Below are 55157 nucleotides of genomic sequence, written 5' to 3' on the forward strand. Positions count from 1 at the left end.
CTCGACCCGGCCCGGCGCGGAGTGCGCTGCGCGGTCGGTGCCATCGCGCCGATGCCGCTGCGGCCGCTGGAGGCCGAGCGCTGGATCGCCTCACTGATCGACTGGGACGGCGAACGGGGCCTGGCACCCGATGCGCTGGCCGCGTTCGGCGAGTACGTCGCCGCGGCCTGCATCCCGGACGAGGCACCGCCCGCCGACGGGGGAGAGGCGCCACCGCTGCCCCCCGCCGTACTGCATCTGCGGCGAACCGTCGCCGCGCTGGCCCGACGAGCGCTGGGGAGGGCACTGTCGTGAGCAACGAGGACCACAACGATCAGTACGGGCAGCGGGAGCAGCCGCAGCACGGGGGCTGGCAGCCGACGCCGCAGGGCGGCGAGTACGACGCCGAGGCGACGGCTTTCGTCCACCTGCCGCCGGAGGACCTGGCGGACATCCCGCTGGCCGCGCCCGGCCATGGCTACGTACCGCCGATGATCCTGCCGCTGACCCCCGCGGCCGGGCTCGACCCGGCGGCCACGGGCAGCTGGGTCATGCAGACGCAGAGCCAGCAGGAGCGGGGTACGGGAGCGGAGCAGCCGGCATCCGACGCGGTGCACTGGCCGGACCCGAACCAGCAGCAGCCGCAGTACGGGTACGAGTACCCGCAGCAGGAGCAGTACCAGGAGACGCCGGCCGCGACGGGCCAGTGGAACTTCACCGAGTCCGCCGAGTCCACCCAGTTCGCCGAGTTCGGCGGTTACGCGGACCACAGTGGTCAGGCCGGTCACGCCGCTTTGGCCGACCACAGTGGTCAGGCCGGTCACGCCGCTTTGGCCGACCACAGTGGTCAGGCCGGTCACGCCGCTTCGGTCGACCACAGTGGTCAGGCCGGTCACGCCGCTTCGGCCGACCACAGTGGTCAGGCCGGTCACGCCGCTTCGGTCGACCACAGCGGTCAGGCCGGGCACAGTGGGCATGCCGACCCCGCCGGCCACACCGGGCAGTGGACGATTCCGGTCGCCGACGGTGACCTCCCCGAGGAGTCCGGCGAGTTCGCGGCGTCGGCTCTGGCCTCCCAGTGGTACGCGGACCGCACCCCGCCGGCCACGCTGCCGGGCGGTGCGCCCGCACCGTGGGCGACACAGCAGCCGGTCGCGGAGCCCGATCCCGAGCCCGCGGTGGAGCAGCCGGCACCCGGAGCGGACGTCGAGCCGGAGCACGCGCCGGGAGCCGATTCCGCGCCCGTGGTGGAGCCGCCCGCGTACGAAGACAGCACCCTCCAGGCCCCGGAGGCAGCACCGAGGACGGCTGCCGACGACATGCCCGTGCCCGCTGCCGGAGACACGCCCGCTCTCGGGGTGGACCTCGCACAGGTCCCGACCCCTGACACCGCCCCGACGCCTGACACCGTCCCGGCGGCCGACACCGCCCCGACCCCCGACACCGCCCCGGTGGCCGACACCCCGGCCGAGCACCCGGTGGAGGCCACGCCCGAGCACCACCCGGCAGAGCCGCCGGCCGAATCGGCACCCGGCTCCGAGCCGGACACGGTCCCGGACGCACCACCACTGGACGCCGCGCCCGAAGCCTCACCGCTGCCCAGCGAGCACCCCGCCGCCTCCTACGTCCTGCATGTGAACGGCGCCGACCGCCCCGTCACCGACGCCTGGATCGGCGAGTCGCTCCTCTACGTGCTCCGCGAGCGCCTCGGCCTCGCCGGTGCCAAGGACGGCTGCTCGCAGGGCGAGTGCGGTGCCTGCAACGTCCAGGTGGACGGCCGTCTGGTCGCCTCATGCCTGGTCCCCGCGGCGACCGCGGCCGGCAGCGAGGTCCGAACGGTCGAGGGCCTGGCCGTGGACGGCGAGCCGTCGGACGTCCAGCGCGCCCTCGCCAAGTGCGGTGCCGTCCAGTGCGGCTTCTGCATCCCCGGCATGGCCATGACCGTCCACGACCTGCTGGAGGGCAACCACGCCCCCAGCGAACTGGAGACGCGTCAGGCGCTCTGCGGCAACCTCTGCCGCTGCTCCGGCTACCGGGGCGTCCTCGACGCCGTGAACGAGGTCATCGCGGGCCGCGAGGCGAGCACCGATCCCGCCTCGTCGGACTCCTCGTCCCCGGAGTCCGACGAGGCCCGCATCCCGCACCAGGCGGCCCCCGGTGCGGGTAGTGTTCAGCCGCACCTGCAGGACGGAGGCATGGCGTGAGCAACGACGCAGCCACCGCTGCCAACGCGACCAGCACACGGATCACCACCCCGCCGGTCGAAGGCCCCGACACCGAGCCGCCCGCACTCGGCCTCGGCGTCTCCCTCCCGCCCGCCGACGCGCGTGCCAAGACCGAGGGCACCTTCCCGTACGCCGCCGACCTCTGGGCCGAGGGCCTGCTGTGGGCGGCCGTCCTTCGCTCCCCACACCCGCACGCCCGCATCCTGTCCATCGACACCTCGGCCGCCGTCGAGATGCCGGGCGTACGGGCCGTCGTCACGCACGAGGACGTACCCGGGGAGGGTGTGTACGGGCGCAGGGTCGTCGACCGCCCGGTCTTCGCCTCCGACCTGGTGCGCCACCACGGCGAGCCGATCGCCGCAGTCGCCGCCGACCACCCCGACACGGCCCGCCTCGCCGCCGCGGCCATTGCCGTCGAGTACGAGGTCCTCGAACCGGTCACCGACCCGGAGAAGGCCTTCGCCGCCGAACCGCTCCACCCCGACGGCAATCTGATCCGCCACATCCCGCTGTGCTACGGCGACCCGGATGCCACCGGCGAGGTCGTCGTCGAGGGCCTGTACCGCATCGGCCGTCAGGACCCGGCCCCGATCGGTGCCGAGGCCGGACTCGCCGTGCCCCGCCCCGATGGCGGCGTGGAGATCTACACCGCCTCAACCGACCCGCACACCGACCGCGATCTCGCCGCCGCCTGCTTCGGCCTCGAACCGGACCGGGTGAAGCTCGTCGTCACCGGCGTCCCCGGCGCGACCGGCGACCGCGAGGACCCCGGCTTCCAGCTCCCACTCGGGCTGCTCGCCCTGCGCACCGGCTGCCCGGTCAAACTGGCCGCCACCCGCGAGGAGTCCTTCCTCGGCCACGCCCACCGCCACCCGACGCTGCTCCGCTACCGCCACCACGCTGACGCCGAGGGCCGGCTGGTGAAGGTCGAGGCACAGATCCTGCTCGACGCGGGCGCGTACGCCGACGCCTCGTCGGAGTCCCTCGCCGCAGCGGTGGCCTTCGCCTGCGGTCCTTACGTCGTTCCGCACGCCTTCATCGAGGGCTGGGCGGTCCGTACGAACAACCCGCCGTCGGGCCATGTACGCGGCGAGGGCGCGATGCAGGTCTGCGCGGCGTACGAGGGCCAGATGGACAAGCTGGCCGCCAAGCTGGGCATCGACCCGGCCGAGCTGCGCCTGCGCAATGCGCTGTCCACCGGCGACATCCTCCCCACCGGCCAGACGGTGACCTGCCCGGCGCCGGTAGCCGAACTACTGCAATCCGTAAGGGACTTCCCCCTCCCGGCTCTCCCCAAGGACGCCCCGGAGGACGACTGGCTGCTCCCCGGCGGCCCGGAGGGCGCGGGCGAGCCCGGTGCGGTGCGCCGAGGGGTCGGCTATGCGCTGGGCATGGTCCACATGCTCGGGGCGGAGGGCGCCGACGAGGTCTCCACGGCCACGGTCAGGGTCCATGACGGCATCGCGACGGTCATCTGCGCCGCGGTCGAGACGGGCCAGGGTTTCTCGACCCTCGCCCGTCAGGTGGTTCAGGAGACCCTGGGCATCGAAGAGGTGCACGTAGCGTCCGTCGACACCGACCAGCCCCCGGCGGGCCCGGCGACGCACGGCCGCCACACCTGGGTCTCGGCAGGAGCGGTGGAACGCGCCGCCAAGATGGTCCGCACACAGCTTCTCCAGCCCCTGGCCCACAAGTTCGGCATGTCCACTGAGCTGCTGCAGATCTCCGGCGGCAAGATCACCTCGTACGACGGGGTGCTGTCCACGACGGTCGCGGAAGAGATGCACGGCAAGGAACTCTGGGCCACCGCCCAGTGCCGGCCCCACCCGACCGAGCCCCTGGACGAGTCGGGCCAGGGCGATGCCTTCGTCGGCCTCGCCTTCTGCGCGATCCGCGCGGTGGTGGACGTGGACATCGAACTCGGCTCCGTACGGGTCGTGGAGATGGCGGTCGCCCAGGACGTCGGCCGGGTCCTCAACCCGTCCCAGCTGGCGACCCGTATCGAGGCGGGCATCACCCAGGGCATCGGCGCCGCCCTCACCGAGAACCTCCGCAGCGCCCGAGGCCTGATCCGCCACCCCGACCTCACCGGCTACGCGCTGCCGACCTCCCTGGACGCACCGGACATTCGCATTGTCAAACTCGTCGAAGAACGCGACGTGGTCGCCCCCTTCGGAGCCAAGCCCGCTTCCGCGATCCCCGTGGTGACCTCCCCCGCAGCAGTGGCCGCAGCAGTACGAGCCGCCACCGGCCGCCCGATCAACCGCCTCCCGATCCGACCCCAGGCGGCGGTGGCAGCCCCCAAGTCCTGAGCCCTGTGCGGATGGCGGTCTCCGGGTTGCGGGTGCGACCCGGAGACCGCATCGGTTCCGGTGCCGCCTCCGGGCGCTGCCGCCATCGAGGCGAATTCCGTATCTCCCTCGGAGAATGCCGAGGACATGCGGCCTGTCTGCGGCCGACTCCAGCGCCCAACTGCCATAGAGCGCTGACGTTGTGACTCCCCCTCAACGAAGCACGAAACCCGGCACCATGTCGTCGTCGGGGTCGACGACGAACCGGTGCTCGCCGGTCTGGTAGGCCCGGCCGGTGACCACCGGCACCACGGCCTCCCGGCCTGCCTCGTGCGTGGTCCTTTGCACCCGCGCAAGCCAGGTCGCCTCGGTGATCGAGCTGTGCGCGAGCACTTGGCCGGGCTTGAGCCGGCCGGTGGAATGCAACGCGGCAACCCGCGAGCAGGTGCCCGACCCGCAGGGCGAACGGTCGACCTCACCGTCGGCGAACACGGTGACATTGCGCTGCCGCAGGCTGCCGTCCGGGCCGATTCCCTGGTCGTCGATATAGATGACGCCGTAGATGCCGCTCAGCCTGTCGTCGAGCGGGTGCCCGGCGAAGGCGGTGGGGTTGAGGAAGCCCTTGATCTCGCGGCTCAGCTCGATCAGCGCGGCAAGCGAGGCCACACTCACGTCGAGGCCGACCGCTGCGGCCGGGACGTGAGCATAAATCGCGCCGCCGAAGCTGATCCCGCACCGGACCTCCCCGCGCGAGGTCGGAACCGCCACCTCGTCGTGCAGGACGTAGCTGGCAACACTGACGAAGTCGACGCTGACGACCCGGTCGCCGTCGGTGGCCACATGGGCGCGGACCCGCCCCGAGGGCACGTCGATCACCACCTCCGTGACCCCGCTGGGATCGATCGGAACCCGGCCGCTACGCACCGCCCACGCGCCAAGAGCGATGGTGCCGTGACCGCAGGCGGTCGAAAAACCGTCCTTGTGCCAGAAGAGCACACCGAAATGGGCCCCCGCGTCGTCGGGCGGAACAATGAACCCGCCGTACATGTCGGCGTGGCCGCGGGGCTCGGAGCACAGCAGGGCACGCAGCCCGTCGATCCCGGGATCGGAGATCGCGCTCACACGCTTGTCCGCCACGGTGTCGCCCGCGATCCCGGGCACGTCGGTGACGATCCGGAACGGCTCACCGCCGGCGTGATAGTCGACGGTGCGGATGTCGGTGATGGTCATGGTGGGGTCCGATCCTGATACGGGACAGCGGGGCGGGCCGTCAGGCCATGAGCACAGAGGGGTTCAGCCGGCGCGGCAAAGGTCTCCTCGATCGACCGTGCGGACACCCGGCACCTCCCGAGCCGGCCTCATTGTCCGCGAGTGAACCATGTGACATGGCACAGTGCAATGGTGCATCCGGGCGCCCGCCTCACCCCTCCTCCGGCGCCAACTGCGCCATCACCAGCCCGTACAGCAGCTCCACGTCCACGAACTCCCCTTTCGTATCCATCGGGTACGGGCCGGGCTCACGCAGAAGGACGCGGCGGACAAGCTGTTGATCTCGGAGTCGCTGATGGGGGCGGTCGAGCGGGCGGAGCGTATTCCGACGCTGGAACTGCTGGCCGACGCGGACCGGGTCTTTGACGCGGGTGGTGCGCTGGAGGCGTGCGTCGAGCTGATCGACGAGGAGAAGTACCCGGCGAAGTTCCTGGGCTGGGCGCGGCTGGAGCGGAAGGCTCGGGTCGTCAGCGCGTACGAGACGATGCTGATCCCGGGGCTGCTCCAGACGGAGGCGTACGCGTACGCCCTGTACCGGGCACGCAAACCCGCGTACACCGAGGACGAGATCGTCCGGCACGTCGAGGCTCGGCTGGAACGGCAGGCGGTGCTGATGCGCACGCCGCCGCCGTATGCCGGGTTCGTCATCGAGGAGTCGATCCTGGGCCGGACGCTCGGCGGCGCTGAGGTGTTGAAGGAACAACTGCTGCATCTGCTGGAGTGCATGCGGCGGATGAACCACCTCACGGTGCAGGTGATGCCATCGCGTTGCGTATGGGGGAAGAGACGCGGGCCGGAACGGACCGCTGAAGCGGCTGGAGGGCCGATGCATTCGGACCTAATGTCTTATTTACAAACAGTTCCTCTATGGTTGGTGCGGTAACGCACCAACCGGAGGAGTCAGCCGCATGAGCAATCTGTTCGTCATCGCCTACGACGATCTCGCCACCGCCGACCGGGTCCGGGACAAGCTGCTGTCCATGAACCGCGAGCACCTCGTCGAGCTGGAGGACGTCGTCGTCGTCGAACGGCGTGAGAAGGACGGCAAGATCAAGCTCCATCAGGCCGTCAACCACGTGGGTAACGGTGCCGCGGGTGGCGCGCTGTGGGGGAGCGTCATCGGGCTGCTCTTCCTCGTGCCGTTCCTCGGTGCAGCGGTGGGCGCCGCGGCCGGCGCCGCCGGAGGGTCCGCCGTCGACACCGGCGTCAACGACGACTTCATGAAGGAGCTGAGCGCCAATCTCCGGCCCGGCGCCGCCGCCGTCTTCGTGCTCGTCAAGACGTCCGTCCGCGACAAGGTCATCCCCGAGATCGTCAAGTTCGGCGGTCAGCTCGTGCAGACCTCGCTCAGCAAGGAGGACGAGGCACACCTGCAGGAGATGGTGAAGGAAGCGCTCAAGGAAGAGACGACGATCGCCTCCTGATCTCCGGACCATACGAGAGAAGGCGACTGCCCGCGCCGCGCGTGGGGTGGTCGCCTTTCGTATGCGGGCACCCGATGCAGATCAGGGTTCCCCACGGAAGTACGCCGTCCTTGTCGAACTCGGCGAATCCAAGCCGGTACCCGAGGACGTCGTCGACCGCCGCAAAGCACTGAAGGAATTCATCAACGGTTTCGCACCGTCCGCGCTCAGGGCCCAGGGGTGTTCCTGAAAATGCCGAGGCCCGCCCGGCGCGGCGTATGACGCGTGCTGGGCGGGCTTACTGCGTGGAGGCCGTGACCGGATTCGAACCGGTGTAACTCGAGTTGCAGTCGAGCCCCTGAACCACTCGGGCACACGGCCGTGTGTTCCTCGTTGTGGTTCGACCGTAGGGCCGGGTGTCCACGCTGCTCAAGGGTGCGGGGCGGGCCGCAATGCGACTGCCATACCGCGTTCACGATCGGCTCCGCGGTCCTACGACCAACGTACGAGCGGCGGACCGTCTCGCGACAGGGGCCACATAAGATCTTGCCCCTTACTCTTGGGCTCATGAGTGCCCTGGAACCACGAGACGCCGGTACCGATACCGGCACTGCCGTCGAAGCGGCGATACCGGTCCCGCCCGCCGAATCCGAAGGGGTGCTCGGGCGGACCTATCGGGCGCTGAGCATCGGCATCGTCTCCGTCGTGTTCCTGATCGCCTTCGAGGCGACCGCCGTGGGGACCGCGATGCCGGTCGCCGCCCGTGAGCTGCACGGCATCCCGCTCTACGCGTTCGCGTTCTCCGCGTACTTCACCACCAGCCTGTTCGCCATGGTCCTCTCCGGGCAGTGGGCGGACCGGCGCGGGCCGCTGGGGCCGCTGGCCACCGGGATCAGTGCGTTCGGGGTGGGGCTGCTGCTGTCCGGTACGGCGGGCAGCATGTGGACGTTCATCGCCGGGCGGGCCGTCCAGGGGCTCGGCGGCGGGCTGGTGATCGTGGCGTTGTACGTGGTGATCAGCCGGGCCTACCCGGAGCGTCTGCGGCCGTCGATCATGGCCGCGTTCGCCGCGAGCTGGGTGATCCCGTCCGTCGTCGGGCCGCTCGCCGCAGGGAGTGTGACCGAGCACCTGGGGTGGCGGTGGGTCTTCATCGGCATTCCCGTGCTGGTGGTGTTCCCGCTGGCGCTCGCGCTGCCCGCGATCCGGCGACGGGCCTCGGGGCCGGCCGATCCGGCGGCACCCGTCGAGCCGTACGACCGGCGCCGCATCGTGCTCGCGCTCGGGATCTCGGTCGGGGCCGGGCTGCTCCAGTACGCGGGGCAGGAGCGGAACTGGTTCGCGCTGCTTCCGGCCGTCGGGGGGGTCGCCCTGCTCGTCCCCGCCGTGCGCGGACTGCTGCCCCCGGGCACGGGCCGGGCGGCGCGCGGGCTGCCCTCGGTGGTGCTGCTGCGCGGGGTGGCGGCCGGGTCGTTCATCGCCGCCGAGTCGTTCGTACCGCTGATGCTGGTGACCCAGCGCGGGCTGAGCCCGACGATGGCCGGGCTCTCGCTCGCGGCCGGGGGCGGGACCTGGGCGCTCGGTTCGTACGTACAGTCCAGGCCGCGCCTTGAGCCGTACCGGGAGCGCCTGATGGTGGGCGGCATGGTGCTGGTCGCCGCGGCGATCGCGGCCGCGCCGTCCGTGCTGATCGACTGGGTGCCGGTCTGGACCGTGGCGGTGGCGTGGGCCTTCGGGTGCTTCGGCATGGGCATGGTGATGGCATCGACGAGCGTGCTGCTGCTGAAGCTGTCGGCGCCGGAGGAGGCGGGGGCGAACTCGGCCGCCCTCCAGATCTCCGACGGGCTGTCGAACGTCCTGCTGCTGGCCGCGGGTGGAGCCGCCTTCGCCGCGCTCGGCGGCGGTGCGATGGGGGCCGTGTACGAGGCGGCGGAGGCGGGGGCCTCCGGGTCTCATCCGGGGGCGTTCGCGGTGGTCTTCCTGCCGATGGCGGGGGTGGCGCTGGTGGGGGCGTGGGTGGCGGCGCGGGTGCGGACGCGGTAGCTGGTACCACTCTGGCCCCACTTGGTGGTACCGTTTTGGTATGGCTATGAACCTGCGTCTTCGTGACGATCAGACCGAGGCCCTCAAGCAGCGAGCGGAGCAGGAGGGGACCAGCATGCACGCCATACTGCTGCAGGCCGTGGATGACTACCTGGCCAGGACCGCTCAGCAGGCCATCGTCCGCAAGGCGGCCAAGGAGCAGGCGGCCAAGTGGAGCGAGCTCATGGAGCGGCTCAAGTGACCTGTGTCTACCTGACCTCCGAGGACATCCTCGTCATCGCCGAACACGCCTGTGCGGACATGCACGTCGTCGTGCGCGACGCCGGGCTCCTCGAATCGGCGGCGCACCGTCCCTCCGCAGCCATGTTCGGCGAGGAGGCGTACCCGGACCTGATCGACAAGGCCGCCGCTCTCCTGCAGTCCTTGGCGATCAATCGCCCGTTCTTCGACGGCAACAAACGGACGGCCTGGTTGTCGTGCGTGACCTTCCTCGCGATGAACGGGATCGATTTTCGTCCGGACATCGATGCTGCGGAACGCCTGGTCATCGCGGTGGCCATGGGGGAAATGGACGAGGTGAAAGTCATCTCTCACGGGCTGCGCGAACTGGTCGTCGACGACGTGTGACAGCCATCGCAATTCCGTGCGGGGCGGCGTAGTTCGAGGCGGTTCACGCCTCGCCCCCCGGTAAGGTGGCCCGGTTGTCGTATCGCGTACGAGTCCGTCCCGGCCCGTACGGACAGCGCCCCACGTACCCGAGAGACCCGAACCGGAGACCGTGACTACTACCGCCTCCCACCACCTCTCACCCGCCTTTCCCGGCCGCGCCCCCTGGGGCACGGCCGGCAAGCTGCGAGCCTGGCAGCAGGGCGCCATGGAGAAGTACATCCAGGAGCAGCCGCGCGACTTTCTCGCGGTCGCCACCCCCGGCGCGGGGAAGACCACCTTCGCGCTGACCCTCGCGTCATGGCTGCTGCACCACCATGTGGTGCAGCAGGTCACCGTCGTCGCGCCGACCGAGCACCTGAAGAAGCAGTGGGCCGAGGCAGCGGCCCGGATAGGGATCAAGCTCGACCCCGAGTACAGCGCGGGCCCGCTGAGCAAGGAGTACGACGGCGTCGCGGTCACCTACGCGGGTGTCGGCGTCCGGCCGATGCTGCACCGCAACCGGTGCGAGCAGCGCAAGACCCTCGTGATCCTCGACGAGATCCACCACGCCGGTGACTCGAAGTCCTGGGGCGAGGCCTGCCAGGAGGCGTTCGACCCGGCCACCCGGCGCCTCGCGCTCACCGGTACGCCGTTCCGGTCCGACACCAACCCGATCCCCTTCGTCGTGTACGAGGAGGGGAACGACGGCATCCGGCGCTCCTCGGCCGACTACACGTACGGCTACGGCAACGCGCTCGCCGACGGTGTCGTCCGGCCCGTGATCTTCCTCAGCTACAGCGGCAACATGCGCTGGCGCACCAAGGCCGGTGACGAGATCGCCGCCCGGCTCGGCGAGCCGATGACCAAGGACGCCATCGGGCAGGCCTGGCGTACCGCCCTGTCGCCCACCGGGGACTGGATCCCCAATGTGCTGAGCGCCGCCGACAAGCGGCTGACCGAGGTGCGCAAGGGCATTCCGGATGCCGGTGGGCTCGTCATCGCCACCGATCAGGAGTCGGCGCGCGAGTACGCCAAGATCCTCAAGAGGGTCACGGGCGAGAAGGCCACCGTGGTCCTCTCCGACGAGAAGGCCGCGTCGAAGAAGATCGACCAGTTCAGCGAGGACGAATCGCGCTGGATGGTCGCGGTCCGCATGGTGTCCGAGGGCGTCGACGTGCCGCGCCTCGCCGTGGGCGTGTACGCCACCACCATCTCCACGCCGCTCTTCTTCGCGCAGGCCGTCGGCCGTTTTGTGCGCTCGCGCAGGCGTGGCGAGACCGCTTCCGTCTTCGTGCCGACCATTCCGATGCTCCTCGACTTCGCCAACGAGATGGAGGTCGAACGGGACCACGTCCTCGACAAGCCCAAGAAGGGCAGCGACGAGGAGAACCCGTTCTCGGAGGAGGACAAGCTCCTCGCCGACGCGGAACGCCTGGAGGACGAGGAGACCGAGGAGCAGCTGCCCTTCGAGGCCCTCGAATCCGACGCGGTCTTCGACCGGGTGCTGTACGACGGTGCCGAGTTCGGCATGCAGGCGCACCCGGGGAGTGAGGAGGAGCAGGACTACCTGGGGATTCCGGGGCTCCTGGAACCCGATCAGGTGCAGCTGCTGCTCCAGAAGCGGCAGACCCGGCAGATCGCGCACAGCCGCCAGAAGCCGGCCGGGGAAGCCGATCTGCTGGAGAAGCCGGCCGAGGCGCGGCCGGTGGTCACGCACAAGCAGTTGCTGGGGCTGCGCAAGCAGCTCAACACGATGGTGTCGGCGTACACGCACCAGAGCGGCAAGCCGCACGGAGTGATCCACACCGAACTGCGGCGGGTGTGCGGCGGGCCGCCGAGTGCGGAGGCCACGGCCGGGCAGATCCAGCAGCGGATCAAGAAGGTTCAGGAGTGGGCCACGCGTATGACGTGAGGACGCTCTCGTGAAGTGCCGGCCCGGGGCGGGGACAGCGGTCCTCGCCCCGGGCCGGCGTCGTTGGCGCGGATCAGGTGCGATCAGGCTCGGCTGCCGGGTGCGGATCGGGTGCGGTCGCCGGGTGCGGTTGCCGGATGCGGGTCGGGCGTCGTTGCCGGGTGAGTGGATGTCTTACGTACGGCTACCAGACGAACGGTGCGGACTGGTTGAGCGTGGCCACGCACGGAACCGTGGCCGACGTCGGGGACGACGCCACGATCTGCAGTGACCAGTTGGTGGCGCTCGGGGGAGTGGCCAGCACCACGGAATCGGTGCGGTCACCCGCCGCCAGGGTGCCGGAGGTGAGCTTCAGCGGCCCCAGAGTGATCGGGTTGGGGCCGGTCATGCCGGGGTTGGTCTTCCCGGAGAACTGCACCTGACTGGTGACGCCGCCCGAGGTCTTGGTGAGCTTGAGCGTCGTCGTGATGCTGTTCGGGTCGGCACTGGAGCCGATCGGCATGGTGATCGCGGTGGAGTTGATCTTGATGGTCTTGGACGTGCCCGAGTCGGCGGCGGTCAGGGTGGCGACACCGTGGCCCCAGGTTCCGCAGTCGTACGTGGCCGTCGCGATGAGCGGGGTCACCGCCTGGGCCGACGGCGCCAGGGCGAGCGCGGCGGCCGCGGAACAGGCCGCGGTGAGCACGAGCGGGACGCGGACGCGTCTTCGGTTCGACGGCCGTACTCTCGACGGCCGTACAGAAGTGATCGACATGACGGGAGGGACTCCTTCCGGTTGAATTCCGCGGATTCGAAGAAATCGCCGTATGCGATCTTCTTGCGGAACTGCGTGCCGGGCCCGGCATGTCGGATGCAGTGAAACTGTGATCTTCGGAGATGTCAAGAGATGTCAACAGGCGCGTGGAAAGTGCTTGTAGAAATGCTTTTCGGGCATTTCAGATAACGATCATTCTCCGCATAAGGATCAGTCAATTCTCTCTTGACTTCTCTGCGTGCGACCTCCTCAATGTGCGCAAATCAATGGGCCATGGAGGGGTGTCTGGTGATTCGACGACGAAGACCTGGCGTGACCGGTCTGCTCGCTGCCTGCTTCGTACTGTCCCTGAGCTGCGTCGGGGCCACCGCCCAGGCCGCGCCACCGGCCGGACAGCAGGCCGCCGGTACGGTCACCCCGACCGTCCACTGCACCCTGCCCGCCGGCCAGGGGGAGGCGACCGGGCCGCAGGAGATGACCGTCGAGCTGTCGCCCGCGGTCGTCGCCCCGGGCGGCAAGGTGCATGCGAAGGTCACCCTCGGCCCGTCCCCCGCCACCAGCGCTCTCGCGCTGGACGATGTGCCGACCATCCCCAGCCTCGACCTCGCCATGTCCGGCGGGGCCACCGGTACCGTCACCGTGCGGGGCGCCGAGTTCACGATGGACATCCCGGCCGGGACGCCCATCGAACTCCCGCCGTACGAGGGCGACTTCCTGGTCCCGGCGGACGCCTCCGGCGACCTCTCCTTCGCCCCGGTCCGTACGCTGACGCAGACCAAGGTGCTCGGCTCGGTCTTCGAGACGCCCTGCGACGTGGTGGAGGGGGGCGGCTCCATCGGCACCGTCACGGTGGAGGGCACCGGTTCCGAGCCCGCCACCCTGACCGCCCCCGCCGATCCCGTACGCCCCAACACCACTGTAAAACTGGGTGGTTCGGGCTGGACGCCGGGCGGTACACCCGTGCCTTCGCTCTGCGCGGTGGGCGGTGGCGGCTGCGATCCGCTGAAGTTCAAGGGCCACACCCTCACCATCGACAGTTACGGAACGCTGCACGGTACGGCCACCCTCGCGGAGGCCGGAGCGGTGCCGGACGGCGCGTACGAGGTGAAGGTCAACGACGGCACGAAGGAAGCCACCGCTCCCCTCACCGTCAAGGCCGTCGCGGCCGGCGACCGCGAGATCTCGCTCTCGCGGAGCAGCGGACCCGTCGGCAGCGTGATCACGGTCAGCGGAAAGAACTACAACCCGGACCGCTGGATCAACGTCATCGGCCTCGACGCGACGGGCACCGGGCTCGACGACAGCGCGGTCTACGTCAAGAGCGGCCCGGACGGCACCTTCGCCGTCGAGTTCACCGTGATCTCCGATGCCGTCGTCGCCGTCCAGGCCGACGAGGGCAACGACCCCGCCACCGTACGGACCACCCCGTTCACCGTCACCACGGACGGGGGAGGCGGCGGCAGTGCCGACCAGAAGCTGAACACCTCGGTCCGGGCCGGGACACTGTCCATGGTCCAGGACGGCGACACCGTCGACTTCGGTACGACGGTCCTGGGCACCGGCAGCGGTGTGCAGCGCTCCCGGCTCAACCGGGTCGAGGTGGAGGACGCCCGCGGCGTCAACAGCGGCTGGTCCCTGACCGCCACCCTCACCGGCTTCACCAGCGCCGACGGGGGCACCATCCCGGCGGGCGCCGTCCGGTGGACACCCAAGTGCACGGCGCAGAACGGGAGTGCGGGGGTGCCGGTGGCCGGGTCGCCCGCCGCGCTCGGGAGTGAGGCGGCGAGCCTCTGCCGGATGAATCCGGATGGATCCCGTCCGTTCACCGGCGGCCGGTTCGACGCGGACGCCGATCTCACACTGACGGTTCCCGGATTCACCCGGCCCGGAGATTACAGCGCCACCCTGACACTCACTCTTCTCTGAGAGCCGTCAGGGGAAAGACCCGGAGACGCCCGCCTGCTCCGTATCGCAAGGGAGCAGGCGGGCGTCGCCATTTCGAATTCGGAGAATTCCCGTAGTCATGGAGGAGCCGCATGTCCGTACGGCCGAGCTCGAGAAGACCGGAAGGATCGAGAAGATCCGAAAGGCCGGGTGCGGTGTTACGCCGCACCGTCGCCCTCACCGCCGGGGCCGTGCTGGCCTGGACCGGCACAACCGTCGCACTCGCCCCCGCCGCCCACGCCGGCACGGTCACCCCGACCGTCCACTGCACCCTGCCCGCCGGACAGGGCGAGGCCACCGGACCGCAGCAGATGAGCGTCGACCTCTCACCGGCCGTCGTCGACCCGGGCGGCAAGGTCCACGCCAAGGTCACCCTCGGCCCGTCCCCCGCCACCAGCGGGCTCAGCCTGAGCGATGTGCCCACCACCCCCAGCATCGACTTCGCCATGTCGGGCGGTGCGACCGGCACGGTCACCGTCACCGGACCACAGATCAACCTCGACATCCCGTCCGGGAAGCCGATCGAGATCCCGCCGTACGAAGGGGACTTCATCATCCCCGCCAGTGCGAAGGGGCCGATCTCCTTCACCCCGGTACGCAATCTGACGCGTACGAAGGTGCTCGGCTCCACCTACGAGACCCCGTGCGACGTGATCAGCGGTGGCGGCTCCATCGGCACCGTCACCGCCGAGGGCACCGCGGGCCTGCCCGCCACCCTGACCGCGCCCACCACCGCCGTCCGGCCGTCCACCGCGGTTGCCCTGACGGGCAGCCTGTGGACCGCCGGTGCCACCCCCGTGCCCTCTCTGTGCGCGGCGGACGGCGGTGGCTGCGACACCGGAAAGTTCGTCTCCAGCACCCTCGCGATCAGCAGCTCGGGGGAGCTGACCGGAAGTGCGGTGCTCGCTGCCGCCGGCACCGTGACCGACGGTTCGTACCTGGTGAAGGTCGGCGACGGTACGAAGGAGGCGACCGCACCTCTGACCGTCAAGGCGTACGTCCCCGGCGGCCCGCGGACCATTGCGCTCTCCCGCTCCGGCGCCCCGCTGGGCAGCGTCATCAAGGTCACCGGCAGCAACTACTTCCAGGACCGGTGGATCAACACCGTCGCCCTGGACGCGAGCGGGGCGACGCTCGATGACACCGCCGTCTATGTGAAGAGCACCCCCGACGGCACGTTCAGCGCCGACTTCACCGTTTCCGACCCGGCCATCGCCGCGATCCAGGTCGACGAGGGCAACGACCCGGCGACCGTACTGACCACCCCGTTCGCCGTGACCGACGCCTCCGCGACGCTCTCGGCAGGCGCGGCGAAGGTCAAACCCGGCGGAACGATCACCCTCTCCGGCGGCGACTGGCCGACCGGGGCCACACCGGCCGCCGCGCTCTGCGCCGCCGACGGCAGCGCCTGCGACAGCGCACGGATCAGCGGCTCCACCCTCCGGATCAACGCCGACGGAACGCTCGCCGGTACGGTCACCGTGGCCGGATCCACCCCGCGCGCCGTGTACGCGCTCCAGGTCACCGCGGGAGGAGCGCAGGCCCTCACCCCGCTGACCGTCGCCCCGGCCTTCGTCGTCCTCACCCCGTCGGCCGGGCCGAAGGGCACCGCCGTCACCGTCCTCGGGCAGGGGTTCGCGAAGGTCGCCACCGTATCCGTCGTCGGGCTGCGGGCCGACGGATCGCAGACGTCCGACCCGGTGAAGACGAAGGTGGTCGGGCTGGACGGGGCGTTCTCGCAGACCTTCACGGTCAACGCCACCGACACCGTCGCGATCCGGGTCCGGGAGGTCCTCGTCAACCCGCGCACCGAGACGGCGGCGTTCACCGTCCAGGACGGGACCGTCCCCGCCGGACCGTCCTTCGCGCTCTCGCCGTCCGAGGGGCCCGTCGGCACGGTGGTCCAGGTGACCGGCCGGGGCTTCGCCCCCGTCGCCACGGTCTCGGTGACCGGCCGCACCGCGGACGGGAAGCAGACCTCGGACTCGTACGTCACCCGGGTCATCGGACTCGACGGCACCTTCGCCCTCAACTTCGCCGTCCGCGACCCGGCGACGAGGGCGATCAGAGCCTGCGAGGTGCTCGTGAACGGAAAAATTGTGCAACAGTCGTTCACGGTGAGTTAACGCCCGTTCACGTCCGGTATACGGACGTGCCGCCGAGGCGTCGGCCGACCTGGACGCGCGTAGACGTCCAGATTTCGGCCGACGCCGCGCTGACCGGCGCTTATGTTTCTTCACCGCAACTCCACTTCCGCTGACGCCCGGATTCTGGACGAGGTCTTCCGCTGAGCGGACTGGCTCGCTACTGTCCAGAAAAAAATGCACGCCCCGTGGCAACGCCGCCGCGGAGCGCAGCCGGTTGCCTTGGCCAGGCCGGCGGCCTCTCCGTGCGTCGCCGCTGGGACCGGTGGCACACATTCCGTGGGAACCAGCCGCCGCCGCTCACCAAAGAGGAGAGGGCGTCGTGACCGCGGAGACCTCCCAGACGCTCGACCGGGGACTACGGGTCCTCAAACTGCTTGCAGACACCGACCACGGCCTGACCGTCACCGAGTTGTCCAACAAACTCGGCGTCAACCGGACCGTGGTCTACCGTCTGCTGGCCACCCTGGAACAACACGCCCTGGTACGCCGCGATCTGGGCGGCCGGGCCAGGGTGGGCCTCGGCGTGCTGCGCCTGGGCCGCCAGGTTCATCCGCTCGTGCGGGAAGCCGCGCTGCCCGCGCTGCGGTCCCTCGCCGAGGACATCGGGGCCACCGCCCATCTCACGCTGGTCGACGGGAGTGACGCGCTGGCGGTCGCGGTCGTCGAGCCGACCTGGACCGACTACCACGTCGCCTACCGGGCCGGTTTCCGTCACCCGCTGGACCGGGGTGCCGCGGGCCGGGCGATCCTCGCCGCCCGACAGAAGCCGGTGGGTGAGACCGCCTTCACCCTCACCCACGGCGAACTGGAAGCCGGGGCGAGCGGGGCGGCGGCCGCGCTGATGGGGGTGACGGGCGTCGAGGGGAGCGTGGGCGTGGTGATGCTCTCGGACTCCGTACCCGAACGCGTCGGCCCCCGAGTCGTGGACGCGGCCCGCGAGGTGGCGGACGCGCTCCGGTAGGGCATTTCGAGCCCGGCCTGTCGCGGGTGGCGGTCGGCCGGCCAAATCAAGCCCGTCCAGCGATTGAGGACAAAGCGGTCGGCCGGGCCGGCCCGGCCCTCCGCGGGAGCCGGGCCGGGCAGCCGGGCAGTAGGTACGGGCCGGGTCGACCCACCGCCCGGCCCGTACCAGCGTCCCGGCGGTTAGATTGGGCGGGTGCTCACTCGTCTCTCGCGCCCCCGCACCCTCATCCTGTGTGCCCTGCCCGTCCTCGCCCTGTTCGGCGTGGCCGCCTTCGCGCCGCTGCCGTTCACGCTGGCGCAGCCCGGCACGACCGCGAACGTGCTCGGGAAGGACCACGGCACCCCCGTGATCAGCATCAAGGGCGCGCCCACCCGCCCCACCAAGGGCGAGCTGCGGATGACGACGATCGTCGCGACCGGGCCCAACGTCGATGTCGGCATCGGTGATGTGGTCGACAGCTGGTTCCGTACGGACCGGGCGGTTCTGCCCCGCAACTCCGTCTACCCGGCCGGCGGCTCCGAGAAGGAGATCGAGAAGCACAACCTCGAGGACATGAGGAAGTCGCAGAACTCCGCCGTCGACGCGGCTCTGAACTACCTCGGCAAGCCCAAGGGCTCGGTCGACGTCACCCTGCACCTCGCCGATGTCGGAGGCCCCAGCGCGGGTCTCTTCTTCGCGCTCGGCATCGTCGACAAGCTCGACGGCAACGGCTCCGGTGGTGATCTCACCGGTGGCCGCACCATCGCGGGCACCGGAACGATCCAGGCGAACGGCGCGGTCGGCGCGGTCGGCGGAGTGTCGCTCAAGACTCAGGCCGCGCACCGCGACGGTGCGACCGTCTTCCTCGTCCCGAAGGCCGAGTGCAGGGAGGCGGGTGCCGAGCTCCCCAAGGGGCTCCGGCTGATCCCGGTCACGACTCTGAAGAGCGCGGTGTCCTCGCTCCAGGCGCTGGAGCAGGGGCGCAAGGTCCCGAGCTGCTGACCTCGGCGGCCGGTGCCGAGGCCTCCGCCGTCGTGCCCCCGGACTCGGACTCGGACCCGGAATCGGCCGCGTCCATCGTGCGCCACACCGGGAACACCATCGGGCTCAGCGTCGCCAGCAGGTACACCGTACCCATCGCCAGCAGCGCACCTCTCGCGCCTGCGCTCTCCACCAGCAGGCCGGCCGCGAGACCGCCCACCGGCATGGCCAGTTCGCCGCCCGCCGTGAGGACCCCGGAGACCCGGCTGCGCAGCTCGTCCGGCACGCTCCCGTAGATCACCGTCGTCAGGATCGGGTTCAGCACCCCGCCCGCGATGCCGCTCAGCGCCATGGTCACGGCGAGCGGCAGCGTCGTCCCGGTCAGTGCCGCGACCGCATACCTGGGCGCGCCGCACAGCACCACGCACACCGTGAAGACGGCCCGCCGCGAGAAACGGTGCCCGAACGCCCCGTACAGCAGCGCCCCGGTCAGCCCGCCCGCGCCGAACAGCGCGGTGAGCAGCCCGATGTCCCTGGCCCCGCCCAGTTCGGCGGAGGCGTGCACCGGCAGCAGGACGGCGTTCCAGCCCTGATCGGTGCCGTTCATGAAGAGGACCATCACCACGACGGCCAGCAACAGCCGGTTGCTCAGCAAGTAGGTGTAACCCTCGCGCAGTTCGGTGCGGTACGCCCGCAGCGAGACGGGCGCCGCGGCCTTGCGGGGCTCGGCCGCGCGTACCCCCCGCACCCCGGCCGCGATCAGCAGCGCGGACGTCAGGAACGTCGCGGCATCCAGCAGCAGTACGGTCTCCGCGCCGACCAGTGCGATCAGTACGCCGGCCAGCGCCGCCCCGACCATCCGGGCGCCGCGCGAGACGGCGTCGAAGAGGCTGGCGGCGCGGGCGAGGGTGGTGCCGGCGTGCTCGGCGAGATCCGGTACGAGGACGTAGCGGGCCGTGTTGCCGGGGGTGTGCAGGAGTCCGCCGACCGCCATCAGCGCGCACAGCATCCAGAACGCCAGGGCGTCCGCGTAGTGCAGCAGCGGGATGGCGGCTACGGCGACGCCGCACACCAGGTCGGAGGCGACGGAGACCCGGCGGCGTCCGATCCGGTCGATGACGGGTCCGCCGATCAGTGCGGAGACGACGATCGGCAGAGTCGCGCAGAAGGCGACGACGCCGGCCCGTCCCGCGCTGCCCGTGGTCTCCAGGACGAACCACGGGACGCCGATGAGGGTGAGTGAAGTACCGGCCGTGGATATGGAGTTGGCGGACAGTACGGCGATGAGCGGGATGCGGTTCCGGTCCCCCCGGCCGTTCATGCCGTACCGGGTGCGACGGAGGTGCGGCCGGGGTGGCGGGAAAGAATGCGCAGTCCCAACTCGACGACGACCCAGCCCAGTCGGGTGCGCAGCCCGGTGCGCGACGCAGTCGGCGCAGGGTGGAAATCCGCTGCCCGCTGCCGTAGTTCGGCGGCGCGCTGGTGGTGGTGCAGTAGATGCGTGTCGGGGTGCATGGCGGTGTCCTTCCGTTCGGAGGGGCTCGTTACTCGGCGGGGCGAGGGAAGAGGTGCACATGGCTGCGGACGGCGGCCGAGCCCTCCGTGCCCTCCGGCACCCGGCCCTGGTAGCTCTCGATGAGATCGTGGATCTTCCTGCTCAGCTCCACGGTGAGATCGGGGGTGAGGCGCACCTTGAAGTCGCTGATGTCCCAGCCGTGCGACCACTCCTCGGGCCATTCGTGCATCGTGCCGAGCCAGGTGTTCAGTTCCTGGGCGTGTGCGGTGGCGATCTCGTGGAGTACGACGCCGACGGCGCCGCGCACCTCGGGATCCGGGTGGCTCAGGAATCGGTCGCTGTTGAAGACGGTGCCCGTGTGGACGGCCCGCCACCAGCGTTCGCGGCCCTTGCCGCGTTCCGGGTCATCCTCGACGAAGCCGTATGCCGCCAGTTGCCTGAGGTGGTAGCTGGTGGCGCCGCTGGACTCGCCGAGCCGGTCCGCGAGGCCGGAGGCGGTGGCGGGGCCGAACTCCCGCAGCGCGCTCAGCAGTCGCAGGCGCAGGGGGTGGGCGAGCCCGCGCAGGGTGCGGGCGTCGACCATGTGGACGTTCTCTTCGTCGGCGGGGCTGTCGCCGCCGTCTTCCGTTGCGGGCATGGCTCAACAGTAGACTTGCAAAGCAGTCTTTGCAACGAGGTCTTTGCAACAACTTCTTTGCGACATTGCCGGAAGACTCGCGGAGGGCTGCGGAGATCCGCGAGGAGGTCACCCCTTCTTGATGAACCCCTCCCGGAGCAGCCAGTCCTTCGCCACCTCGTGCGGGTCCTGCCCGTCGACATCCACCTTCGCGTTGAGCACCTGGGCGACCTCCGTCGTCAGCTTCCTGCTCACCGGGTCGAGCAGCCCCGCGATCTGCGGGTACTTCTCAAAGGTCTTGGTGTGGATGACGGGCGCCGCGTTGTAGTTGGGGAAGAAGTGCTTGTCGTCCACGAGCACATCGAGGTCCATGGCCCTGATCCGGCCGTCCGTGGTGAACACCTCTCCCAGCAGGCAGGAGTTGGACTTCGAGACCTGGGTGTAGATGATCCCGGCGTCCATCTTCTTGATGTTGGCGGCAGGGAGCGACATCCCGTACGCCTTCTCCATGCCCGGCAGCCCGTCGTCGCGCGAGGCGAACTCGTTCTCCACGCAGATCGTCACCGCCGACGGGTTCTTCTTCGCCAGCGCGGCGACATCGGAGAGCGTCCTCAAGTGGTACTTCGCGTTGTTCTTCCTGCTGATGGCGAGCGCGTAGGTGTTGTTGAGGGTGGATGGCGTCAGCCAGGTCACCCCGTTCTTCCGGTCCTCGTCGCGGACCGCCTTCCACTGCGCCAACGGGCGGGCGATCGGCTTCGCATGGCCCAGATAGGTGATCCAGCCGGTGCCCGTGTACTCGTACATGGCATCCGCACCGCCCTTGACGATCGCCTCGCGCGCACTGATCGAACCGGGCAGGTTCGTCCGGTCCAGGACCTCCGCGCCGGCGGCCTTGAAGACCAGGCCGATCATCTGGCCGAGGATGATGTTCTCGCTGAAGTTCTTCGAGGTCACGGTCAGCGAAGCACCGTCCAGCGGCTTCCCCCGACCCACGGAGCCCGGCACCACGTCGTCCACCATCGGCGAGCCGCTCTTCAGACCGCACCCGGAGAGCGTCAGCGTCAGGGCGAGTGCCCCCACGAGTCCGGCACGCACCTGCCGCGGGCCCATCTCACCCCACCTCCAGTCCGCGCGGCGTCAACGCCACCTCGACCAGCGAGGCCAGCCAGTCCACCAGCAGCGCCAGCACCACCGTCAGTACGGAACCGAGCACCAGCACCGGCATCCGCTGGGTCTGGATGCCCGAGGTGATCAGGTCCCCGAGGCCGCCGCCGCCGACGAAGGTGGCCAGGGTCGCCGTACCGACGTTGAGCACCAGCGCCGTCCGTACACCGGCCAGGATCAGCGGGACGGCGAGCGGCAGTTCGACCTTGGTGAGCGTCCCCATCGCCGACATGCCGATGCCGCGCGAGGCCTCGACCAGGCTCGGTTCGATCGCCTTGAGACCGGCCACCGTGTTGGAGAACACCGGCAGCACCGCGTAGATCACCATGCCGATGATCGCCGTCGACGGGCCGATGCCCAGCCCGATGACCAGGAGAGCCAGCAGACCGATCGCGGGGGTCGCCTGCCCGATGTTGGCGACGGCCGTGACCACCGGGGCGCCCTTGCGCAGCCGGCGCCGGGTCAGTGCGATCCCCAGCGGGATGGCGATGATCAGAACCCAGAACGTCGAGATCGCGGTCAGTTCCACATGCTGCCACCAGCGCAGCCGCACATTGCCGCCGGTGAGCGAATTCCTGGCGATCGAGTCGAGGTGGGTGTTGGTGATCCACACATAGGTGATGGCCAGGACGATCGCGAGCGCGGCCGGCAGCAGTACCAGCTTGCGCCAGGTGATCCGGCGCCGCGGCCCCACCGGTGGCGGTGGGGGTTCCTCCTCCTCGTCGCGGAAGGCATGGCCCATGACGTCGTGTTCGCCGGGCGGGCGGTCCTTGTCGGATGCGGGCGCCGGGCGGGGGGAGCGCGGAGTCCGCGCCGATTCGGGATTCCGCGGGAAGTCGGGATTCATGCGCCCGCACCGCCCTCCAGCTCCTGTTCGGTCTGGTGGGCGCGCATTTCCTCCAGGTCGTGCTGCTGCTCGATGGCGGCGAGCCGGTCGGCCTCCAGCAGTTCCTGGACGGAGTTCATCAGGGTGTGCATGTCGACGACCCCGATGAACTCGCCGCGCCGCCCGGTCACCGCGGCGCGTCCGCCGCTGTCGGTCAGCACCGCCTCCAGGGCGTCGTGCAGCGTCGCGTCCCGCGTCACCGTGTCATGGACCAGCTGCCCGGCACGCGCCAGTGAACCCCGCGCCCGCATCAGGTCGCCGCGCCGCAGCCACTTGTACGGGCGGTTCCTGCGGTCCAGCATCAGGAGTTCGTTGTGCGGACCGCTGCGCAGCTTGTTGAAGATCGACTGGAGCGGGTCGTCGACCGTGACCGTCGGGAACTGGACCATCTCCACATCCCGTACGCGGGTGAGGTTGAGCCGCTTCAGCGCGGCCCCGGCACCGACGAAACCCGAGACGAAGTCGTCCGTCGGGTTGGTGAGGATCGCCTCCGGGGTGTCGAACTGCGCGATGTGCGAACGCTCCCGCAGTACCGCGATCCGGTCACCCAGCTTGATCGCCTCGTCGAAGTCGTGGGTGACGAAGACGATCGTCTTGTGCAGTTCGTGCTGGAGCCGGATCAGCTCGTCCTGCAGGTGGTCGCGGGTGATCGGGTCGACCGCGCCGAACGGCTCGTCCATCAGCAGCACCGGCGGATCGGCCGCCAGGGCCCGCGCCACGCCCACCCGCTGCTGCTGACCGCCGGAGAGCGCACGCGGGTAGCGCCCGTGGAACTCCCGGGGGTCGAGGCCGACCAGATCGAGCATCTCCTCGACCCGGTCCTTCACCTTCGACTTCGACCAGCCGACCATCCTCGGTACGAGGGCGATGTTCTCGGCGACCGTCATGTGCGGGAAGAGCCCGGACGACTGGATCGCGTAACCGATCTTGCGGCGCAGCTTCACCGGGTCGATGTCGGTGACGTCCTCGTCGTTGATCCTGATCCGCCCGGACGTCGGCTCGATCAGCCGGTTGATCATCTTCAGGGTGGTGGACTTCCCGCAGCCGGACGGGCCGACGAAGATCACCGTTTCGCCGGCCTTGATGTCCATCGTGACGTTGTCCACCGCCGGGCTCGGATTGCCCGGATAGCGCTTGGTCAGATTGTCCAGATGGATGGTGGCGCCGGAAGTGGTCTTCGTCGTCCCGGCACTGTCGGCGGCCGTGCTCCCGTCGGCGGCACCGGAGCCGGCGTTCCCGGCGTCGGCGGTCTCAGACACGGATCCCCCTGGGAATGGTGAGCCGCCCGAGCAGTACGTACGCGGCGTCGAAGAGCAGGGCGAGGATGACGATGCCGAGCGTGCCTGCGAGCACCTGATTGAGCGCGTTGGCGCTGCCCAGCGAGGCGATGCCGCGGAAGATCTCATTGCCCAGGCCGGGGCCCGACGCATAAGCGGCGATGGCGGCGATGCCCATCAGCATCTGTGTGGAGACCCTGATGCCGGTGAGGATCGGCGGCCAGGCGAGCGGCAGCTCCACCCGGCACAGCCGGGCCGGCCGCGACATCCCGATGCCCTTCGCCGCGTCGACGAGCGACGGATCGACGCCGCGCAGCCCCACGATCGAGTTACGGACGATGGGCAGCAGCCCGTACAGCGTCAGAGTGATCACCGTGGGCGCGACCCCGAGCCCGACCAGCGGGATGAGCAGACCGATCGCGGCGAGGGAGGGGATGGTGAGGATGGTCGCCGTCGACGTGATGGCCAGCGACCCCGCCCATTCGCTGCGATAGGTGACGACCCCGATCAGAACGCCCAGCGCGGTGGCGATGACCATGCACTGGAATACGGCACTGACGTGCTGATACGCGTCGGTGAGCAGCTGTTGATGCCGGTTGCCCAGGTACTCCCAGAAGCTCACACGTCACTCCTCGGCTCAGTCGTTGTCCCCTGCGGCCTGCTCGACGAGCGGGATGATGCGCAGCGGAACCGGGTTCTCCATGACGATGGCCGTGGAGGCCCGGACGATGCCATCAAAACCGACAACCCGGTCGATCACCCGTTGAAGATCGGCGTTGGAACGCGCGACGAGACGGCAGAGCATGTCGCCGTGCCCGGTGGTGGTGTGCAGCTCCAGCACCTCCGGGACACCGGCCAAGTGGGCCCGTACATCGGCTCCTTGGCCCTGCTTGATCTCCAGCGTCGCGAACGCGGTGACGGGGTAGCCGAGCGCCGCCGGATCGACGGTCGGGCCGAATCCGCGGATGACTCCATTCGACTGAAGCCGGTCGAGGCGCGCCTGTACGGTCCCGCGCGCCACGCCGAGCCGGCGCGATGCCTCCAGGACGCCGATACGGGGCTCGCGGGCCAGCAGCACGATGAGTCGCCCGTCCAGATGATCGATCGCCATGGTGGGCCTCCGGGGGGTCGCTGTGGTGGTCATCATGTACAGATAGCCCGGCCATCATCCCTATCGGCTGTGCAGATTGCCCAGCAGATTCGCGAACTGTTGCGCACCTTGCGAAGCGGCGAGAGCCTTCGAGCATGACTGAGACTCTGCACACCACCCCCGACACAGCCCGGCAGGCCGACCCCTTCCCGGTCAAGGGAATGGACGCGGTCGTCTTCGCCGTCGGCAACGCCAAGCAGGCCGCTCACTACTACTCGACGGCCTTCGGCATGAAGCTGGTCGCCTACTCCGGACCGGAGAACGGCAGCCGCGAGACGGCGAGTTACGTCCTGACCAATGGCTCAGCCCGTTTCGTCTTCACCTCCGTCATCAGGGCGTCCACCGACCACGGCCGCTTCCTCGCCGGCCATGTCGCCGAGCACGGCGACGGCGTCGTCGACCTGGCCATCGAGGTCCCGGACGCCCGCGCGGCCTATGCGTACGCGGTCGAGCACGGCGCCCTCGGCCTCGCCGAGCCGCACGAGGTCAAGGATGAGCACGGCACGGTCGTGCTGGCCGCCATCGCCACGTACGGCAAGACCCGCCACACCCTCGTCGAGCGCACCGGCTACGAGGGCCCGTACCTGCCCGGCTACGTCGCCGCGGCCCCCATCGTCGAGCCGCCGGCCAAGCGGACGTTCCAGGCCATCGACCACTGCGTCGGCAATGTGGAACTCGGCCGGATGAACGAGTGGGTCGGCTTCTACAACAAGGTCATGGGCTTCACCAACATGAAGGAGTTCGTGGGCGACGACATCGCCACCGAGTACTCCGCCCTCATGTCGAAGGTCGTCGCCGACGGCACCCTGAAGGTGAAGTTCCCGATCAACGAACCGGCGATCGCCAAGAAGAAGTCCCAGATCGACGAGTACCTGGAGTTCTACGGCGGCGCCGGCGTCCAGCACATCGCGCTCGCCACGAACGACATCGTCGCCTCGGTGCGCGCGATGCGGGCGGCCGGCGTCCAGTTCCTGGACACCCCCGACTCGTACTACGACACCCTCGGCGAGTGGGCGGGCGAGACCCGCGTCCCCGTGGAGACGCTGCGTGAGCTGAAGATCCTCGTCGACCGCGACGAGGACGGCTACCTGCTGCAGATCTTCACCAAGCCGGTCCAGGACCGCCCGACCGTCTTCTTCGAGATGATCGAGCGCCATGGCTCGATGGGCTTCGGCAAGGGCAACTTCAAGGCCCTGTTCGAGGCGATCGAGCGCGAGCAGGAGAAGCGCGGCAACCTGTAGGACGCCTCCTGGCCCGCCTCCGGCCGGACAGCGGAACGGGCTCCCTCCAAAGAGCCCGTTCCCGCTGTCCGGTGCGCCTGGCGGGAGAACCGTCCCGGGCACGGGTCCGGACCCCGGTACGGCCGGTGGGTTGTCACCGGGGCCCGGGTGCTGCGGCTGCCGGAGCTGCTGGATCTCTCGCAGCGTCCCGGCGGCTCGCGCGGTCCCGGACATGCCCCTTGAGCTGGGTTTGGTGCAATCCAACGCTGTTTTTGGAACCGAAGTTGCTGAGACAGAACCCGGACATGCACAGGATCATTTCAGGATCGACTCGGCCCTAGTGTCATCGGTGTCAGCAGGAAACACCGCAACCGACAGCCGCTGGAGATCACGATGCGTTCGCGTCTCGCCGCCCGTTCCGCCCGTCTCGTCCTGGCCGCCGCGGCCGTGACGGCCCTCGCCGCCACCACCACCGCCTGCGACCCCGATGACGTCGCGGACGCCGGCAGCTCCACGGCCCCCTCCGCCGTCGCCTCCGCCGGCAGCGGAGGGAGCGACAGCTCCTCCAGCGACAGCCCCTCCACCAGCGGCTCCAGCACTGGCGGATCCTCCACCGGCGGCTCGTCCACCGGCGGCTCCAACTCCAGCGGCTCCACCGGCAAGGCCGGCTCCGGCGACGGCAGGAAGGGCGGCTACGGGCAGTCCTGCGGCACCAACGACCTGGACTTCACGGTCACCTCGGAGTCCCAGGCCGGCGGCTACTACCTCGTCACCGCCAAGGCCAAGTCCGGCATCACCTGCTACCTGGAGACCAACACCCCCAGCGTGTCCTTCGGCTCCGGCGCCGACGGCGTCGCCTCCCCCGTCGGACAGGGTGGCGAAGACCCCATCAAGCTCACCGGCTCCGCCGTCGCATACACCGGTATCAGCCCCAAGACCACCAACAGCAATGCCGGCAAGGAGTTCGAGAACGTCATCATCGCCACCACCGACGACGATCCCGACCCCGCCGAACTCAAGCTCCCCGACACCGCCAACGTCGACAAGCCCATCGTCACCAACTGGGCCACCAACCGCGCCGAGGCCGTCCCCGTCATCGTCTGACACCTCTTCTCCCACCCCCATGTGCCGGTCGGTCTCAAGTGCCGGCGGGGAAGACTGCGGTATCGGTCCATAACAGTGGCGGTTGCGCCGAGGTCATGGAAGTCGCCGGAGGGCCCGCGCCTCGCGGGTCCACCGGCAACTGAACCCGTCGCCCGCCGTCAGCGGCGCCCCGGCGCCGGTGAAGCGGGCTGCGGCTTCGCGGGCGCCAGGCCCTGCGGGCCGCCCGCCGGAGGGCCGCCCGCCGGAGAGCCGCCCAGGGCGTCCAGGGCCTTCTGGGCCGCCGGACCTTCCAGCGGCGAGAAGTGCGGGTTGATGAGCAGCGCCTCCGCCAGATTGCGACGCGCCGGACCGTAGTCCTTCAACGCCTGCTGGATCGCGCCCAGGTGGGCCATGTAAGAGGCGTTCCGCCCATCCGTGCCGACCGCCCGCGTCGCGTACTGCAGCGCGGAGGACGAGTCGCCGGAGCGGTGCAGCGCCCAGCCCAGCGCGTCCGCCACCGCCGCGCTGCGGTGCGACCGGTCCCACTCCGCCTTCAGCAGCTTCACCGCCGCGGCCGGATCCCCGTGATCGGTCTCGAAACGGCCGCGCAGAGTTGCGTTGTCCACGCCCTCGCCGTCGTCACGCGCGAGAGCCTCGCCGAGCTGTGCGTACTGGCTCCGGGCGTCTTCGTCCCGGCCCAGCGACTCGTACAACTCGCCCAGCTCCAGCATGTATTCGGGCCTGGGGAGGTTGGCCAGCGCCTCCTTGTAGTCGCGCTCGGCCTCGTCCGTACGGCCGAGCGCCACCAGTGCCCTGGCCCGGCCCGCGAGCGACGGATGGGCACGGTCGGTCCACAGTGCCGCGCTGTACTGCGCCACTGCCTTGTCGGGCTGGCCCCGCTCCCAGGCCAGTTCGCCCAGCAGATACAGGCATTCCGCCTTCTGCGCAGGTGTGGTGGCCCGGTCCGCCGCGGCCTGCGCGTCGGCCTGCGCGACCTCGCGCCGGCCGAGGTCCCGGTACTTCTGCGCCGTCCGGATGAGAGCCGGGGCGCCGGAGTGCAGCGCCGTGAACTTCTCCACCGCCGCGTTCGCGGACTTGTAGTCACCGAGGCCGTTGTACGCGTCGATCAGGGCCGGATACACGTTCCACTGCTTCGGCTGCCGTGCCCGTACCGTCTCGCCCCACTTCTTCGCCGTGACGAAGTCGTGCCGGGCATTGGCGAGCGTCGCGAGCCCCACCCAGGCCGCCGTGTTCCCGTTCTCACCCGGCTGGACGTCCAGCGAACGCTTCAGCGCCTGTTCGGCACGGACGTAGTACGCCGGGTCCGCGGAACGCTGCCCCCACTCCACATAGGCCGTACCGAGCAACGCCCACGACGGCGCGTCGGACGGATGCGTGCCCACCCACTGCTGCCGGTCCCCGATCAGCGCCGTCAGATCGGAGAGCGAGGCGGGGGAGCCCATGTCCCTGGCCTTCAGGGCTCGCGAAACCGGACCGGGCGCGGGCGGCGGCGCGGACTTCTTCTCGTCGTCCGGCACGGCCACCACCGCACCCGTCACCAGTACCGCAGCCGCCACCGCACCCATGGCCGCCCGGCGCAGCGTCGTACGCAGCGAGAGGGGCGGCAGCTCGGCCGGGGACGGGTCCGGCGACGCCGGGTCCGGCGGTGCGGGGCCGGTTCCGGGAGGTTCAAGGGGAGGCTCGGTCGAATCGGGGGACTCCGGAGGCTGCTGCGGCGTGACATCCATGCCGATCACTCTGCGTCAGTACGAAGAGCACACCGCGCCTTGCGAAGGCTGCGGCAGACGGGTTCACACCAATGGGCCCGAGTGCCACGCTTGGATCATGAACGGTCTTCTCGAACAACTGCGTGCGGGTCTGCCCGCCGAGGCCCTGATCACCGATCCGGACGTCATCGCCTCCTACGCCCACGACATGGCGAGCTTCTGCGATGCGGGAACGCCGGCCGTCGTCGTGCTCCCGCGCACGGTCGAGCAGGTCCAGCACGTCATGCGCACAGCCACGGCCCTGCGCGTCCCGGTCGTCCCGCAGGGAGCCCGTACCGGTCTGTCGGGCGCGGCCAACGCCTCCGACGACTGCATCGTGCTGTCCCTGGTGAAGATGGACCGGATCCTGGAGATCAGCCCCGTCGACCGGATCGCCGTCGTCGAACCGGGCGTCATCAACGCGGTGCTGTCCCGGGCGGTCAACGAGCACGGTCTCTGCTACCCCCCGGATCCCTCCAGCTGGGAGATGTGCACCATCGGCGGCAACATCGGCACCGCGTCCGGCGGTCTGTGCTGCGTGAAGTACGGGGTCACCGCCGAATACGTACTCGGCCTGGAGGTCGTCCTCGCCGACGGGCGGCTGCTCACCACCGGCCGCCGTACCGCGAAGGGCGTCGCCGGATACGACCTCACCCGGCTCTTCGTCGGCTCGGAGGGCAGCCTCGGCATCGTCGTCAAGGCCGTGCTCGCGCTGAAGCCCCAGCCGCCGCAGCAATTGGTCCTGGCCGCCGAGTTCCCGAGCGCGGCCACCGCCTGCGAGGCGATCTGCCGGATCATGGAGCGTGGTCACACCCCGTCACTCCTCGAACTGATGGACCGTACAACAGTCCATGCCGTCAACAGGATGGCCAACATGGGCCTCCCCGACACCACCGAGGCGCTCCTGCTCGCCGCCTTCGACACCCCGGACCCGTCGGCCGACCTGGCCGCCGTCGCCGAGCTGTGCACCGCGGCGGGCGCCACCGAGGTGGTCCCCGCGGAGGACGCCGCCGAGTCCGAAATGCTGCTCCAGGCCCGGCGGATGTCGCTCACCGCACTGGAGACGGTCAAGCCGGCCACGATGATCGACGACGTCTGCGTACCGCGCTCGAAGCTCGGCGCGATGCTCGAAGGCACTGCCGCCGTCGCCGAGAAGTACGACCTCACCATCGGCGTCTGCGCGCACGCGGGCGACGGCAACACCCACCCCGTCGTCTGCTTCGACCACACCGACGCCGACGAGTCCCGGCGGGCCCGGGAATCCTTCGACGAGATCATGGCGCTCGGTCTGGAACTCGGCGGCACGATCACCGGTGAACACGGCGTCGGTGTCCTGAAGAAGGAATGGCTCGCGCGCGAACTCGGCGAGGTGAGTGTCGAACTGCACCGGGGTATCAAGCAGGCGTTCGACCCGCTCGGGCTGCTCAATCCGGGCAAGGTGTTCTGACGGCCGGCCAGGACCGCGCCCGCTCACGCGTCGCCGTCCTGCCACTCGTCCGACGCCCACGGGTCGCTCAGCCACAGGTCGTCGGCCGGCAGCGGCGCGAGCAGCTCGGCGAGAGCCTCGTCGATGCCGAGCCGCTCGGTCTCCGTACCCGGCGGAACCAGCCGCAGAGTCCGCTCCACCCAGGCGGCCACCACGACGGACGGCACCTCCAGAAGGGCGTCGCCGTCGGGCGAGGTCAGGGCCACGAAGATGACGTTGCGCCGGTCGACCTTGGTGGGCCAGATCCGTACGTCCCCCTGGCCGCACGGCCGGAACACGCCCTCGACCAGCAGATCGCGGGCGAACGTCCAGTGGACGGGGAAGTCGGAGCCGATGTGAAAGGCGACGTGTACGGCGTACGGGTCCTCCGTGCGGTACGTCAGCCGGGCAGGGACGGGGATGCTGCGTTCGGGCGACAGAACCAGCTTGAGCTCCAGCTCGCGCTCCACGACGGTGTCCATGAGTGCGTCCTTTCGGTACCTGTGGGCCGGTCCCGCGACCGGTCCGCACAGGGAGAGAGCGCCCTCCCCGCCATCTATTACGCGACTTCCGGAAAAAATTTCTGCGTGACCGGAAAGTGGCCCAAACCCCTGGACTGGCCCAGGGGTACGCGGTCGTCTGATAGATGTGGACCCGTTGTATTGAGGCCTCGAAGAGATACGGGACCACGGTGATGAGCGCCCCAACCCCGGCACCCGGTGACGAAAGCCCCCGCGAGGGGTATTACCCCGACCCGTCCATTCCCGGATATGTCCGGTACTGGAACGGCGCTTCGTGGGTGCCCGGCACGAGCCGGCCCTCCCCTCAGCAGGGCGAGCCGATGCCCGCAACGTCGTCCGGCGCGGCGGCCGAACCGCAGCCGCAGCCCCCGGCCCCGGCGCCCGCGCCGGTGGACGAGACCGGTCCGGTCTTCCTCGACGAGGAGCCGTACGCGGACAACCGCCCCGAACCGGCCACCGCCTGGCAGGCCGACGCCTCCCGGCAGACCGGCTTCGGCGGCGAACGCGACCGGCGGGTCTCCTGGGGCGGCGCCGGGCAGCCCGGCGGGCAGGGCGAGCCGGGCCGGCAGGGCGAGCCGGGCCGGCAGGGCGAGCAGAGCCGGCAGGGCGAGCAGAGCCGGCCGTCGTCGGGGCCGGAGTCCGGGGCGGGGTCCGGCTCGGGACCGGAGTTCGGCCGGGATCCACGTACCTCTGCGGACCGGGCCCCGGCGGTCCGGGAGCCCGTCGACCGTGCTCCCGCGGTTCGGGAGCCCGTCAACCGCGCCCCGGCGGTCCGTGAGCCCTTCGACCGCGCCCCCGCGGTTTGGGAGCCCGTCGACCGGGCCCCCGCGGTTCTGGAGCCCGTCGACCGTGCTCCCGCAGACCCGCGCCGGCCGGCCTCCCCGGATCCGACGGGCGGTGCGCTGCCGGGCATGCGTGACGGAAGGGGCCAGGCTCCCGAGAACACGGTCGCGATCCGCGCCGTGGGCCGGGGCGGCCGCCCGCCTGCTCCCCGGACGACGGAACAGGAGCCTGCGGACGGGACGATGGCGATCCGCGCGATCGACCCCGGGACCGGCGCGCAGCCCCCCGCACAGGCCCCGGCGCAGGCCCCCGCCCCGGCTCAGAACCAGGCCCCCGCCCCGGCACGGACCACCGCCCCGGCCCCCGCCGAGCTCAACAGTCCTCTCACCCCGGGCCCCGGCGGCGGTGCCGCCTCCTGGGCGCAGCAGGTCCACCAACTCGCCCAGCCCGACCAGGCGGCCCGCCCGCAGCCCCAGCAACACCAACCCCACCTCCCGCTCCAGGGGCAGCAGCCTCACTTGCAGCCCGGTGCGCACGGTGGACAGCCGGACCAGCCCGTCGTGCCCTGGAAGCCTCCGGTCAACGACCCCTTCCAGCAGCTCGCGCAGGCCCAGGCATCGGCCAGGCCCGCTGGACTCGGCAGGAGGTTCGCCGCCCGGCTTATCGACACGATGGTGCTGGCGGCGCTCGTCGGCGCGATCGGCTTCCCGCTCGTCTCGCGGGCGATGGACCACATCGACGAGAAGATCAGCGCGGCGAAGCTGTCCGGTGAGACGGTCACCGTCTGGCTGGTGGACTCCACCACGGCAGGTCTGTTCGGTGGGGTGCTCGGCGCTTTCCTCGTGCTCGGCGTCCTGCTGGAGGCGCTGCCGACCGCCAAGTGGGGCCGTACGCTCGGCAAGAAGCTCTGCGGACTCGAAGTGCGGGACATCGAGTCCCACGAGGCCCCGTCCTTCGGCCCCGCGCTGCGCCGCTGGCTCGTCTACGGCGTGCTGGGCGTCCTGGTCGTCGGAGTGGCCAATGTGCTCTGGTGTCTGTTCGACCGGCCGTGGCGCCAGTGCTGGCACGACAAGGCGGCGCACACCTTCGTGGCGGGCTGATTCCGCGCGAGGGTCCGCGGAGCCCACTCCTCCGGCTGACGGCTCATCGGGGGAGGGGCCTTCGGGGGACGTGCCGTTCCCCCGAACGCACCTGAGCCGTTGCGGGCGCCCGTGGGCCGGGGTGCACTGCCCCCATGAGCAACGATCAGCCGACGTCCGGTCAGCCGCCCGAGGACGACCCGTTCCTCAAGAAGCCGCAGGAACCGCAGGGGCCGCGGGAGCCGCAGGGGCCGCAGGGGCCGTCGTCGGGTTCGCCCTACGACAGCGCTCCGCCGCCGCCTCCTCCTCCTCCGCCGCCGCCGTACGATTCCGGTCCCTACGGCGGCGGTGGCCCGTACGGTGGCGTGGATCCGCTGGCCGGTATGCCGCCGCTCGGCGAGCCCGGCAAGCGGATTCTGGCCCGGCTGATCGACTTCCTGATCATCTCGATCCCGCTGTATCTGATCTCGTTGCCGTGGGGCGGCGCGGTCGCGATGAACGACAACACCAGCAGCAACAGCAACGTCAGCGATGTCTTCAGCCAGACGTACAGCGGGCACCAGCTGCTCTGGTCGCTGATCGGTCTGGTGATCTACGTCGGGTACGACACGTACTTCACACACAAGGACGGCCGGACCATCGGCAAGCGGCTGTTGAAGCTTCGGATCGCGATGCTCAACGACGGCCGGGTGCCGGACACCGGTGCGTCGTTCCTGCGGGCCGTGGTGCTGTGGCTGCCGGCGCTGCTGTGCTGCCCGTGCCTGTGGTGGCTGATCAACATCGTGCTCATGTTCACGGACAAGCCGTACCGGCAGGGCCTCCACGACAAGGCGGCGAAGACGGTGGTCGTCCAGACCCACTAGAAGGTACGGGGCGCTCTCTGGGCCCTTCCTGCGCCATACGGCCTCGGTCTCCGTACAGACTCGGTTTTCGATCCTGTACGGAGACCGAGGCCGTATGCGTCAGCGCCGCAGGGAATGCTCGCCCAGCAGCTCGTCCACACGCGCCGTGGCGCGCTGCTCGGCCGTGCGGGCCGCCGGGATCGAGGCCTGGACTCCGTCGCGGGCGAGGCCTTCGGCCTCGACGGCGGCGGAGACCGCATCCTGGTCCGTACGAACTGCGGCCCCGGCCTTCGCCGGCTTCGCTGTTTTCGCCCGGGACGGGTGGGGTACGGTCACGGCCACCAGCAGGCCGAGCGCAAGCGCCGCGGTCCCGATGACGGCGATGCCGAGGCCCGAACCCGTACGGGAGAGCAGCAGCATGGCGAGGGTCGAGAAGACGACGGTGACCGAACCGTAGGAAAGCTGTGCGGCAGTGATACGCGGCATGTCGGTATCCGTCCTCGGGGCATCGGATGGGCAGTCTCTCAACACGGTCGCACTGTCGAGCGACTCTACGACGGTGGATGCCCGTGAGGAACCGGTAGTAAGCATCACCTAACCCGCGGTACCGGTGCACGGGGGGCGCACGGAGTCATTCCGGTCCCCAACCGCTGGCCCTGACGCGCTGGTTGCCTGCATGGTGAACGTCCGGATAACGGAAATGTGCTCCTGCATAGTGCACTTGGCCTGTTCAAGTCAAGGTCTGTCTTTTCTCGCGTAACTCCGGTCGAATGTCGTCACTTGTGACGCGTATCCGCGCGCGGCCCCTTTACACCACCCCAGGCCGCAGCCGCGAACGCCGGGGAGGACTGCATCAAGTGACCACTCATAGACGGGCGCTTCGCGCCGCAGCGGTTGTCGTGGCCATGGCCGCCACTGCCGCCACGGCGTCGGCTTTCGCCACTGCCCAGGCGGATGAACACACATCGGGGGCGAAGGCGCCGGTAGCCGACCGCCGCGACCCGGGGTCCGCCAAGGGCAACGCGCACAACCTGCAGGGCCCCTTCAGCAAGCAGCAGGACGCCCAGCGTCAGGCCGCCCTGGAGCAGGTCATGGCGGGCGACAAGAAGGTGACGACGCGGGGCGGCTCCAAGGTCGTCAAGCTCGACGACAAGAAGTACGTCGAGCTCGGCCGCGAGAAGACCGACAAGATCTTCACGGTTCTGGTGGAGTTCGGCGACAAGGTCGACAACACGACCATGTTCGACCCGGACGGCGACGGCCCCGAGCCGGCCGTTCCGAAGTACGGCGGCACGCCCGGCCCGGCGCACAACAAGATAGCCAAGCCGGACCCCAAGAAGGACAACAGCACCGCCTGGCAGGCCGACTACAACCAGGCGCACTTCCAGGACCTCTACTTCGGTAAGGGCGCCGGCAAGAACTCGCTGAAGACGTACTACGAGAAGACGTCCTCCGGACGCTACTCGGTCGACGGCGAGGTCTCCGACTGGGTCAAGGTGCCGTACAACGAGGCCCGTTACGGGTCCAACTTCTGCGGCGCGACCAACTGCGCCAACGCCTGGGACATGGTCAAGGACGGCGTGAACGCCTGGGCCGCCGACCAGAAGGCCAAGGGCCGTACCCCCGAGCAGATCAAGACGGATCTCGCGCAGTACGACCAGTGGGACCGTTACGACTACGACAACGACGGCAACTTCAACGAGCCCGACGGCTACATCGACCACTTCCAGATCGTCCACGCCGGTGAGGACGAGTCCGCGGGCGGCGGCGTCGAGGGCAAGAACGCCATCTGGGCACACCGCTGGTACGCGTACGGCACCGACGCCGGTGCGACCGGCCCGGCCGACAACAAGGCAGGCGGCACCGAGATCGGTGACACCGGCATCTGGGTCGGCGACTACACCGCGCAGCCCGAGAACGGCGGCCTGGGCGTCTTCGCCCACGAGTACGGCCACGACCTCGGTCTGCCGGACCTCTACGACACCACCAACACCGCCGAGAACTCGGTCGGTTTCTGGTCCCTGATGTCGGCCGGCTCCTGGCTGGGCACCGGCAAGAACCAGATCGGTGACCTGCCGGGCGACATGACCGCCTGGGACAAGCTCAAGCTGGGCTGGCTGAACTACGCCGAGGCCAAGGCCGCGACGAACTCCACCCACAAGCTGGGCGTGTCCGAGTACAACACCAAGGACAAGCAGGCGCTCCTCGTCAAGCTGCCCGACAAGCCCGTCACCACCCCTGTCACGAAGCCCGCCGAGGGCTCCAAGCAGTGGTGGAGCGACAGGGGCGACAACCTGAACAACACCCTCTCCCGTTCGGTCGACCTCACCGGCAGGTCCAAGGCCTCCCTGGACCTCGCGGGCTTCTGGGACATCGAGAAGGACTACGACTACCTCTACACCGAGGTGTCGGACAACGGCGGCACCAGCTGGACCGCGATCGACGGCACGGCTGACGGCAAGGCGATCCCGCGCGACGCCAGTGACAAGCCGGCCCTGACCGGCGTCTCCGGCAAGTACCAGACCCTCTCCTACCCGCTGGATGCCTACGCGGGCAAGAAGATCGACATCCGCTTCCGTTACGCCACCGACGGCGGCGCGGGCGGCGTCGGCTTCGCCGCCGACACCATCTCGGTCAACGCCGACGGTTCCGCGCTCTTCACGGACAACGCCGAGGGCGACGACAACGGCTGGACCGCCAAGGGCTTCTCCCGCGTCGGCGAGTCGTTCACCAAGGACTACCCGCAGTACTACATCGCGGAGAACCGCCAGTACGTCAGCTACGACCAGACCCTCAAGGTCGGCCCGTACAACTTCGGCTTCTCCAAGACCCGTCCGGACTGGGTCGAGCACTACCCGTACCAGAACGGTCTGCTCATCTGGCAGTGGGACACCTCCCAGAAGGACAACAACGTCTCCACCCACCCGGGCAAGGGCCTGATCCTGCCGATCGACGCGCACGCCAAGCCGCTGAAGTGGGCGGACGGCACGGTCATCCGCAACAAGATCCAGCCCTTCGACGCGCCCTTCAGCCGGCAGGCGACCGACGGCTTCACGCTGCACAACGCCGACGTGGCGGTGAAGATCAAGCCGCAGCTCGGCATCCCGGTCTTCGACGACCACAAGGGAACCTACTGGTACAGCGAGAACAAGACCGGAAGTGTTCAGGTCACTGACACGAACACCCGGATCACGATCGTCAGCGAGCCGCGCGACGGCTCGACGATGATCGTCAAGGTCGGGGCCTCGCACAAGTAATCCCGCATCACCGCAGGTCAGAGCTTGATCGGCCGTCGCCCTCTAGCGGGCGGCGGCCGATCGTGTTTAGGTGCGTCTTGTTCAGATCCTTATTGACATGACGTCTCACGGGGGAGTGCGGAGCATGGCAGGCGGAGGGTTCAGCAAGTTGCCGAACGGCAGTGTGGTGGTGGCGATCACCCTGACCGGTCCGACGGACGGAACGGGTCCGGGCACGCCGGTCCGGGTCCTGGTGCACGCCGCCAACCGGGCCCGCGCGCTGACCCGGCTGCGCAATCTGGGCCTGCGCGCCGTCTACCTCCGCGGCAACGCCGAGCCGCCCACCCCGGACGAGATCACCGCCGTGCTGCACCACCCGGACGGGCTGCTCTGGCGAGCAAGACCGGAGCAGGCCCAGGAGCTCTGGCACCCGATCCGGGCGCTGCTCCGCCCGGCCGTGCCGGACCGCCGCCCGGCCTGAGGCGTGGCGTCGGCGCCGACGCCGGTGTCGGTGACGGGCGTGAGCGGGTGAGAGCGGCGAGGAGCAGCGAGAGCCGCGGCGGCTCTCGCCCGACTACGCCACGACGGGCCTGCCGGAAAGCTTCACGCCCGCCCGGCGGAGCTCCTCCAGCGCCCGCTCCGTGGTCTCCTCGGCGACCCCCGCGGTGAGATCGAGCAGCACATGCGTCGTGAGGCCTGCCCGGACCGCGTCCAGCGCCGTCGCCCGCACGCAGTGGTCGGTCGCGATGCCGACCACGTCGACCTCGGTGACCCCGCGGTCCCGCAGCCAGTCGGCCAGCCCCACACCGTTCTCGTCGAGGCCCTCGAAGCCGCTGTACGCCGCGGCATAGGCACCCTTGTCGAACACCGCGTCGATCGCCCCCGAGGCGACCGCAGGGGCGAAATTGGGGTGGAAGCCCACTCCCTCCGTACCGGCGACACAGTGTGCCGGCCAGGTGTGCTCGTAGTCCGGCTGCGCGGAGAAGTGGTTGCCCGGGTCGACATGGTGGTCACGGGTGGCCACCACATGGCGGTACCCGGGCTGGGCCTCGCCGATCAGGTCGGTGATGGCGGCGGCGACATCGGAGCCCCCCGCCACGGCGAGACTGCCGCCCTCGCAGAAGTCGTTCTGAACGTCCACGACGATCAAGGCGCGGTGCATGGCGGATGTCCTTCGGTGGGGGACGGTCGGCGGTCATGGGGGGGGGCGTATTCGAGCCTAGAGACTCCGGAGCGGCTTGGACCGACCGGCACATGGGGGGTGGGAGAAGGAGCGGGGCTGGGTGCGTGCAGCTGCAAGGCGGAGGAGGGAAGCAACGCGAAGGGGATCCCCCCATGCCTTTCGGGCCCTTTCAGGCCATGGGGGAGTCGTTGACCGACGACAACGCCGGAGGGGGTCCCCCTGGCCCTTAAGGCCTTGGGGGAGTGCGTGCCCAGCCCCGCGACGCCGCCCCCCATGTGCCGGTCGGTCGTTAGGGAGGGGACGTCATCAAGCCCGCCGAAGGGGCCCCTCCCACGCGCTTCAGACCATGGGGGAGATCGAGGGCGAAGCGGTAACCGGGCGCCGCGGTCTCCGCCCCGCCGCCCCGTCACATGTACTCCGTGGGAATCACCGGCTCCCCGCGGGACAACTGCATCGCCGACATCGGCAGCCCCGACCGCGCCGCTATGTGCCGCTCGCGCGCCGCGTCCAACGGCTCACGAGCGATCACCTCACCACCCCTGACCAGCTCGGCCAGCAACTGCCGGTCGGCCAGCTCGGCCGGTACGGGACCGGTGCCGATCACCTCGGCCTCGGCCACCCCGTTCTCGTTCAGTCGGCGCGCGGCCCACTTGCGACCGCCCACGGACGTCTTCGCGCCGAGCGACTTCTTGGCGACCGGACGCAGCGGCTCCGCAGGGTCGGCGGATATGGCGCGGGCGACCAGCTTGTAGACCATCGAGCAGGTGGGCTGCCCGCTGCCGGTCACCAGCTGCGTGCCCACCCCGTAGGCGTCGACCGGCGCCGCGGCCAGCGACGCGATCGCGTACTCGTCCAGATCCGACGTCACCACGATCTTCGTCCTGGTGGCGCCCAGCTCGTCCAGCTGCTGCCGCACCCGGTGCGCGACCAGCAGCAGGTCCCCGGAGTCGATCCGTACCGCACCCAGCTCGGTACCTGCGACCTCGACCGCCGTACGGACCGCCTCGGCGACGTCGTACGTGTCGACCAGCAGCGTCGTGCCCCGGCCCAGCGAGTCGACCTGGGCCTGGAACGCGTCCCGCTCGGTGTCGTGCAGCAGGATGAAGGCGTGGGCGCTCGTCCCGACGGTCGGGATGTTGTAGCGGAAGCCCGCGGCCAGGTCGGATGTGGTGTCGAAGCCGCCGATGTACGCGGCACGTGCCGACGCCACCGCCGACAGTTCATGGGTGCGTCGTGCACCCATCTCGATCAGCCCGCGTCCGCCCGCCGCGGCGGACATCCGCGACGCCGCCGCGGCGATCGCCGAGTCGTGGTTGAGGATCGACAGGATCACCGTTTCCAGCAGCACGCACTCGGCGAAGGAGCCCTCGACCCGCAGGATCGGCGAGCCGGGGAAGTACACCTCGCCCTCGGGGTAGCCCCAGATGTCACCGCGGAAGCGGTAGTCGGCCAGCCAGGCGAGGGTGGGCCCGTCGACGACGTTCTGTTCGCGCAGGAAGGTGAGCATCTCGTCGTCGAAGTGGAAGTTCTCCACCGCGTCCAGCACCCGCCCGATACCTGCGACCACGCCGTAGCGCCGCCCCTCCGGCAGGCGGCGGGTGAACGCCTCGAAGACCGAGCGCCGGTCGGCCGTGCCGGCCTTCAGTGCGGCCTGCACCATCGTGAGCTCGTACTGGTCGGTGAAAAGCGCGGTCGACGGCACACCGACCCGTCGCCCAAGGTCCGCAGAGTTCATGGTCCGGATGCTACCTCTATTTCGTCAGAGTGACGAGATCTCGGGTCGTTTGTGCGATGACCCCTCCCGGGTGGCAGCATGGGGTGGGTGAGCGTCGCCCCCACTGAGATCGAGCGTCCCGAATCGGCCGAGGAGAGTCTTGTCGTCCCCGAGCCCGACGTCCCCTGGGTGACACTGGTCCACAACGACCCGGTCAACCTCATGAGCTATGTGACCTATGTCTTCCAGGCCTACTTCGGCTACTCCAAGGACAAGGCCCACAAGCTGATGCTGGACGTCCACCACAAGGGCCGCGCCGTCGTCTCCAGCGGCAGCCGTGAGGAGATGGAACGCGACGTCCAGGCCATGCACGGCTACGGGCTGTGGGCCACCCTCACGCAGGACCGCAACTAGACCGATCCTCCTCTGCCCCGCCCGACCCACCATCGGAGAAAACCCATGGCCGGCCACTTCGAGGCCACCCCCGGCGGCGGCGCGGCCGTCGCGCTCGACGAGGTGGAGATCGCGATCCTGCGCTCCCTCGCCGTCCAGCTGCTGGAACTGATCGGCCCCGGCGACGAACCCGCCGAGGGCGAGGACCCGCTCGCCGCTCTCTTCGCCGAGGGGCCCAGCGAACCGCCCACCGACCCCGCCCTGGCCCGCCTCTTCCCCGAGGCGTACGGCGACGAGGACAGCGAACTGCGCGCCGCTTCCGCCGAGTTCCGCCGCTTCACCGAGAACGATCTGCGCACCCGTAAGCGCGACGACGCCCTCACTGTCGTACGCACCCTGGATGCCCTCTCCATTGCCGGGGACGGCAGTGCGGTACTCGAACTCACCGGCGACGAATGCCGTAACTGGCTCGGTGCCCTCAATGACCTCCGGCTCACCATCGGCACCCGCCTCGAGGTCTCCGACGACGACGAGGGCGAGGCCGGCTCGCTCTACCGGCTTCCCGACAGCGATCCGCGCAAGCCGATGGTCATGGCCTATCTCTGGCTCGGCGCGCTCCAGGAAACCCTCGTGGAAACCCTGATGCCGTAGTTCCCGCGTGCGGAGTTCCCGATCACTCGCTTGCGGACTTGGGCCGACCACTCGTTTACGGATTTCCCGGCCACTCGCGCATCGCGTTCGCTCAACGAACGCTCAAATTCGAATAACGATCCCATCACCTGAACGGTCGCTTTTGTGGCGACTGGAAACCCTTGTCCGCTTTTTCCTGTGGTGTCCCCCACATAATGTCCGACGATCCGCCCATGTGACCGTGGTAAATCTTCACGACCACTCGGGGACGCCACCCCTGTTCCCGAGGGCGCTACAGGCCGGCGACCGCCGGCGGCACTCCATCCATATCCGGGGGGATCAGGAACTGATCCGCAGCCTCAACGGCGCGGATCGGCGTGGAGAAAGGCGCAGCACATGACATCGGCGCAGGTCGACAAGGGACAAGACGGCCGCAAGGCCGCAGCGGTCGCGGATACCGGCCCGGCGGGCGAGGGGTACCAGCGAGCCCTCGGAGCCCGTCAGATCCAGATGATCGCCATCGGCGGGGCCATCGGCACCGGACTCTTCCTCGGCGCGGGAAAGGCGATCGCCAAGGCCGGGCCCAGCCTCATCCTCGCCTATGCCATCGCGGGCCTGGTGATCTTCTTCATCATGCGGGCCCTGGGTGAACTCCTCATGTACCGCCCGGTGTCGGGCTCCTTCTCGGAGTACGCCCGCGAATTCATCGGTCCCTTCGCCGGCTTTGTCACCGGGTGGACCTACTGGCTGTTCTGGGTCGTCACCGGAATCACCGAAGTCACCGCGGCCGCCCAGTACATGACCTTCTGGTTCGACATTCCTCAATGGGTGTCGGCGCTGATCTTCACGATCATCCTGTACGGCGTGAACCTGATCTCCGTAAAGCTCTTCGGGGAACTCGAATTCTGGTTCTCGATGGTCAAGGTGACCGCCATCGTCGGCATGATCCTCATCTGCGCCGGAATTCTCACCCTCGGCTTCTCCGACGCCGGAGACACCGCGTCCGTCACCCACCTCTGGGCCGACGGCGGCTTCTTCCCGCACGGCATCAAGGGCACCTTGCTGACCCTGCAGATCGTGATGTTCGCCTTCCTCGCCGTGGAACTCGTCGGCGTCACCGCGGGCGAGTCCAAGGACCCGAAGACCGTCCTGCCCAAGGCCATCAACACCGTGCCGTGGCGCATCGCCGTCTTCTACGTCGGCGCCCTCATCATGATCCTTTCCGTGGTCCCGTGGACCGAGTTCCAGCCCGGCATCTCGCCGTTCGTCGCCGCCTTCCAGAAGATGGGCCTCGGCATCGGCGCCGGCATCGTCAACTTCGTCGTGCTGACCGCGGCCCTCTCCTCCTGCAACTCCGGCATGTACTCCACCGGCCGCATGCTCCGCGACCTCGCCCTCAACGGCCAGGGCCCGAAGTTCTTCACCAAGCTGACGAGGAGCGGCACCCCGCTCATCGGTACCACCTTCTCCGCCGCCCTGATGCTCGTCGGCGTCTGGATCAACTACCAGTGGCCCGGCGACGCCTTCACCTACGTCGTCTCCTTCGCCACCATCTCCGGCATGTGGGCCTGGATCATGATCCTCATCTGCCAGATCCGCTACCGCGGCCTCGCGGACCGCGGCGTGCTCCCGCAGTCCACGTTCCGGGCCCCCGGCGCCCCGTTCACCAGCGTCTTCGCGCTGGCCTTCATCGCCATGGTCATCGTGATGATGGGCATCGACAAGGACGCCAGGATCTCGCTGTACTGCGCCCCGCTCTGGGCGGCCATCCTCGGCGTCTCGTACCTGGTGCTCAAGGCCCGCAACCCCGAGAACAAGGCCTTCGCGAAGAGCTGAGGCCACTCCGTACGAACCCCGAACCATCCCGGACGACCGCTGCCCCAACGGCCGCGTCCACCATGCGGGCCCCCGCGTACCATCCCTCGGTACGCGGGGGCCCTCTGCTTATCCTGGCGCCATGCTGACCATCACCCAGGCGCTCTACGACCAGATCGTCGCGCACTCCCGCGCCGACCACCCCGACGAGGCGTGCGGCGTGGTTGCGGGACCGGCCGGAACCGGCCGCGCCGAACGGTTCATCCCCATGCTCAACGCCGCCCGCTCGCCCACTTTCTACGAGTTCGACTCGGGCGACCTCCTCAAGCTCTACCGAGAGATGGACGACCGCGACGAGGAGCCGGTGATCATCTACCACTCCCACACCGCGACCGAGGCCTACCCGTCCCGCACCGATGTCACGTACGCCAACGAACCCGGCGCCCACTACGTGCTCGTCTCCACCGCGGACACCGACGACGCGGGCCCCTTCCAGTTCCGCTCCTACCGGATCGTGGACGGCGAGATCACCGAGGAGGACGTCGAGGCCGTCGAGGCGTACGAAGCCGCCTGACCTCCTCGCACCGCCCGACCCCGGCACTCCGCCGGCCGGACGGGACCGGGCCCACCACGGTCCCGTCCACCTGTCGAACACCGACCATCCATCAGGTGAGATCACATTCCGGATCACGGACCGGGAATCGATACGATGACCGCATGGTTCCCCATGACGTGAGCGAAAAGACGCCGGGCATGCTGCTCGTTGCGCGGCTGCACGTCGACCTGTGCAGGCTCTCCAGTGCGATCTGTACGAGCCGCCTGCCCGCCGGCCGCGAGGCCTGAGCCGGGCTCGCGGCCCGAGCACCCATTCGTCATGCACCAACCCCTGCGCGGGGGCAGAGCCGCGCGCCCCACGCCATCTCTCCGCTTTCGACAGGAGCCCACGCCATGGCCATCGAGGTCCGCATCCCGACCATCCTCCGCACCTACACCGACGGCGCCAAGGCGGTCGAGGGCAACGGGGAGACCCTCGCCGACCTCTTCACGGACCTGGACAGCCGCCACAACGGCATCCGTGAGCGCATCGTCGACGGCAACGAACTCCGCCGCTTCGTGAACGTCTACCTCAACGACGAGGACGTCCGCTTCCTCGACGGCATCTCCACCAAGCTCAGCGACGGCGACAGCGTCACCATCCTCCCGGCCGTCGCCGGCGGCATGAACTGATGCGGTACGACAGCCCGCTCGCCGCGGTGGGCAACACCCCGCTCGTCCGCCTGCCGCGGCTGTCACCGTCGGACGACGTCCGCATCTGGGCCAAGCTGGAGGACCGCAACCCCACCGGCTCGATCAAGGACCGCCCCGCGCTCCACATGGTCGAACAGGCCGAGAAGAACGGTCGGCTGACCCCCGGCTGCACCATCCTGGAACCCACCAGCGGCAACACCGGCATCTCGCTCGCCATGGCGGCCAAGCTCAAGGGCTACCGCATCGTGTGCGTCATGCCGGAGAACACCTCCCAGGAACGGCGCGATCTGCTCGCCATGTGGGGCGCAGAGATCATCTCCTCCCCGGCGGCGGGCGGCTCCAACACGGCCGTGCGCGTCGCCAAGGAGCTGGCCGCCGAGCACCCCGACTGGGTCATGCTCTACCAGTACGGCAACCCGGACAACGCGGGCGCCCACTACGCCACCACCGGCCCGGAGATCCTCACCGACCTCCCGTCCATCACCCACTTCGTGGCGGGCCTCGGCACCACCGGCACGCTCATGGGCGTCGGCCGCTACCTGCGCGAGCACAAGCCCGACATCAAGATCGTCGCCGCTGAGCCGCGCTACGACGACCTGGTCTACGGGCTCCGCAACCTCGACGAGGGCTTCGTCCCCGAGCTCTACGACGCCTCCGTCCTCACCACCCGCTTCTCCGTCGGCTCCGCGGACGCCGTCACCCGCACCCGCGAACTCCTCCAGCAGGAGGGCATCTTCGCGGGCGTCTCCACCGGCGCCGCGCTTCACGCCGCGATCGGCGTGGGAAACAAGGCCGTCAAGGCAGGGGAGTCGGCCGACATCGTCTTCGTCGTCGCGGACGGCGGCTGGAAGTACCTGTCGACGGGCGTCTATACGGCCCCGACAACAGAAGCGGCCATCGAAACGCTGCACGGCCAGCTCTGGGCGTAGCCCGTCCCGAATCGCCGGACGAGCTGAACATTCAGCCCGTCCGGCGATCGAGGAGCGGGGCCCGGGGCGGGTAGGGGCAGGCCCGCCGCAGGAGCCCCGAGGCCACGCGCACCCGCAGCGAGGCCCCCATCTCACCCAAGCCCCCGCACCCGCTCCCACACCTCCGGATCCACCACCCCCACCCGCCGCCGGAACCCCCGCACGGCGACCTCCCGCAACTCATCCGTCTCCAGGAAGCTCTCCCGCCCCCGCGCATCCCCCACCGTCCCTGCGGGCAGCGCGATCACTCCGGGCCGTTCCTCGTGACACTTGCTGGTGATCTTCGCAACGAGCGCCGAGTCACCCCGTACCGACAGCACCAGGCACGGCCGGTCCTTCGCCCCGGGCCCGTCCTCGTACGGCACCTCGGCCCACCAGATCTCACCCGGCCGCAGCCTGCGCTCCGGCCCCGGCCCACGCCCCGGCCCCGCCGGCGGACGCGTCCGCCCGCCCGGACGCCAACCGGAGCGCGTACCCACCGACCTGCCGGAGCGGCCCCGCGGCCGTTGCCCGCCCCGCCCCCGCCCATCGGCGACCGCCACTACGAGCGCGAGCAGGACGACAACGGCAAGCGCGATCCACCACCAGGACATGTCCATGTCCCGACCGTACCGGCGTCCCCTCCTCTTCCATCGAACCGGTGACAGAGCAGGTGAGTTCCCCCACAACGGACGGCCGTGAAGGAGCGACCGGCTGTTTCGCGCTTTACGCTCGACAAACCGCTCAACAGACCGCACGAACCCTCCCCGTTCCCACGTCTCGGAGGTTCACGCTCCATGAAGCTCACCGTCGTCGGCTGCTCCGGCTCGTTCCCGTCCGCGGGATCAGCATGTTCGAGCTACCTCGTAGAGGCCGACGGCTTCAGGCTGCTCCTCGACATGGGCAACGGCGCCCTCGGCGAGCTGCAGCGCCATGTCGGTCTCTACGACCTCGACGCCATCTTCCTCAGCCACCTCCATGTCGATCACTGCATCGACATGTGCGCGTACTTCGTCGTCCGCTACTACCGGCACGACGGCGGCCGTCCCGCCCCGATCCCGGTCTACGGTCCCGACGGCACCGAGCAGCGGCTGACCACCGCCCACGCCGACACCCCGTCCGAGCGGGCGATGAGCGAGGTCTTCGACTTCCACACGCTGAAGCCGGGCTCGTTCGAGATCGGCCCCTTCTCGGTCCGTACGGAGAAGGTCTGCCACCCCGTCGACTCCTACGCCATCCGGATCGAGCACGGCGGCCGCTCGCTCACGTACTCCGGCGATACGGGTGCCTGCGAGGCCCTGGACGAACTCGCCGAGGGTGCCGACCTGTTCCTCTGCGAAGCATCGTTCGTCCATGGCAAGGAGGACATCCCGGACCTCCACCTCAACGGCCGCGAGGCGGGCGACATCGCCGCCCGCGCCGGAGTGGGACGTCTCGTCCTCACCCACATCCCGCCGTGGACCGACGCCGACCGCAACCTGGCCGATGCCCGCCTGCTCTACGGCGGGCCGGTGGAGGTGGCGGCACCGGGCGCGGTCTACGAGATCTAGCCGTCCCGCACATCCGGCGCACGACGAAGCCCTCACCTCCCGCGGGGGAAGGTGAGGGCTTCGTCGTGCGCCGGGGTGAGGCCCGCGGTGAGGCCTACTTCGCCTCGGCCTTGAGGAGCTCGGCAAGCTCCTCGTCGGACTCGCGGCCCGGAGTGGGCAGGTTGAACTTGGTGATCGCGAAGCGGAAGACCACGTAGTAGACCACCGCGAAGCAGAGGCCGACCAGGACCAGCAGCCATGGCTTGCTCGCGATGCCGAGGTTCAGGAAGAAGTCGACCGCACCTGCGGAGAAGCCGAAGCCGTCCTTCATGCCGAGGCCCCAGGTAAGGGCCATCGAGACACCGGTGAGCACCGCGTGGATCGCGTACAGCGCCGGTGCGATGAACATGAAGGTGAACTCGATCGGCTCGGTCACGCCGGTCACGAAGGCGGTGAGCGCGAGGGAGAACATCATGCCGCCGACGACCTTGCGGCGCTCCGGACGGGCACAGTGGACGATCGCGAGGCAGGCCGCCGGGAGAGCGAACATCATGATCGGGAAGAAGCCGGTCATGAACTGTCCGGCCGTCGGGTCACCGGCCAGGAAGCGGTTGATGTCGCCGCTCTTGCCGTGGTAGTCACCGGCCTGGAACCACGGGAACGAGTTCAGCAGGTGGTGCATGCCGACCGGGATCAGCGCACGGTTGGCCACACCGAAGATGCCCGCTCCGACCGCGCCGGAACCGACCAGCCACTCACCGAAGTTGTGCAGCACGGTGCCGAGCACCGGCCAGATGTAACCGAAGACGATGCCGATGAGCAGACCCGCGAAGGCGGAGAGGATCGGAACGAGGCGGCGGCCGCCGAAGAAGCCCGCCCAGGCCGGCAGCTTCGTCCGGTAGAACTTCTGGTAGAGCAGCGCGACGACGATGCCCATCACCACACCGCCGAGGACCCCTGCGTCCACGGGGGCGTCCGTCATGACTATCTTGCCGTCGACCACCGTCGCGATCTTCGGAAGATTGCTGTCCGTGAAGGTGGCGAGCACCTTCTGGAAGACGAGGTAGCCGGTGACGGCTGCGAGGGCGGTCGATCCGTCCGACTTCTTGGCGAAGCCGATCGCGATGCCGACGGCGAACAGCAGCGCCAAGTTGGCGAAGATCGCGTTGCCACCCGCGTCCATGAAGCTCGCGATCTTGGTGACGAAGTCCGGGAACGACTTTCTGCCGAGCATGTCGTCGTGACCGAGCCGGACCAGCAGCGCGGCCGCGGGCAGCACCGCGACCGGCAGCATGAGGCTGCGGCCGATGCGCTGCATGACCGCCATCACGCCGGCGCCCTTCTTCTTGGTGACCGCGGGTGCGGTGTCTGCCGTGGACATCAACTTCCTCCATTGGACAAGGCGCCGCCCAGGTCATTGACGGGGGGAGGCGGCGACTCGAGAAACGCGGCAGAACGCACGCGGTCTGGACCACTCAGTGGTGTAGACCAGTTGTAGCACGGTGTGGGTTGGATAAGGAACCTGCAATTCCCGACTACTTCGCATGAGCTATCACCCACGCTCGGTCACATGGCGAAGGCCCCCGGACCACAAGGGTTCAAGGGCCTGCTCCGGCCGGGCCGAAAGCCCGTCTGAAGTGCTACTTCGTGAGGTTCCTCTCGATCTCCTCCTCCAGCTCGTCGGGCTCCCGGCCCGGAGTCTGGAGATTGAATTTGGTGATCGCGAACCGGAAGATCACGTAATACACGGCGGCGAAGGCCAGACCGAGCGGAATGATCAGCCACGGTTTGGTCGCCAGGTGCCAGTTGATGACGTAGTCGATCAGCCCGGCGGAGAAACTGAAGCCGTCCTTGACTCCGAGCGCCCATGTCACGGCCATCGAGACACCCGTGAGCACCGCGTGGATCGCGTACAGCAGCGGTGCCACGAAGAGGAACGAGTACTCGATCGGTTCGGTGATTCCCGTCACGAACGACGTCAGGCCGACCGAGAGCATCATGCCGCCGACCGCCTTCCGGCGATTCGGCTTGGCGCAGTGGTAGATCGCCAGCGCCGCCGCCGGGAGGGCGAACATCATGATCGGGAAGAAACCCGAGGTGAACTGACCGGCCGTCGGGTCGCCCTGCAGGAACCGGTTGATGTCACCGTGTACGACCGTCCCGTCCGGCTTGGTGAAGTCGCCGAACTGGAACCAGACGAAAGTGTTCAGGAACTGGTGGAGGCCGATGACCAGCAGGGCCCGGTTGGCGATGCCGAAGATTCCGGAGCCCGCCCAGTCCAGGTCCACCAGCCACTTGGAGAAGCTGGTCAGGCCGTCGCCGATCGGCTGCCAGAGCCATGCGCACAACGCCGCGACGAGAAGGCCGACGAACGCCATGATGATCGGGACGAGCCGGCGGCCGTTGAAGAAGCCCAGCCAGTCCACCAGCTTGACCCGGTGGTACCGCTGCCAGAACCAGGCGGACAGCAGACCCATCACGATGCCGCCGAACACCCCGGGGTTCTGGTACTCCGCGGCCGTGACCTTGGCGTTGCCGGTGACGCAGGTACCGAACCAGGTGCCGCCCGAAGTGAACGTGGAACCGGGCGCGCAGTCCACCGGGAAGGCGTGCAGCACCGCGTAATAGACGAGGAAGCCGGTCACCGCGGCGAGCGCGGTCGAACCGTCCGACTTCTTCGCCATACCGATGGCGACACCGACGCAGAACAGCAGCGGAAGGCCGAGCCCCGAGTCGAGCAGCGCGCCACCCGCGGCCGCGAACACCTTGGCGACATTGCCCCAACGCAGGCCCTTGTCGCCGAATACGTCCGGCTGGCCCAGCCGGTTGAGAATGCCTGCCGCCGGCAGGACGGCGATCGGGAGCTGGAGGCTGCGGCCCATCTTCTGGAGACCCTGGAAGAGGCCGCTCCACCACGTCTTCTGTGGAACGGCGGCGCTGCTCGAGCTCATCGGCATCCTCCCGGAACAAGACGCGTTCGGCGGTCGTTGCACACTGGTGTAGACCAGTTGAGGTACGGTGCGTAACCCGCCTGGAAGGCACAGCACCGGTGATCGTCATCCTTCGGGACGGTCCAGTCACCCGCTCGCGAAGCTGGGCCAAACGTGCGTTACGGTGACGAAACGGACCCATGGTGGGCCGTCGCACGCATGTGAACAACCAGGGAGAAGGCCATGGCCAGCAAGGCTGAGAAGATCGTCGCCGGGCTCGGCGGTATCGAGAACATCGACGAGATCGAAGGCTGCATCACGCGCCTGCGCACCGAGGTCCACGACCCCAGCAAGGTCGACGAAGCCGCGCTCAAGGCCGCCGGAGCCCACGGTGTCGTCAAGATGGGCACCGCGATCCAGGTCGTCATCGGCACCGACGCCGACCCCATCGCCGCCGACATCGAAGACATGATGTGACCAGCCGCCCAGCCCCCCGCTGAGCCGAAGCACTCAGCACCACGCAGGCCCTGCCCACCCGGACGGGGCCTGCGGTGCACCCGAACGGCCGCCACCCCCGCACCCGATAAAGTCGACACCATGTCTCGTATCGACGGCCGCACCCCCGAACAGCTCCGCCCCGTCACCATCGAACGCGGATGGAGCAAGCACGCCGAAGGCTCCGTACTCATCTCCTTCGGCGACACCAAGGTCTTCTGCACCGCCTCCGTCACCGAAGGCGTCCCGCGCTGGCGCAAGGGCAGCGGCGAAGGCTGGGTCACCGCCGAATACTCCATGCTGCCCCGCTCCACCAACACCCGCGGCGACCGCGAATCCGTACGCGGCAAGATCGGCGGCCGCACCCACGAGATCAGCCGCCTCATCGGCCGCTCCCTGCGCGCCGTCGTCGACTACAAGGCCCTCGGCGAGAACACCATCGTTCTCGACTGCGACGTCCTCCAGGCCGACGGCGGCACCCGCACCGCCGCCATCACCGGCGCCTACGTCGCCCTCGCCGACGCCGTCACCTGGGCCCAGCGCAAGAAGCTCGTCAAGCACGGCCGCAAGCCGCTGACCGACACCGTCTCGGCGATCAGCGTCGGCATCGTCGACGGCACCCCCCTCCTCGACCTCTGCTACGAGGAGGACGTGCGCGCCGAGACCGACATGAACGTCGTCTGCACCGGCGACGGCCGCTTCGTCGAGGTTCAGGGCACCGCCGAGGCCACCCCCTTCGACCGCAAGGAACTGGGCGCCCTCCTCGACCTCGCCACCGCCGGCTGCGCAGACCTCACCGCTTTCCAGAACGAGGCCCTGGCCCGCACGCTGAGCGAGTAAAGAAGCAACCAAATACGCACCACAACGCGTCGTTACGAACACGGGCGCACGGGTCGAACCGTGCGCCCGTCCGCGTATCCGCACCTGGGGAGGAACCGCACCATGGCCGAGGCCATCCGCCACCGCCGCATCACCGTCGCGCTGACCCTGACCGCCCTCACCCTCACCGCGACAGCCGGCTGCGGGGCCGTCGACAAGGCGCTCGACTGCGTCCGCACCGCCGACGCCATCGCCACCAGCGTCGACAACCTCCAACAGGCCGTCTCCAACGCCTCGAACGACCCCACCCAGGCATCCGAAGCCCTCGACGACATCGACAAGGAACTCGGCAACCTCGGCGACAAGACCGACAACGCCGACCTCGGCAAGGCCGTCGACAACCTGCGGTCCGGCGTCGGCAATGTCCGCGACTCCATCGACAAGGGCGACGCCACCCCCGACATCACCCCGGTCACCGACGCCGCCAAAGAGATCGGCAAGGTCTGCACGCCCTGACCACACCCGATACTGGGTGACATGACCCGCCTCATCCTCGCCACCCGCAACGCCGGGAAGATCACCGAACTCCACGCGATCCTCGCCGACGCAGGCCTCGACCACGAACTCGTCGGCGCGGACGCGTACCCCCATATTCCCGACGTCAAGGAAACCGGCGTCACCTTCGCCGAGAACGCCCTCCTCAAGGCCCACGCCCTCGCGAAGGCCACCGGCCACCCCGCCATCGCCGACGACTCCGGCCTCTGCGTGGACGTACTCGGTGGCGCCCCCGGCATCTTCTCCGCCCGCTGGGCCGGCACCCACGGCGACGACCGGGCCAACCTGGACCTGCTCCTGGCCCAGCTCTCCGACATCGACAACCCGCACCGCGGCGCCCATTTCGCCTGCGCGGCGGCCCTGGCCCTCCCCGACGGCACGGAACGCGTGGTCGAGGGACGCCTCCTGGGCACCCTGCGCCACACCCCGTCCGGCACGAACGGCTTCGGCTACGACCCGATCCTCCAGCCGGACGGCGAAACCCGCACCTGCGCGGAACTGACCCCGGCGGAGAAGAACGCGATCAGCCACCGCGGCGAGGCGTTCCGGGCGCTGGTGCCGGTGGTGCGGGAGCTGTTGAGCCAGGCGTAACGGGTACGAGAACGGCCTGCGAACCAAGTTCCTTGATTCGCAGGCCGTTTACTGTGCGGCGGAAGGGATTCGAACCCTCAAGCCGTTTCACGGGCCACAGATCCTAAGTCTGCTGTGTCGCCATTGCACCACCGCCGCCAGCCGTCAGACATGTTACCGGGGTGTGCCTGCGGGCCGGCAGGTACGGGGTCAGAACCTCGGTTCCGGCGTCCGGGCCGCGGCCAGTTCTGCCGCCTCCTCATGTGTCTCCACCGAGGGCGGAGAGCCGGCCAGGGGCTTCGGGGCGGTCTCCTTCATGCAGGCCACGGCGATCACGACCGCTTCCGGATCGGCCGCCTGATGGGGGCCGGGGGCCGCCATGGCCGGGTCCTTTCCTCGGGTGGGTGGTCCAGGAAGGGCTTCTGCGCGGTCATGGCGGCTGCAGACCGAATCGATGGCCGAATGGGATGTCCCTCACATCTTCTCGGCCGTCCGAGGCGGTCCTCGACGGGCTCGGGTCAGATGCCGAGGTCCTTGATGATCTTGGCTACGTGGCCGGTGGCCTTGACGTTGTAGAGGGCTCGTTCGACCTTGCCCTCTTCGTCCACGACGATCGTGGAGCGGATGACGCCCGTCACCGTTTTGCCATAGAGCTTCTTCTCGCCGAAGGCGCCGTATGCCTCAAGGGTCTCCTTGGTGGGGTCGCCGACCAGGGTGACCTTGAGGTTTTCCTTCTCGCGGAACTTGGCGAGCTTCTCGGGCTTGTCGGGGGAGACGCCGATGACGTCGTATCCGGCGCCGGCGAGCAGGTCCAGGTTGTCGGTGAAGTCGCAGGCCTGCTTGGTGCAGCCGGGGGTGAGGGCGGCCGGGTAGAAGTAGACGATGACCTTGCGGCCCTTGTGTTCGGCGAGCGAGATCTCGTTGCCGTCGGCGTCGGGGAGGGTGAAGGCGGGGGCGGTGTCGCCGGGCTGGAGTCGCTCGCTCATGGTTCTCCTCAGGTGGCACGTGGGGTGTACGGGACCGAGCGTAATAGGGGTGCCGCCGGGTACGTGGGCGGTCGAGCTGACAGACTGTCGATGAAGGTTTACCGGACGAGGACCACGGAGGCGGCGCAGTGTCGGATGCCAGGACCCCTGCGCAGATCGAGGCGGACATCATCAGCAGGCGTGAGCAGCTTGCGGTGGTGCTCGATGAGATCGGGGTGCGGGTGCACCCGAAGACGATCATGGGTGATGCGAAGGCCAAGGCCGCCGAGGCCGTGGACCGGACGGCCGGGCGGGCCTATGTCGCGGTGAACCGGACGGTGTCGGACGTGAAGGCGCAGTTTGTGTCCGAGGACGGTGCCCCGCGTCTGGAGCGGGTGATTCCGGCGGCGTTGCTCGCGGTGGGTGTCGTGGGTCTGCTCGCGGCGTCGAAGCGGCGGCGGAAGAACTGATGCCGCGGTCGTGTACCCCGGAGGCGTGCGGAGCTGCGGCGGACAGGTAGGTTGCGGGGCGTGAGCGAGAACACCGACGACAAGCTGCCCATCCGCATGCTCCATGACCGTGTGCTGGTCCGGTCCGATACGCCGGAGGGCGAGCGGCGCTCGGGTGGCGGCATTCTGATTCCGGCGACGGCTGCGGTCGGCCGCCGGCTGGCCTGGGCCGTGGTGGTCGCGGTGGGTCAGAACGTGCGGACGGTGGAGCCGGGCGACCGGGTGCTGTACGACCCCGAGGACCGTGCGGAGGTCGAGGTGCGCGGTGTGGCGTACGTACTGATGCGCGAGCGGGATCTGCATGCGGTGGCGGCGGACCGGTTCGAGGGGTCGGTGGATTCGACCGGGCTGTATCTGTAGGCGGCAGCGGTTGTGAGAGGGGCCTGGTGACCGATGTCACCAGGCCCTTTGCATGTTCTTTGCTACGGTGGTGTGACCCCGACGAGACGCGCCGTACCGGGCTATGCAAAGACGACGCACCCCGTGTTGTTCGCGTTTTCTGTCTCGTCGGAGGTTCCGTCATGGCGTGGGTTCTGCTGGTTGTCGCCGGTCTGCTCGAAGTGGGCTGGTCGATAGGGATGAAGTACACCGAGGGGTTCACCCGGCTGTGGCCGAGTGTGTTCACGGGCCTCGGGATCGTGATGAGCATGGTGTTGCTGTCCCATGCGGCGAAGACGCTGCCGATCGGTACGGCGTACGGCGTGTGGGTCGGTATCGGTGCGGCCGGTGCGGCGGTTCTCGGCATGGTGGTACTGGGTGAGCCGGTGACCGCCGCCCGGATCTTCTTCGTTTCTCTGCTGTTGGTGGCCGTGGTGGGGCTGAAGGCGACCTCGGGTCACTGACGCGGTGCCGGGGTGCCCTGCGGCGCCGGGGTGGCCGGGGGTGCGGGGGTGGCCGGGGGTGCCGGGGTGCCGCGGGCGCCCGGGAGGAAGTCGTAGCGGTCCCGGTCGCCGTTGTCCCCGCCGCCGTTCTCGGCGCCGCCGATTTCCGTTCCGCCGCCGGTGGCGGGTTCGCTGATCCAGGGGGTCGACGGGCTGCTGGGCGGGGTGCTGGAGGGGGGTTCGGGCGGCGTTCCGGTGGTGCCGGGGCTGGAGTTCTCCTCGGTGGGCTCGACGGTTTCTTCGGCGCCGCTTTCGAGGCTGAGGTCGAAGTTCTCGACCGTGGTGCCGCGCAGCGCGGCCTCGGTGTACTGGGCCCAGGTCTGGGCGGGCGTGCCGCCGCCGTTGATGCGGGCCAGTCCGAGTGCTCCGTAGAGCGGTTTCTGTGCGCCGGTGTCGGGGTCCTGGCCCATGACGGCGATGACGGTGGTGAGGTCGGGGGTGTAGCCGGCGAACCAGGCCGCTTTGTCCTCTTCGGCGGTGCCGGTCTTGCCCGCGGCGGGGCGGCCGGCGCCCTGGGCGGCGATGCCGGAGCCGCTTTCGACGACGCTCCGGAGGACGGCGGTGGTGGTGTCGGCGGCTTCGCGGCTGACGGCCTGTTCGGTGCTCCTGCCGGGGAGTTCCAGGTCCTCGCCGCCCTTGCTGACCTTGTCGACGAGTGTGTACGCGCGGTGCCTGCCGTGGCCCGCGAGGGTGGCGTACGCCTCGGTCATGTCGAGGACGCTGGCGGTGGCGACGCCGAGCGCGATGGACGGGTAGGGGGTGAGATCGGGGGTGTTCTTGGGGATGCCGAGGCCGATGGCGGTCTGTTTGACCTTGTCGGGGCCGACGTCCTCG

General features: G+C 69.4%; 57 protein-coding genes, 2 tRNA genes and 1 riboswitch (2 of these 60 cut by a window edge). Of the genes, 36 read left to right on the forward strand and 23 right to left on the reverse strand.

The annotated features are described in order from the left end of the window. The 3 genes in view from ACIPEK_RS00225 to ACIPEK_RS00235 are tightly spaced (each overlapping or abutting the next) and all read left to right on the forward strand, a layout consistent with a single transcriptional unit that may run on beyond the window. A protein-coding gene (locus ACIPEK_RS00225) for an FAD binding domain-containing protein (protein ID WP_383071809.1) crosses the window boundary here: on the forward strand, nt 1-294 show its 3' end. 603 nt of this gene lie to the left of the window's left edge; the window shows 294 of its 897 coding nt (coding positions 604-897); its start codon lies off the left edge, out of view; the stop codon is at nt 292-294. After that, nucleotides 291-2183 (forward strand): 2Fe-2S iron-sulfur cluster-binding protein, encoded by a 1893-nt coding sequence (locus ACIPEK_RS00230; protein ID WP_401989401.1) that lies wholly within the window; start codon nt 291-293, stop codon nt 2181-2183. Before ACIPEK_RS00225 ends, ACIPEK_RS00230 begins: the two co-directional genes overlap by 4 nt. Beyond that, on the forward strand, nt 2180-4516 hold the full coding sequence (locus ACIPEK_RS00235; RefSeq protein ID WP_401989402.1) for a xanthine dehydrogenase family protein molybdopterin-binding subunit: 2337 nt from the start codon (nt 2180-2182) through the stop codon (nt 4514-4516). Before ACIPEK_RS00230 ends, ACIPEK_RS00235 begins: the two co-directional genes overlap by 4 nt. 192 nt (nt 4517-4708) lie before the next feature. On the opposite strand, the gene ACIPEK_RS00240 is transcribed toward ACIPEK_RS00235, so the two are convergent. Then, the gene (locus tag ACIPEK_RS00240; protein ID WP_351202036.1) at nt 4709-5725 is read right to left on the reverse strand and encodes a proline racemase family protein; all 1017 of its coding nucleotides are present in this window, start codon (nt 5723-5725) and stop codon (nt 4709-4711) included. Nucleotides 5726-5888: 163 nt separating this feature from the next. On the opposite strand from ACIPEK_RS00240, the gene ACIPEK_RS00245 reads away from it, so the two are divergent. The 3 genes from ACIPEK_RS00245 to ACIPEK_RS00255 all read left to right on the forward strand — a co-directional run bounded on the left by ACIPEK_RS00245 (nt 5889) and on the right by ACIPEK_RS00255 (nt 7417). Then, nucleotides 5889-6647, forward strand: coding sequence for a Scr1 family TA system antitoxin-like transcriptional regulator (locus ACIPEK_RS00245; RefSeq protein WP_401989403.1), 759 nt, complete (start codon nt 5889-5891; stop codon nt 6645-6647). Between the two features lie 25 nt (nt 6648-6672). Then, nucleotides 6673-7188 (forward strand): DUF1269 domain-containing protein, encoded by a 516-nt coding sequence (locus ACIPEK_RS00250; RefSeq protein WP_401989404.1) that lies wholly within the window; start codon nt 6673-6675, stop codon nt 7186-7188. Nucleotides 7189-7249: 61 nt separating this feature from the next. Beyond that, nucleotides 7250-7417 (forward strand): hypothetical protein, encoded by a 168-nt coding sequence (locus ACIPEK_RS00255; protein ID WP_401989405.1) that lies wholly within the window; start codon nt 7250-7252, stop codon nt 7415-7417. Between the two features lie 56 nt (nt 7418-7473). Here the strand turns inward: ACIPEK_RS00255 and ACIPEK_RS00260 are convergent. Beyond that, nucleotides 7474-7548, reverse strand: a tRNA-Cys gene (locus ACIPEK_RS00260). Nucleotides 7549-7734: 186 nt separating this feature from the next. Here ACIPEK_RS00260 and ACIPEK_RS00265 point away from each other — a divergent pair. The 4 genes from ACIPEK_RS00265 to ACIPEK_RS00280 all read left to right on the forward strand — a co-directional run bounded on the left by ACIPEK_RS00265 (nt 7735) and on the right by ACIPEK_RS00280 (nt 11767). Beyond that, a complete protein-coding gene (locus tag ACIPEK_RS00265) occupies nt 7735-9207 on the forward strand; it encodes an MFS transporter (RefSeq protein ID WP_401989406.1) in 1473 nt (490 codons plus the stop codon). A gap of 40 nt (nt 9208-9247) precedes the next feature. After that, nucleotides 9248-9448, forward strand: coding sequence for a ribbon-helix-helix protein, CopG family (locus ACIPEK_RS00270; RefSeq protein WP_401989407.1), 201 nt, complete (start codon nt 9248-9250; stop codon nt 9446-9448). Beyond that, nucleotides 9445-9834: a type II toxin-antitoxin system death-on-curing family toxin gene (locus ACIPEK_RS00275; RefSeq protein WP_401989408.1), complete on the forward strand. Its 390-nt coding sequence runs from the start codon at nt 9445-9447 to the stop codon at nt 9832-9834. Before ACIPEK_RS00270 ends, ACIPEK_RS00275 begins: the two co-directional genes overlap by 4 nt. 151 nt (nt 9835-9985) lie before the next feature. Then, a complete protein-coding gene (locus ACIPEK_RS00280) occupies nt 9986-11767 on the forward strand; it encodes a DEAD/DEAH box helicase (protein WP_401989409.1) in 1782 nt (593 codons plus the stop codon). Nucleotides 11768-11951: 184 nt separating this feature from the next. Here the strand turns inward: ACIPEK_RS00280 and ACIPEK_RS00285 are convergent, their stop codons facing one another. Then, nucleotides 11952-12521, reverse strand: a complete 570-nt coding sequence (locus tag ACIPEK_RS00285) for a hypothetical protein (protein ID WP_383071821.1) — start codon at nt 12519-12521, stop codon at nt 11952-11954. A 312-nt stretch (nt 12522-12833) separates the two neighbouring features. Here ACIPEK_RS00285 and ACIPEK_RS00290 point away from each other — a divergent pair, with 312 nt between their 5' ends. From ACIPEK_RS00290 to ACIPEK_RS00305, 4 genes are all read left to right on the forward strand, one after another. After that, on the forward strand, nt 12834-14447 hold the full coding sequence (locus ACIPEK_RS00290; protein ID WP_401989410.1) for a hypothetical protein: 1614 nt from the start codon (nt 12834-12836) through the stop codon (nt 14445-14447). 173 nt (nt 14448-14620) lie between these two features. Continuing rightward, the gene (locus tag ACIPEK_RS00295; RefSeq protein ID WP_401989411.1) at nt 14621-16591 is read left to right on the forward strand and encodes a hypothetical protein; all 1971 of its coding nucleotides are present in this window, start codon (nt 14621-14623) and stop codon (nt 16589-16591) included. A 340-nt stretch (nt 16592-16931) separates the two neighbouring features. Next, on the forward strand, nt 16932-17573 hold the full coding sequence (locus tag ACIPEK_RS00300; protein WP_401989412.1) for an IclR family transcriptional regulator: 642 nt from the start codon (nt 16932-16934) through the stop codon (nt 17571-17573). Nucleotides 17574-17768: 195 nt separating this feature from the next. Further along, a complete protein-coding gene (locus ACIPEK_RS00305) occupies nt 17769-18557 on the forward strand; it encodes a S16 family serine protease (protein WP_401989413.1) in 789 nt (262 codons plus the stop codon). Here the strand turns inward: ACIPEK_RS00305 and ACIPEK_RS00310 are convergent. The 8 genes from ACIPEK_RS00310 to ACIPEK_RS00345 all read right to left on the reverse strand — a co-directional run bounded on the left by ACIPEK_RS00310 (nt 18487) and on the right by ACIPEK_RS00345 (nt 25106). Further along, nucleotides 18487-19857, reverse strand: coding sequence for an MFS transporter (locus ACIPEK_RS00310; protein WP_401989414.1), 1371 nt, complete (start codon nt 19855-19857; stop codon nt 18487-18489). The genes ACIPEK_RS00305 and ACIPEK_RS00310 overlap by 71 nt on opposite strands. Further along, entirely contained in the window at nt 19854-20051 is a 198-nt protein-coding gene (locus tag ACIPEK_RS00315) for a hypothetical protein (RefSeq protein WP_401989415.1), read from the reverse strand. The genes ACIPEK_RS00310 and ACIPEK_RS00315 overlap by 4 nt, the downstream gene beginning before the upstream one ends. A 29-nt stretch (nt 20052-20080) precedes the next feature. Beyond that, nucleotides 20081-20689, reverse strand: a complete 609-nt coding sequence (locus ACIPEK_RS00320) for a helix-turn-helix domain-containing protein (RefSeq protein WP_401989416.1) — start codon at nt 20687-20689, stop codon at nt 20081-20083. 108 nt (nt 20690-20797) lie between these two features. Then, nucleotides 20798-21778, reverse strand: a complete 981-nt coding sequence (locus tag ACIPEK_RS00325) for a glycine betaine ABC transporter substrate-binding protein (RefSeq protein WP_401989417.1) — start codon at nt 21776-21778, stop codon at nt 20798-20800. 1 nt (nt 21779) lies between these two features. Continuing rightward, nucleotides 21780-22574, reverse strand: a complete 795-nt coding sequence (locus tag ACIPEK_RS00330) for an ABC transporter permease (RefSeq protein ID WP_401989766.1) — start codon at nt 22572-22574, stop codon at nt 21780-21782. A gap of 101 nt (nt 22575-22675) precedes the next feature. Beyond that, on the reverse strand, nt 22676-23875 hold the full coding sequence (locus ACIPEK_RS00335; RefSeq protein WP_401989768.1) for an ABC transporter ATP-binding protein: 1200 nt from the start codon (nt 23873-23875) through the stop codon (nt 22676-22678). A 94-nt stretch (nt 23876-23969) separates the two neighbouring features. Continuing rightward, nucleotides 23970-24617, reverse strand: a complete 648-nt coding sequence (locus ACIPEK_RS00340; protein WP_401989418.1) for an ABC transporter permease — start codon at nt 24615-24617, stop codon at nt 23970-23972. 15 nt (nt 24618-24632) lie between these two features. Beyond that, entirely contained in the window at nt 24633-25106 is a 474-nt protein-coding gene (locus ACIPEK_RS00345) for an Lrp/AsnC family transcriptional regulator (RefSeq protein ID WP_093900281.1), read from the reverse strand. Nucleotides 25107-25240: 134 nt separating this feature from the next. On the opposite strand from ACIPEK_RS00345, the gene hppD reads away from it, so the two are divergent. Together hppD and ACIPEK_RS00355 are read left to right on the forward strand one after the other, a co-directional pair. Continuing rightward, nucleotides 25241-26386, forward strand: coding sequence for a 4-hydroxyphenylpyruvate dioxygenase (gene hppD / locus ACIPEK_RS00350; RefSeq protein WP_401989419.1), 1146 nt, complete (start codon nt 25241-25243; stop codon nt 26384-26386). Nucleotides 26387-26758: 372 nt separating this feature from the next. After that, on the forward strand, nt 26759-27469 hold the full coding sequence (locus ACIPEK_RS00355; RefSeq protein ID WP_401989420.1) for a hypothetical protein: 711 nt from the start codon (nt 26759-26761) through the stop codon (nt 27467-27469). 158 nt (nt 27470-27627) lie between these two features. On the opposite strand, the gene ACIPEK_RS00360 is transcribed toward ACIPEK_RS00355, so the two are convergent. Further along, the gene (locus ACIPEK_RS00360; protein WP_401989421.1) at nt 27628-29196 is read right to left on the reverse strand and encodes a tetratricopeptide repeat protein; all 1569 of its coding nucleotides are present in this window, start codon (nt 29194-29196) and stop codon (nt 27628-27630) included. A gap of 97 nt (nt 29197-29293) precedes the next feature. Here ACIPEK_RS00360 and ACIPEK_RS00365 point away from each other — a divergent pair, with 97 nt between their 5' ends. After that, nucleotides 29294-30661 carry an FAD-binding oxidoreductase gene (locus tag ACIPEK_RS00365; RefSeq protein WP_401989422.1) on the forward strand — a complete coding sequence of 456 codons (1368 nt, stop codon included), beginning with the start codon at nt 29294-29296 and terminating at the stop codon, nt 30659-30661. Between the two features lie 23 nt (nt 30662-30684). On the opposite strand, the gene ACIPEK_RS00370 is transcribed toward ACIPEK_RS00365, so the two are convergent. After that, nucleotides 30685-31161 carry an SsgA family sporulation/cell division regulator gene (locus tag ACIPEK_RS00370; RefSeq protein WP_401989423.1) on the reverse strand — a complete coding sequence of 159 codons (477 nt, stop codon included), beginning with the start codon at nt 31159-31161 and terminating at the stop codon, nt 30685-30687. Nucleotides 31162-31373: 212 nt separating this feature from the next. Between ACIPEK_RS00370 and ACIPEK_RS00375 the strand changes: the two genes are divergently transcribed. Beyond that, entirely contained in the window at nt 31374-33083 is a 1710-nt protein-coding gene (locus ACIPEK_RS00375) for an RDD family protein (protein WP_401989424.1), read from the forward strand. A 134-nt stretch (nt 33084-33217) separates the two neighbouring features. After that, the gene (locus ACIPEK_RS00380; RefSeq protein WP_401989425.1) at nt 33218-33925 is read left to right on the forward strand and encodes an RDD family protein; all 708 of its coding nucleotides are present in this window, start codon (nt 33218-33220) and stop codon (nt 33923-33925) included. A gap of 99 nt (nt 33926-34024) precedes the next feature. Here the strand turns inward: ACIPEK_RS00380 and ACIPEK_RS00385 are convergent, their stop codons facing one another. Then, the gene (locus ACIPEK_RS00385; RefSeq protein ID WP_401989426.1) at nt 34025-34390 is read right to left on the reverse strand and encodes a hypothetical protein; all 366 of its coding nucleotides are present in this window, start codon (nt 34388-34390) and stop codon (nt 34025-34027) included. 371 nt (nt 34391-34761) lie between these two features. Here ACIPEK_RS00385 and ACIPEK_RS00390 point away from each other — a divergent pair, with 371 nt between their 5' ends. Together ACIPEK_RS00390 and ACIPEK_RS00395 are read left to right on the forward strand one after the other, a co-directional pair. Then, the gene (locus ACIPEK_RS00390; RefSeq protein ID WP_401989427.1) at nt 34762-37161 is read left to right on the forward strand and encodes an immune inhibitor A domain-containing protein; all 2400 of its coding nucleotides are present in this window, start codon (nt 34762-34764) and stop codon (nt 37159-37161) included. A gap of 124 nt (nt 37162-37285) precedes the next feature. Further along, nucleotides 37286-37621 carry a hypothetical protein gene (locus tag ACIPEK_RS00395; protein ID WP_401989428.1) on the forward strand — a complete coding sequence of 112 codons (336 nt, stop codon included), beginning with the start codon at nt 37286-37288 and terminating at the stop codon, nt 37619-37621. A 93-nt stretch (nt 37622-37714) separates the two neighbouring features. Here ACIPEK_RS00395 and ACIPEK_RS00400 read toward each other — a convergent pair whose 3' ends face one another. Beyond that, nucleotides 37715-38302, reverse strand: coding sequence for an isochorismatase family protein (locus ACIPEK_RS00400; protein ID WP_383071841.1), 588 nt, complete (start codon nt 38300-38302; stop codon nt 37715-37717). Nucleotides 38303-38729: 427 nt separating this feature from the next. Continuing rightward, nucleotides 38730-40058 (reverse strand): nicotinate phosphoribosyltransferase, encoded by a 1329-nt coding sequence (locus ACIPEK_RS00405; protein WP_401989429.1) that lies wholly within the window; start codon nt 40056-40058, stop codon nt 38730-38732. 78 nt (nt 40059-40136) lie between these two features. Between ACIPEK_RS00405 and clpS the strand changes: the two genes are divergently transcribed. The 7 genes from clpS to ACIPEK_RS00440 all read left to right on the forward strand — a co-directional run bounded on the left by clpS (nt 40137) and on the right by ACIPEK_RS00440 (nt 45052). Continuing rightward, nucleotides 40137-40451: an ATP-dependent Clp protease adapter ClpS gene (clpS, locus tag ACIPEK_RS00410; RefSeq protein ID WP_093900291.1), complete on the forward strand. Its 315-nt coding sequence runs from the start codon at nt 40137-40139 to the stop codon at nt 40449-40451. A 45-nt stretch (nt 40452-40496) separates the two neighbouring features. Continuing rightward, the gene (locus ACIPEK_RS00415) at nt 40497-41081 is read left to right on the forward strand and encodes a DUF2017 domain-containing protein (protein WP_401989430.1); all 585 of its coding nucleotides are present in this window, start codon (nt 40497-40499) and stop codon (nt 41079-41081) included. 375 nt (nt 41082-41456) lie between these two features. Then, nucleotides 41457-42896, forward strand: coding sequence for an amino acid permease (locus ACIPEK_RS00420; RefSeq protein ID WP_401989431.1), 1440 nt, complete (start codon nt 41457-41459; stop codon nt 42894-42896). A gap of 121 nt (nt 42897-43017) precedes the next feature. Then, nucleotides 43018-43449 carry a Mov34/MPN/PAD-1 family protein gene (locus ACIPEK_RS00425; protein ID WP_401989432.1) on the forward strand — a complete coding sequence of 144 codons (432 nt, stop codon included), beginning with the start codon at nt 43018-43020 and terminating at the stop codon, nt 43447-43449. Between the two features lie 143 nt (nt 43450-43592). Beyond that, nucleotides 43593-43718 (forward strand): putative leader peptide, encoded by a 126-nt coding sequence (locus ACIPEK_RS00430; protein ID WP_383071845.1) that lies wholly within the window; start codon nt 43593-43595, stop codon nt 43716-43718. Between the two features lie 105 nt (nt 43719-43823). Then, nucleotides 43824-44102, forward strand: coding sequence for a MoaD/ThiS family protein (locus ACIPEK_RS00435; RefSeq protein ID WP_383977375.1), 279 nt, complete (start codon nt 43824-43826; stop codon nt 44100-44102). Next, a complete protein-coding gene (locus ACIPEK_RS00440) occupies nt 44102-45052 on the forward strand; it encodes a PLP-dependent cysteine synthase family protein (protein WP_401989433.1) in 951 nt (316 codons plus the stop codon). Before ACIPEK_RS00435 ends, ACIPEK_RS00440 begins: the two co-directional genes overlap by 1 nt. Nucleotides 45053-45183: 131 nt before the next feature. Here ACIPEK_RS00440 and ACIPEK_RS00445 read toward each other — a convergent pair whose 3' ends face one another. Next, on the reverse strand, nt 45184-45690 hold the full coding sequence (locus ACIPEK_RS00445; protein ID WP_401989434.1) for a type II toxin-antitoxin system PemK/MazF family toxin: 507 nt from the start codon (nt 45688-45690) through the stop codon (nt 45184-45186). Nucleotides 45691-45867: 177 nt separating this feature from the next. Between ACIPEK_RS00445 and ACIPEK_RS00450 the strand changes: the two genes are divergently transcribed. Next, complete coding sequence (locus ACIPEK_RS00450) at nt 45868-46620, forward strand: MBL fold metallo-hydrolase (protein WP_383071849.1); 753 nt, start codon at nt 45868-45870, stop codon at nt 46618-46620. A gap of 94 nt (nt 46621-46714) precedes the next feature. Here ACIPEK_RS00450 and ACIPEK_RS00455 read toward each other — a convergent pair whose 3' ends face one another. Both ACIPEK_RS00455 and ACIPEK_RS00460 read right to left on the reverse strand, forming a co-directional pair. Next, complete coding sequence (locus tag ACIPEK_RS00455; protein ID WP_327274982.1) at nt 46715-47980, reverse strand: PTS transporter subunit EIIC; 1266 nt, start codon at nt 47978-47980, stop codon at nt 46715-46717. 259 nt (nt 47981-48239) lie between these two features. Beyond that, nucleotides 48240-49550 (reverse strand): PTS transporter subunit EIIC, encoded by a 1311-nt coding sequence (locus tag ACIPEK_RS00460; RefSeq protein ID WP_401989435.1) that lies wholly within the window; start codon nt 49548-49550, stop codon nt 48240-48242. Nucleotides 49551-49772: 222 nt separating this feature from the next. Here ACIPEK_RS00460 and ACIPEK_RS00465 point away from each other — a divergent pair, with 222 nt between their 5' ends. From ACIPEK_RS00465 to rdgB, 4 genes are all read left to right on the forward strand, one after another. Then, entirely contained in the window at nt 49773-50006 is a 234-nt protein-coding gene (locus tag ACIPEK_RS00465) for a glucose PTS transporter subunit EIIB (RefSeq protein ID WP_014156020.1), read from the forward strand. Between the two features lie 120 nt (nt 50007-50126). Continuing rightward, on the forward strand, nt 50127-50864 hold the full coding sequence (gene rph / locus ACIPEK_RS00470; RefSeq protein ID WP_401989436.1) for a ribonuclease PH: 738 nt from the start codon (nt 50127-50129) through the stop codon (nt 50862-50864). 102 nt (nt 50865-50966) lie between these two features. Then, a complete protein-coding gene (locus tag ACIPEK_RS00475; RefSeq protein ID WP_401989437.1) occupies nt 50967-51359 on the forward strand; it encodes a hypothetical protein in 393 nt (130 codons plus the stop codon). 21 nt (nt 51360-51380) lie between these two features. Beyond that, the gene (gene rdgB / locus ACIPEK_RS00480; protein WP_401989438.1) at nt 51381-51989 is read left to right on the forward strand and encodes an RdgB/HAM1 family non-canonical purine NTP pyrophosphatase; all 609 of its coding nucleotides are present in this window, start codon (nt 51381-51383) and stop codon (nt 51987-51989) included. A gap of 54 nt (nt 51990-52043) precedes the next feature. On the opposite strand, the gene ACIPEK_RS00485 is transcribed toward rdgB, so the two are convergent. The 3 genes from ACIPEK_RS00485 to bcp all read right to left on the reverse strand — a co-directional run bounded on the left by ACIPEK_RS00485 (nt 52044) and on the right by bcp (nt 52954). Further along, nucleotides 52044-52127, reverse strand: a tRNA-Leu gene (locus tag ACIPEK_RS00485). A 51-nt stretch (nt 52128-52178) separates the two neighbouring features. After that, on the reverse strand, nt 52179-52349 hold the full coding sequence (locus tag ACIPEK_RS00490; protein WP_401989809.1) for a hypothetical protein: 171 nt from the start codon (nt 52347-52349) through the stop codon (nt 52179-52181). Between the two features lie 137 nt (nt 52350-52486). Continuing rightward, entirely contained in the window at nt 52487-52954 is a 468-nt protein-coding gene (gene bcp, locus ACIPEK_RS00495; RefSeq protein WP_401989439.1) for a thioredoxin-dependent thiol peroxidase, read from the reverse strand. A gap of 128 nt (nt 52955-53082) precedes the next feature. Between bcp and ACIPEK_RS00500 the strand changes: the two genes are divergently transcribed. The 3 genes from ACIPEK_RS00500 to ACIPEK_RS00510 all read left to right on the forward strand — a co-directional run bounded on the left by ACIPEK_RS00500 (nt 53083) and on the right by ACIPEK_RS00510 (nt 54284). Beyond that, the gene (locus ACIPEK_RS00500; RefSeq protein ID WP_401989440.1) at nt 53083-53403 is read left to right on the forward strand and encodes a DUF3618 domain-containing protein; all 321 of its coding nucleotides are present in this window, start codon (nt 53083-53085) and stop codon (nt 53401-53403) included. Nucleotides 53404-53463: 60 nt separating this feature from the next. Then, nucleotides 53464-53802 carry a co-chaperone GroES gene (locus ACIPEK_RS00505; protein ID WP_030923137.1) on the forward strand — a complete coding sequence of 113 codons (339 nt, stop codon included), beginning with the start codon at nt 53464-53466 and terminating at the stop codon, nt 53800-53802. A gap of 56 nt (nt 53803-53858) precedes the next feature. Then, nucleotides 53859-53923: riboswitch (guanidine-III (ykkC-III) riboswitch) on the forward strand. A 40-nt stretch (nt 53924-53963) separates the two neighbouring features. After that, nucleotides 53964-54284, forward strand: coding sequence for a multidrug efflux SMR transporter (locus tag ACIPEK_RS00510; protein ID WP_093900307.1), 321 nt, complete (start codon nt 53964-53966; stop codon nt 54282-54284). Here the strand turns inward: ACIPEK_RS00510 and ACIPEK_RS00515 are convergent. Further along, on the reverse strand, nt 54278-55157 hold the 3' portion of the coding sequence (locus ACIPEK_RS00515) for a transglycosylase domain-containing protein (RefSeq protein ID WP_401989441.1). Its footprint extends 1493 nt past the window's final position; the window shows 880 of its 2373 coding nt (coding positions 1494-2373); the start codon falls outside the window, past its right edge; the stop codon is at nt 54278-54280. The genes ACIPEK_RS00510 and ACIPEK_RS00515 overlap by 7 nt on opposite strands.

The sequence above is a fragment of the Streptomyces sp. NPDC088246 genome (assembly GCF_044741025.1).
Lineage (GTDB): Bacteria > Actinomycetota > Actinomycetes > Streptomycetales > Streptomycetaceae > Streptomyces.

Excerpts from the sequence above, each read along its gene's own strand:
- ACIPEK_RS00240 (WP_351202036.1), bottom strand. The coding sequence starts at position 5,725 with ATGACCATCACCGACATCCGCACCGTCGACTATCACGCCGGCGGTGAG.
- hppD (WP_401989419.1), top strand. The coding sequence starts at position 25,241 with ATGACTGAGACTCTGCACACCACCCCCGACACAGCCCGGCAGGCCGAC.
- ACIPEK_RS00395 (WP_401989428.1), top strand. The coding sequence starts at position 37,286 with ATGGCAGGCGGAGGGTTCAGCAAGTTGCCGAACGGCAGTGTGGTGGTG.
- ACIPEK_RS00315 (WP_401989415.1), bottom strand. The coding sequence starts at position 20,051 with ATGCACCCCGACACGCATCTACTGCACCACCACCAGCGCGCCGCCGAA.
- ACIPEK_RS00285 (WP_383071821.1), bottom strand. The coding sequence starts at position 12,521 with ATGTCGATCACTTCTGTACGGCCGTCGAGAGTACGGCCGTCGAACCGA.
- ACIPEK_RS00330 (WP_401989766.1), bottom strand. The coding sequence starts at position 22,574 with ATGGGCCATGCCTTCCGCGACGAGGAGGAGGAACCCCCACCGCCACCG.
- ACIPEK_RS00310 (WP_401989414.1), bottom strand. The coding sequence starts at position 19,857 with ATGAACGGCCGGGGGGACCGGAACCGCATCCCGCTCATCGCCGTACTG.
- ACIPEK_RS00380 (WP_401989425.1), top strand. The coding sequence starts at position 33,218 with ATGAGCAACGATCAGCCGACGTCCGGTCAGCCGCCCGAGGACGACCCG.
- ACIPEK_RS00415 (WP_401989430.1), top strand. The coding sequence starts at position 40,497 with ATGGCCGGCCACTTCGAGGCCACCCCCGGCGGCGGCGCGGCCGTCGCG.
- ACIPEK_RS00250 (WP_401989404.1), top strand. The coding sequence starts at position 6,673 with ATGAGCAATCTGTTCGTCATCGCCTACGACGATCTCGCCACCGCCGAC.
- ACIPEK_RS00420 (WP_401989431.1), top strand. The coding sequence starts at position 41,457 with ATGACATCGGCGCAGGTCGACAAGGGACAAGACGGCCGCAAGGCCGCA.
- ACIPEK_RS00265 (WP_401989406.1), top strand. The coding sequence starts at position 7,735 with ATGAGTGCCCTGGAACCACGAGACGCCGGTACCGATACCGGCACTGCC.
- ACIPEK_RS00425 (WP_401989432.1), top strand. The coding sequence starts at position 43,018 with ATGCTGACCATCACCCAGGCGCTCTACGACCAGATCGTCGCGCACTCC.
- ACIPEK_RS00510 (WP_093900307.1), top strand. The coding sequence starts at position 53,964 with ATGGCGTGGGTTCTGCTGGTTGTCGCCGGTCTGCTCGAAGTGGGCTGG.
- ACIPEK_RS00365 (WP_401989422.1), top strand. The coding sequence starts at position 29,294 with ATGAACGGTCTTCTCGAACAACTGCGTGCGGGTCTGCCCGCCGAGGCC.
- ACIPEK_RS00325 (WP_401989417.1), bottom strand. The coding sequence starts at position 21,778 with ATGGGCCCGCGGCAGGTGCGTGCCGGACTCGTGGGGGCACTCGCCCTG.
- ACIPEK_RS00375 (WP_401989424.1), top strand. The coding sequence starts at position 31,374 with ATGAGCGCCCCAACCCCGGCACCCGGTGACGAAAGCCCCCGCGAGGGG.
- ACIPEK_RS00475 (WP_401989437.1), top strand. The coding sequence starts at position 50,967 with ATGGCCGAGGCCATCCGCCACCGCCGCATCACCGTCGCGCTGACCCTG.
- ACIPEK_RS00430 (WP_383071845.1), top strand. The coding sequence starts at position 43,593 with ATGGTTCCCCATGACGTGAGCGAAAAGACGCCGGGCATGCTGCTCGTT.
- ACIPEK_RS00440 (WP_401989433.1), top strand. The coding sequence starts at position 44,102 with ATGCGGTACGACAGCCCGCTCGCCGCGGTGGGCAACACCCCGCTCGTC.
- rph (WP_401989436.1), top strand. The coding sequence starts at position 50,127 with ATGTCTCGTATCGACGGCCGCACCCCCGAACAGCTCCGCCCCGTCACC.
- ACIPEK_RS00455 (WP_327274982.1), bottom strand. The coding sequence starts at position 47,980 with ATGTCCACGGCAGACACCGCACCCGCGGTCACCAAGAAGAAGGGCGCC.
- ACIPEK_RS00360 (WP_401989421.1), bottom strand. The coding sequence starts at position 29,196 with ATGGATGTCACGCCGCAGCAGCCTCCGGAGTCCCCCGATTCGACCGAG.
- ACIPEK_RS00400 (WP_383071841.1), bottom strand. The coding sequence starts at position 38,302 with ATGCACCGCGCCTTGATCGTCGTGGACGTTCAGAACGACTTCTGCGAG.
- ACIPEK_RS00385 (WP_401989426.1), bottom strand. The coding sequence starts at position 34,390 with ATGCCGCGTATCACTGCCGCACAGCTTTCCTACGGTTCGGTCACCGTC.
- ACIPEK_RS00255 (WP_401989405.1), top strand. The coding sequence starts at position 7,250 with ATGCGGGCACCCGATGCAGATCAGGGTTCCCCACGGAAGTACGCCGTC.
- ACIPEK_RS00355 (WP_401989420.1), top strand. The coding sequence starts at position 26,759 with ATGCGTTCGCGTCTCGCCGCCCGTTCCGCCCGTCTCGTCCTGGCCGCC.
- ACIPEK_RS00270 (WP_401989407.1), top strand. The coding sequence starts at position 9,248 with ATGGCTATGAACCTGCGTCTTCGTGACGATCAGACCGAGGCCCTCAAG.
- clpS (WP_093900291.1), top strand. The coding sequence starts at position 40,137 with ATGGGGTGGGTGAGCGTCGCCCCCACTGAGATCGAGCGTCCCGAATCG.
- ACIPEK_RS00320 (WP_401989416.1), bottom strand. The coding sequence starts at position 20,689 with ATGCCCGCAACGGAAGACGGCGGCGACAGCCCCGCCGACGAAGAGAAC.
- ACIPEK_RS00450 (WP_383071849.1), top strand. The coding sequence starts at position 45,868 with ATGAAGCTCACCGTCGTCGGCTGCTCCGGCTCGTTCCCGTCCGCGGGA.
- ACIPEK_RS00445 (WP_401989434.1), bottom strand. The coding sequence starts at position 45,690 with ATGGACATGTCCTGGTGGTGGATCGCGCTTGCCGTTGTCGTCCTGCTC.
- rdgB (WP_401989438.1), top strand. The coding sequence starts at position 51,381 with ATGACCCGCCTCATCCTCGCCACCCGCAACGCCGGGAAGATCACCGAA.
- ACIPEK_RS00490 (WP_401989809.1), bottom strand. The coding sequence starts at position 52,349 with ATGGCGGCCCCCGGCCCCCATCAGGCGGCCGATCCGGAAGCGGTCGTG.
- bcp (WP_401989439.1), bottom strand. The coding sequence starts at position 52,954 with ATGAGCGAGCGACTCCAGCCCGGCGACACCGCCCCCGCCTTCACCCTC.
- ACIPEK_RS00460 (WP_401989435.1), bottom strand. The coding sequence starts at position 49,550 with ATGAGCTCGAGCAGCGCCGCCGTTCCACAGAAGACGTGGTGGAGCGGC.
- ACIPEK_RS00405 (WP_401989429.1), bottom strand. The coding sequence starts at position 40,058 with ATGAACTCTGCGGACCTTGGGCGACGGGTCGGTGTGCCGTCGACCGCG.
- ACIPEK_RS00465 (WP_014156020.1), top strand. The coding sequence starts at position 49,773 with ATGGCCAGCAAGGCTGAGAAGATCGTCGCCGGGCTCGGCGGTATCGAG.
- ACIPEK_RS00370 (WP_401989423.1), bottom strand. The coding sequence starts at position 31,161 with ATGGACACCGTCGTGGAGCGCGAGCTGGAGCTCAAGCTGGTTCTGTCG.
- ACIPEK_RS00345 (WP_093900281.1), bottom strand. The coding sequence starts at position 25,106 with ATGGCGATCGATCATCTGGACGGGCGACTCATCGTGCTGCTGGCCCGC.
- ACIPEK_RS00435 (WP_383977375.1), top strand. The coding sequence starts at position 43,824 with ATGGCCATCGAGGTCCGCATCCCGACCATCCTCCGCACCTACACCGAC.